Source organism: Isoptericola sp. NPDC058082 (assembly GCF_042885055.1).
Lineage (GTDB): Bacteria > Actinomycetota > Actinomycetes > Actinomycetales > Cellulomonadaceae > Isoptericola.
The window spans coordinates 20,766-71,048 of sequence record NZ_JBHVSQ010000018.1; the positions used below are offsets into that span (position 1 = coordinate 20,766).

At 75.5% G+C, this 50,283-nt stretch carries 53 protein-coding genes and 1 pseudogene; 23 read left to right on the forward strand and 31 right to left on the reverse strand.

Features of this window, described 5'->3' with window-relative positions; all coding sequences use genetic code 11:
- Nucleotides 1-50 precede the first annotated feature (50 nt).
- The 4 genes from ACFVS0_RS18625 to ACFVS0_RS18640 form a co-directional block, all read right to left on the reverse strand.
- Nucleotides 51-1,958: a rhamnogalacturonan lyase gene (locus tag ACFVS0_RS18625; protein WP_430588792.1), complete on the reverse strand. Its 1,908-nt coding sequence runs from the start codon at nucleotides 1,956-1,958 to the stop codon at nucleotides 51-53.
- 114 nt (nucleotides 1,959-2,072) lie between these two features.
- A complete protein-coding gene (locus ACFVS0_RS18630; RefSeq protein ID WP_430588793.1) occupies nucleotides 2,073-2,402 on the reverse strand; it encodes a cupin in 330 nt (109 codons plus the stop codon).
- 77 nt (nucleotides 2,403-2,479) lie between these two features.
- Nucleotides 2,480-3,019, reverse strand: a complete 540-nt coding sequence (locus ACFVS0_RS18635; protein WP_430588794.1) for a hypothetical protein — start codon at nucleotides 3,017-3,019, stop codon at nucleotides 2,480-2,482.
- 54 nt (nucleotides 3,020-3,073) lie between these two features.
- Complete coding sequence (locus tag ACFVS0_RS18640) at nucleotides 3,074-3,868, reverse strand: HAD hydrolase family protein (protein ID WP_430585561.1); 795 nt, start codon at nucleotides 3,866-3,868, stop codon at nucleotides 3,074-3,076.
- Between the two features lie 115 nt (nucleotides 3,869-3,983).
- Between ACFVS0_RS18640 and ACFVS0_RS18645 the strand changes: the two genes are divergently transcribed.
- Nucleotides 3,984-4,622 (forward strand): maleylpyruvate isomerase family mycothiol-dependent enzyme, encoded by a 639-nt coding sequence (locus ACFVS0_RS18645; RefSeq protein WP_430588795.1) that lies wholly within the window; start codon nucleotides 3,984-3,986, stop codon nucleotides 4,620-4,622.
- On the opposite strand, the gene ACFVS0_RS18650 is transcribed toward ACFVS0_RS18645, so the two are convergent.
- Nucleotides 4,619-5,047: a VOC family protein gene (locus ACFVS0_RS18650; protein ID WP_430550155.1), complete on the reverse strand. Its 429-nt coding sequence runs from the start codon at nucleotides 5,045-5,047 to the stop codon at nucleotides 4,619-4,621. The genes ACFVS0_RS18645 and ACFVS0_RS18650 overlap by 4 nt on opposite strands.
- A gap of 71 nt (nucleotides 5,048-5,118) precedes the next feature.
- Between ACFVS0_RS18650 and ACFVS0_RS18655 the strand changes: the two genes are divergently transcribed.
- The gene (locus ACFVS0_RS18655; RefSeq protein ID WP_430588796.1) at nucleotides 5,119-5,706 is read left to right on the forward strand and encodes a TetR/AcrR family transcriptional regulator; all 588 of its coding nucleotides are present in this window, start codon (nucleotides 5,119-5,121) and stop codon (nucleotides 5,704-5,706) included.
- 24 nt (nucleotides 5,707-5,730) lie between these two features.
- Here the strand turns inward: ACFVS0_RS18655 and ACFVS0_RS18660 are convergent, their stop codons facing one another.
- From ACFVS0_RS18660 to ACFVS0_RS18670, 3 genes are all read right to left on the reverse strand, one after another.
- Nucleotides 5,731-7,347, reverse strand: a complete 1,617-nt coding sequence (locus ACFVS0_RS18660) for a UxaA family hydrolase (RefSeq protein WP_430588797.1) — start codon at nucleotides 7,345-7,347, stop codon at nucleotides 5,731-5,733.
- The gene (locus tag ACFVS0_RS18665) at nucleotides 7,344-8,405 is read right to left on the reverse strand and encodes a LacI family DNA-binding transcriptional regulator (protein WP_430588798.1); all 1,062 of its coding nucleotides are present in this window, start codon (nucleotides 8,403-8,405) and stop codon (nucleotides 7,344-7,346) included. The genes ACFVS0_RS18660 and ACFVS0_RS18665 overlap by 4 nt, the downstream gene beginning before the upstream one ends.
- A 129-nt stretch (nucleotides 8,406-8,534) precedes the next feature.
- Complete coding sequence (locus tag ACFVS0_RS18670; RefSeq protein ID WP_430588799.1) at nucleotides 8,535-9,245, reverse strand: rhamnogalacturonan acetylesterase; 711 nt, start codon at nucleotides 9,243-9,245, stop codon at nucleotides 8,535-8,537.
- A gap of 170 nt (nucleotides 9,246-9,415) precedes the next feature.
- Here ACFVS0_RS18670 and ACFVS0_RS18675 point away from each other — a divergent pair, with 170 nt between their 5' ends.
- The 3 genes from ACFVS0_RS18675 to pntB are packed head-to-tail and all read left to right on the forward strand — an operon-like array spanning nucleotide 9,416 to nucleotide 12,817.
- A complete protein-coding gene (locus ACFVS0_RS18675) occupies nucleotides 9,416-9,838 on the forward strand; it encodes a pyridoxamine 5'-phosphate oxidase family protein (protein ID WP_430588800.1) in 423 nt (140 codons plus the stop codon).
- A gap of 10 nt (nucleotides 9,839-9,848) precedes the next feature.
- Nucleotides 9,849-11,399, forward strand: a complete 1,551-nt coding sequence (locus ACFVS0_RS18680; protein WP_430588801.1) for a Re/Si-specific NAD(P)(+) transhydrogenase subunit alpha — start codon at nucleotides 9,849-9,851, stop codon at nucleotides 11,397-11,399.
- Nucleotides 11,396-12,817, forward strand: a complete 1,422-nt coding sequence (gene pntB, locus ACFVS0_RS18685; protein ID WP_430588802.1) for a Re/Si-specific NAD(P)(+) transhydrogenase subunit beta — start codon at nucleotides 11,396-11,398, stop codon at nucleotides 12,815-12,817. The genes ACFVS0_RS18680 and pntB overlap by 4 nt, the downstream gene beginning before the upstream one ends.
- A gap of 30 nt (nucleotides 12,818-12,847) precedes the next feature.
- On the opposite strand, the pseudogene mqo reads toward pntB, so the two are convergent.
- From mqo to eis, 6 genes and pseudogenes are all read right to left on the reverse strand, one after another.
- Nucleotides 12,848-14,407 (reverse strand): annotated as a pseudogene (gene mqo, locus ACFVS0_RS18690) (malate dehydrogenase (quinone)); the annotation flags it as partial.
- 108 nt (nucleotides 14,408-14,515) lie between these two features.
- Nucleotides 14,516-15,241, reverse strand: a complete 726-nt coding sequence (locus ACFVS0_RS18695) for a maleylpyruvate isomerase family mycothiol-dependent enzyme (RefSeq protein ID WP_430588803.1) — start codon at nucleotides 15,239-15,241, stop codon at nucleotides 14,516-14,518.
- Nucleotides 15,238-15,921 carry a pyridoxal 5'-phosphate synthase gene (locus tag ACFVS0_RS18700; protein ID WP_430588804.1) on the reverse strand — a complete coding sequence of 228 codons (684 nt, stop codon included), beginning with the start codon at nucleotides 15,919-15,921 and terminating at the stop codon, nucleotides 15,238-15,240. Before ACFVS0_RS18700 ends, ACFVS0_RS18695 begins: the two co-directional genes overlap by 4 nt.
- The gene (locus tag ACFVS0_RS18705; protein ID WP_430588805.1) at nucleotides 15,918-16,511 is read right to left on the reverse strand and encodes a TetR/AcrR family transcriptional regulator; all 594 of its coding nucleotides are present in this window, start codon (nucleotides 16,509-16,511) and stop codon (nucleotides 15,918-15,920) included. The genes ACFVS0_RS18700 and ACFVS0_RS18705 overlap by 4 nt, the downstream gene beginning before the upstream one ends.
- A gap of 32 nt (nucleotides 16,512-16,543) precedes the next feature.
- A complete protein-coding gene (locus ACFVS0_RS18710) occupies nucleotides 16,544-16,990 on the reverse strand; it encodes a DUF2809 domain-containing protein (protein WP_430588806.1) in 447 nt (148 codons plus the stop codon).
- A gap of 13 nt (nucleotides 16,991-17,003) precedes the next feature.
- Nucleotides 17,004-18,233 (reverse strand): enhanced intracellular survival protein Eis, encoded by a 1,230-nt coding sequence (gene eis, locus ACFVS0_RS18715; RefSeq protein WP_430588807.1) that lies wholly within the window; start codon nucleotides 18,231-18,233, stop codon nucleotides 17,004-17,006.
- Between the two features lie 61 nt (nucleotides 18,234-18,294).
- On the opposite strand from eis, the gene ACFVS0_RS18720 reads away from it, so the two are divergent.
- Entirely contained in the window at nucleotides 18,295-19,701 is a 1,407-nt protein-coding gene (locus ACFVS0_RS18720; protein WP_430550142.1) for an MFS transporter, read from the forward strand.
- On the opposite strand, the gene ACFVS0_RS18725 is transcribed toward ACFVS0_RS18720, so the two are convergent.
- The gene (locus ACFVS0_RS18725) at nucleotides 19,685-20,149 is read right to left on the reverse strand and encodes a GNAT family N-acetyltransferase (RefSeq protein WP_430588808.1); all 465 of its coding nucleotides are present in this window, start codon (nucleotides 20,147-20,149) and stop codon (nucleotides 19,685-19,687) included. The genes ACFVS0_RS18720 and ACFVS0_RS18725 overlap by 17 nt on opposite strands.
- Before the next feature lie 35 nt (nucleotides 20,150-20,184).
- Between ACFVS0_RS18725 and ACFVS0_RS18730 the strand changes: the two genes are divergently transcribed.
- Nucleotides 20,185-21,201, forward strand: a complete 1,017-nt coding sequence (locus ACFVS0_RS18730) for a DUF2804 domain-containing protein (protein ID WP_430550140.1) — start codon at nucleotides 20,185-20,187, stop codon at nucleotides 21,199-21,201.
- A 30-nt stretch (nucleotides 21,202-21,231) separates the two neighbouring features.
- On the opposite strand, the gene ACFVS0_RS18735 is transcribed toward ACFVS0_RS18730, so the two are convergent.
- On the reverse strand, nucleotides 21,232-21,819 hold the full coding sequence (locus tag ACFVS0_RS18735) for an HD domain-containing protein (protein ID WP_430550139.1): 588 nt from the start codon (nucleotides 21,817-21,819) through the stop codon (nucleotides 21,232-21,234).
- Nucleotides 21,820-21,903: 84 nt separating this feature from the next.
- Between ACFVS0_RS18735 and ACFVS0_RS18740 the strand changes: the two genes are divergently transcribed.
- Both ACFVS0_RS18740 and ACFVS0_RS18745 read left to right on the forward strand, forming a co-directional pair.
- Entirely contained in the window at nucleotides 21,904-22,911 is a 1,008-nt protein-coding gene (locus tag ACFVS0_RS18740) for an NAD-dependent epimerase/dehydratase family protein (RefSeq protein ID WP_430588809.1), read from the forward strand.
- Between the two features lie 180 nt (nucleotides 22,912-23,091).
- Nucleotides 23,092-23,859 carry an SDR family NAD(P)-dependent oxidoreductase gene (locus ACFVS0_RS18745; RefSeq protein ID WP_430564028.1) on the forward strand — a complete coding sequence of 256 codons (768 nt, stop codon included), beginning with the start codon at nucleotides 23,092-23,094 and terminating at the stop codon, nucleotides 23,857-23,859.
- Nucleotides 23,860-23,944: 85 nt separating this feature from the next.
- Here the strand turns inward: ACFVS0_RS18745 and ACFVS0_RS18750 are convergent, their stop codons facing one another.
- The 3 genes from ACFVS0_RS18750 to ACFVS0_RS18760 are packed head-to-tail and all read right to left on the reverse strand — an operon-like array spanning nucleotide 23,945 to nucleotide 25,663.
- A complete protein-coding gene (locus tag ACFVS0_RS18750) occupies nucleotides 23,945-24,442 on the reverse strand; it encodes an SRPBCC family protein (protein ID WP_430588810.1) in 498 nt (165 codons plus the stop codon).
- Nucleotides 24,439-24,816: an ArsR/SmtB family transcription factor gene (locus ACFVS0_RS18755; protein ID WP_430550135.1), complete on the reverse strand. Its 378-nt coding sequence runs from the start codon at nucleotides 24,814-24,816 to the stop codon at nucleotides 24,439-24,441. Before ACFVS0_RS18755 ends, ACFVS0_RS18750 begins: the two co-directional genes overlap by 4 nt.
- A 40-nt stretch (nucleotides 24,817-24,856) precedes the next feature.
- A complete protein-coding gene (locus ACFVS0_RS18760) occupies nucleotides 24,857-25,663 on the reverse strand; it encodes a DUF2599 domain-containing protein (protein ID WP_430588811.1) in 807 nt (268 codons plus the stop codon).
- Between the two features lie 83 nt (nucleotides 25,664-25,746).
- Here ACFVS0_RS18760 and ACFVS0_RS18765 point away from each other — a divergent pair, with 83 nt between their 5' ends.
- Nucleotides 25,747-26,619 (forward strand): siderophore-interacting protein, encoded by an 873-nt coding sequence (locus tag ACFVS0_RS18765; RefSeq protein ID WP_430588812.1) that lies wholly within the window; start codon nucleotides 25,747-25,749, stop codon nucleotides 26,617-26,619.
- A 45-nt stretch (nucleotides 26,620-26,664) separates the two neighbouring features.
- Here ACFVS0_RS18765 and ACFVS0_RS18770 read toward each other — a convergent pair whose 3' ends face one another.
- The 3 genes from ACFVS0_RS18770 to ACFVS0_RS18780 all read right to left on the reverse strand — a co-directional run bounded on the left by ACFVS0_RS18770 (nucleotide 26,665) and on the right by ACFVS0_RS18780 (nucleotide 29,579).
- A complete protein-coding gene (locus tag ACFVS0_RS18770) occupies nucleotides 26,665-27,804 on the reverse strand; it encodes a M24 family metallopeptidase (protein WP_430588813.1) in 1,140 nt (379 codons plus the stop codon).
- A 64-nt stretch (nucleotides 27,805-27,868) separates the two neighbouring features.
- Nucleotides 27,869-28,792, reverse strand: coding sequence for an NADP-dependent oxidoreductase (locus ACFVS0_RS18775; protein WP_430588814.1), 924 nt, complete (start codon nucleotides 28,790-28,792; stop codon nucleotides 27,869-27,871).
- A gap of 76 nt (nucleotides 28,793-28,868) precedes the next feature.
- Nucleotides 28,869-29,579, reverse strand: coding sequence for a DUF981 domain-containing protein (locus tag ACFVS0_RS18780; protein WP_430585578.1), 711 nt, complete (start codon nucleotides 29,577-29,579; stop codon nucleotides 28,869-28,871).
- 124 nt (nucleotides 29,580-29,703) lie between these two features.
- Between ACFVS0_RS18780 and ACFVS0_RS18785 the strand changes: the two genes are divergently transcribed.
- The gene (locus ACFVS0_RS18785; RefSeq protein WP_430550129.1) at nucleotides 29,704-30,321 is read left to right on the forward strand and encodes a TetR/AcrR family transcriptional regulator; all 618 of its coding nucleotides are present in this window, start codon (nucleotides 29,704-29,706) and stop codon (nucleotides 30,319-30,321) included.
- A gap of 28 nt (nucleotides 30,322-30,349) precedes the next feature.
- Here the strand turns inward: ACFVS0_RS18785 and ACFVS0_RS18790 are convergent, their stop codons facing one another.
- Entirely contained in the window at nucleotides 30,350-31,360 is a 1,011-nt protein-coding gene (locus ACFVS0_RS18790; protein ID WP_430588815.1) for a GlxA family transcriptional regulator, read from the reverse strand.
- A gap of 90 nt (nucleotides 31,361-31,450) precedes the next feature.
- Between ACFVS0_RS18790 and ACFVS0_RS18795 the strand changes: the two genes are divergently transcribed.
- On the forward strand, nucleotides 31,451-32,059 hold the full coding sequence (locus ACFVS0_RS18795; RefSeq protein WP_430564034.1) for an isochorismatase family protein: 609 nt from the start codon (nucleotides 31,451-31,453) through the stop codon (nucleotides 32,057-32,059).
- Nucleotides 32,060-32,069: 10 nt separating this feature from the next.
- On the opposite strand, the gene ACFVS0_RS18800 is transcribed toward ACFVS0_RS18795, so the two are convergent.
- Together ACFVS0_RS18800 and ACFVS0_RS18805 are read right to left on the reverse strand one after the other, a co-directional pair.
- Nucleotides 32,070-33,284, reverse strand: coding sequence for an amidohydrolase (locus ACFVS0_RS18800; protein WP_430588816.1), 1,215 nt, complete (start codon nucleotides 33,282-33,284; stop codon nucleotides 32,070-32,072).
- Entirely contained in the window at nucleotides 33,281-34,513 is a 1,233-nt protein-coding gene (locus tag ACFVS0_RS18805) for a YncE family protein (protein WP_430588817.1), read from the reverse strand. The genes ACFVS0_RS18800 and ACFVS0_RS18805 overlap by 4 nt, the downstream gene beginning before the upstream one ends.
- Nucleotides 34,514-34,563: 50 nt before the next feature.
- Here ACFVS0_RS18805 and ACFVS0_RS18810 point away from each other — a divergent pair, with 50 nt between their 5' ends.
- The 3 genes from ACFVS0_RS18810 (at nucleotide 34,564) to ACFVS0_RS18820 (ending at nucleotide 37,190) form a co-directional block, all read left to right on the forward strand.
- Entirely contained in the window at nucleotides 34,564-35,208 is a 645-nt protein-coding gene (locus ACFVS0_RS18810) for a GntR family transcriptional regulator (RefSeq protein WP_430550124.1), read from the forward strand.
- Between the two features lie 186 nt (nucleotides 35,209-35,394).
- A complete protein-coding gene (locus tag ACFVS0_RS18815; RefSeq protein ID WP_430588818.1) occupies nucleotides 35,395-36,564 on the forward strand; it encodes a sensor histidine kinase in 1,170 nt (389 codons plus the stop codon).
- Nucleotides 36,561-37,190, forward strand: a complete 630-nt coding sequence (locus ACFVS0_RS18820; RefSeq protein WP_430550122.1) for a response regulator — start codon at nucleotides 36,561-36,563, stop codon at nucleotides 37,188-37,190. The genes ACFVS0_RS18815 and ACFVS0_RS18820 overlap by 4 nt, the downstream gene beginning before the upstream one ends.
- 4 nt (nucleotides 37,191-37,194) lie before the next feature.
- Here the strand turns inward: ACFVS0_RS18820 and ACFVS0_RS18825 are convergent, their stop codons facing one another.
- On the reverse strand, nucleotides 37,195-39,792 hold the full coding sequence (locus tag ACFVS0_RS18825) for an ATP-dependent DNA ligase (protein ID WP_430588819.1): 2,598 nt from the start codon (nucleotides 39,790-39,792) through the stop codon (nucleotides 37,195-37,197).
- An 83-nt stretch (nucleotides 39,793-39,875) separates the two neighbouring features.
- Nucleotides 39,876-40,742: an alpha/beta fold hydrolase gene (locus ACFVS0_RS18830; RefSeq protein WP_430550120.1), complete on the reverse strand. Its 867-nt coding sequence runs from the start codon at nucleotides 40,740-40,742 to the stop codon at nucleotides 39,876-39,878.
- 110 nt (nucleotides 40,743-40,852) lie between these two features.
- Between ACFVS0_RS18830 and ACFVS0_RS18835 the strand changes: the two genes are divergently transcribed.
- From ACFVS0_RS18835 to ACFVS0_RS18845, 3 genes are all read left to right on the forward strand, one after another.
- Complete coding sequence (locus ACFVS0_RS18835; RefSeq protein ID WP_430588820.1) at nucleotides 40,853-41,242, forward strand: hypothetical protein; 390 nt, start codon at nucleotides 40,853-40,855, stop codon at nucleotides 41,240-41,242.
- A 145-nt stretch (nucleotides 41,243-41,387) separates the two neighbouring features.
- Complete coding sequence (locus tag ACFVS0_RS18840) at nucleotides 41,388-42,164, forward strand: SDR family NAD(P)-dependent oxidoreductase (RefSeq protein WP_430550118.1); 777 nt, start codon at nucleotides 41,388-41,390, stop codon at nucleotides 42,162-42,164.
- Nucleotides 42,165-42,188: 24 nt separating this feature from the next.
- Nucleotides 42,189-42,467 carry a glutaredoxin family protein gene (locus tag ACFVS0_RS18845; protein WP_430550117.1) on the forward strand — a complete coding sequence of 93 codons (279 nt, stop codon included), beginning with the start codon at nucleotides 42,189-42,191 and terminating at the stop codon, nucleotides 42,465-42,467.
- A 40-nt stretch (nucleotides 42,468-42,507) separates the two neighbouring features.
- Here ACFVS0_RS18845 and ACFVS0_RS18850 read toward each other — a convergent pair whose 3' ends face one another.
- Together ACFVS0_RS18850 and ACFVS0_RS18855 are read right to left on the reverse strand one after the other, a co-directional pair.
- A complete protein-coding gene (locus tag ACFVS0_RS18850; protein ID WP_430588821.1) occupies nucleotides 42,508-43,335 on the reverse strand; it encodes an ABC transporter permease in 828 nt (275 codons plus the stop codon).
- On the reverse strand, nucleotides 43,332-44,303 hold the full coding sequence (locus tag ACFVS0_RS18855; RefSeq protein WP_430588822.1) for an ABC transporter ATP-binding protein: 972 nt from the start codon (nucleotides 44,301-44,303) through the stop codon (nucleotides 43,332-43,334). Before ACFVS0_RS18855 ends, ACFVS0_RS18850 begins: the two co-directional genes overlap by 4 nt.
- Before the next feature lie 113 nt (nucleotides 44,304-44,416).
- Between ACFVS0_RS18855 and ACFVS0_RS18860 the strand changes: the two genes are divergently transcribed.
- The 3 genes from ACFVS0_RS18860 to ACFVS0_RS18870 are packed head-to-tail and all read left to right on the forward strand — an operon-like array spanning nucleotide 44,417 to nucleotide 46,481.
- Nucleotides 44,417-45,547: a sensor histidine kinase gene (locus tag ACFVS0_RS18860; RefSeq protein WP_430588823.1), complete on the forward strand. Its 1,131-nt coding sequence runs from the start codon at nucleotides 44,417-44,419 to the stop codon at nucleotides 45,545-45,547.
- Nucleotides 45,544-46,218 (forward strand): response regulator, encoded by a 675-nt coding sequence (locus ACFVS0_RS18865; RefSeq protein ID WP_430564047.1) that lies wholly within the window; start codon nucleotides 45,544-45,546, stop codon nucleotides 46,216-46,218. Before ACFVS0_RS18860 ends, ACFVS0_RS18865 begins: the two co-directional genes overlap by 4 nt.
- A 41-nt stretch (nucleotides 46,219-46,259) precedes the next feature.
- Nucleotides 46,260-46,481 carry an SCO4848 family membrane protein gene (locus ACFVS0_RS18870; RefSeq protein WP_430550112.1) on the forward strand — a complete coding sequence of 74 codons (222 nt, stop codon included), beginning with the start codon at nucleotides 46,260-46,262 and terminating at the stop codon, nucleotides 46,479-46,481.
- Nucleotides 46,482-46,506: 25 nt separating this feature from the next.
- Here ACFVS0_RS18870 and ACFVS0_RS18875 read toward each other — a convergent pair whose 3' ends face one another.
- Complete coding sequence (locus ACFVS0_RS18875) at nucleotides 46,507-46,896, reverse strand: nuclear transport factor 2 family protein (RefSeq protein WP_430550111.1); 390 nt, start codon at nucleotides 46,894-46,896, stop codon at nucleotides 46,507-46,509.
- Nucleotides 46,897-46,985: 89 nt separating this feature from the next.
- Between ACFVS0_RS18875 and ACFVS0_RS18880 the strand changes: the two genes are divergently transcribed.
- On the forward strand, nucleotides 46,986-47,954 hold the full coding sequence (locus ACFVS0_RS18880; protein WP_430588824.1) for a Ku protein: 969 nt from the start codon (nucleotides 46,986-46,988) through the stop codon (nucleotides 47,952-47,954).
- 10 nt (nucleotides 47,955-47,964) lie between these two features.
- Here the strand turns inward: ACFVS0_RS18880 and ACFVS0_RS18885 are convergent, their stop codons facing one another.
- Complete coding sequence (locus tag ACFVS0_RS18885) at nucleotides 47,965-48,522, reverse strand: TetR/AcrR family transcriptional regulator (protein WP_430550109.1); 558 nt, start codon at nucleotides 48,520-48,522, stop codon at nucleotides 47,965-47,967.
- Nucleotides 48,523-48,630: 108 nt separating this feature from the next.
- On the opposite strand from ACFVS0_RS18885, the gene ACFVS0_RS18890 reads away from it, so the two are divergent.
- The gene (locus tag ACFVS0_RS18890) at nucleotides 48,631-50,187 is read left to right on the forward strand and encodes an MFS transporter (RefSeq protein ID WP_430550108.1); all 1,557 of its coding nucleotides are present in this window, start codon (nucleotides 48,631-48,633) and stop codon (nucleotides 50,185-50,187) included.
- Nucleotides 50,188-50,283: the final 96 nt, after the last annotated feature.

Genomic DNA, 50,283 nt, shown 5'->3' on the forward strand with positions numbered 1-50,283 from the left:
CTCGACCAGCGCAAGCGCGCCGCCCCCCTCCCCCCCGACCGGTCACCGCGTCAGTCCACCGTGGCGAAGCTGGGGTGCGGCGGCTGGTTGTACGCCGTGTTCTGCCACGCGACGGCCAGCCGGTACTGCCGGTCCTCCATGAGGGACGGGTGGGCGATGTCGGTCGGGATGTCCGTGGAGTAGATCCGCAGCGCGCTGGAGTCGGTCGTGCGGAAGACGACCTCCTCGCGCCAGTCGCCGAGGATGTCGGCCTGGAGCGCCGGCGTCGCCTTGGTGCCGTTGTTCGACGCGACCCCCTCGCCCGTGAGGAGGCGGGTGTCGCCGCTCGCGCCGTACTTGTCGATGTGGGTGTCGTCCAGCAGCTCGCGCTGCCCGTCGCCGTCCCACCAGATCACGAAGTTGGTGGAGCCGGGCTTACGACCCACCTCGGAGCCGTCCGTCGCGCTGCGCAGGCCGGAGACCTTGGACGACCACACCTCCGCCCCGGGGTTGTCGGCGGTGATGTCCGCGGCCACGCCGCGGCCGTTGTCGGAGCCGGCGGCCGGCGCGCTGGAGAGGATCCTGCCGGTGGCGGCGTCGGCCACCCAGTGCGCCGGGTCGCTGCCCGACTCCGAGGGCTTGAACACCTCGAGCCCGGGGTTCGACGGCACCAGGTCGCTCACGTGGTACGCGTCGCCGTGGTGGGTGCCGTTCTGCCACAGCCCGTACCCGTTGTCGTCGATCGCCATCGAGCCGTAGAGGATCTCGTCGCGACCGTCGTCGTCCACGTCGGCGATCGACAGCTGGTGGTTGCCGCGGCCCGTCCAGTCGGGCCCGTTGGTCGACGAGCTCGAGTCGAACGTCCAGCGGCGGGTGAGCGCGCCGTCGCGGAAGTCCCACGCGGACACGGCGGTCTTGGCGTAGTAGCCGCGCCCCATGACGATGCTCGGCCGGGACCCGTCGAGGTAGGCGGTGCCCGCGAGGAAGCGGTCCACCCGGTTGCCGTACGTGTCGCCCCAGTCGCCGACGTTGCCGCGGGCGGGGCGGAAGTCGACGGTGTCGAGCTCGGCGCCGTCGGTGCCCCGGAAGACCGACAGGAACTCGGGGCCGCTGAGCACGTAGCCGCTCGAGTTGCGGTGGTCGGCGGAGGCGTCGCCGATCACCTGGCCCGTGCCGGAGACGGTGCCGTCGCCGGTCTTCACCGCGACCTCCGCGGCACCGTCGCCGTCGTAGTCGTACACCTGGAACTGCGTGTAGTGCGCCCCGGCGCGGATGTTGCGGCCGAGGTCGACGCGCCACAGCCGTTCGCCGTCGAGCTCGTACGCGTCGAGGTAGACGTTGCCCGTGACGCCGGACTGCGAGTTGTCCTTGGCGTTGCTCGGGTCCCACTTGAGGACGATCTCGTACTCGCCGTCGCCGTCGAGGTCGCCCACCGAGGCGTCGTTCGCGGAGTAGGTGTAGCCGCTGCCGGCGGGTGGGACGTCGAGCGGGACGTCGAGCGAGCTCGCCTGCGCGCCCGCCACGGGCGCGAGGGTCAGGGACTCGCCGGCGACCTGTCCGGCGGCTCCCTCGGCGGACGGGTCGTCGGACCGTGCGGCCGCGGCGCGCGCCGCTCCGTCGCCGACGGCGACCACGGCGTAGCGGGCGTCGGCGGGGGCGCCGCGGTCGAGGAACGACGTCGCGCCGGTGACGGCCGGCCCGGGCACCCGGACGCCGTCGCGGTAGACGTGGAACGCGGCGTCGTCACGGTCGGCCGCCAGGAGGCGCCAGCTCACGCGGTTGCCGTCGGCGGTGGGCGTGCTGATCACCGCCCGGCCGCCGGGGGACGCGTCGGCGGACGCGGTCGGCGTCGTGGGCGCCGCGGCGGACGGCGCGTCCCCGGCGGCGAGGGCGGGGGCGGCGAGGGCGAGCGCGCACAGCGCTCCTACCGCGGCCGTGAGGGTGGTGGTGACTGCGGTCGTGCGGAGTGTCGGCAGCATCATTGCTCCGTTCCGGTTGAGACGATTCACACCGTTCGCGACCGAGGCTGCCAGAAACCGGTTGCCCACGTCACCCCCGGGTCTCACCAGATGGGATGCGGTGACGACGGGGCCTCAGGGCTTGGGGATGCTGGTGACCGTCGTGAGCAGGAAGACCGAGTCGTCGAGCGCGCTGACGGCGTGCCGCTCGTGCGTCAGCACGCGCAGCTGCCCGGCGCGGACCTCGTCGTCCCCGTCGAGCGCGGTCACGCGCACGCGCCCGTGCAGCACCAGGACGGACGCGGCCGGCGGGGAGTTGTGCTCGCCCAGCTCGATCCCCTCGACCAGCGCCAGGATCGTCTGTCGCAGCGGGCCGTCGTGCACGACGACCTCGGCGCTGCGTCCGTTCTCGGCCGCGCGGGCCTTGTCGAGGTGGGTCGTGGTGAGGTCGTCCAGGTCGGCCATCAGGGGCTCCGTCCGTCGGTCGGCACGCGGACCGCGTCGTCGTGGCCCGCCGACCTCACCGTACCCGGGGAGCGCGGTCAGCCGCCGCCCGTCCAGAGCACCTCGGCGATCATGTCGCCGGCCCCGTCGCCGCCGGCGAACAGGCTGATCAGGTGCTCTCCGGCCGGGCCCGACAGCCGCACCCGCCACCAGCCGTCCCCGAGCTCTGCGGCCGAGGCCTCGACCGCGCCCTCGACGGTGCGGACCGCGTCCCCCTCGACCTCCGTCACCGTGAGCTCGACGTCACCGTCGAGGGGGACGTGCACGAACAGCTCGGTGGCGTCGCCCACCGCCGGCGGGTGCTCGTCGAACCCGTCGGCGCAGCCCTGGTCGGCGCAGAAGGTGAACGGGTGGAGCAGCAGCGCCCGGTCGCCGTACCGCACCTCGAACGGCCGCGGCTGCACGATCCCCTCGGCGTCCGGGGGCCACCGTCCGTGCGTCGCCGTCGCGGTGGGGGACGGGACTCCCGACGGCGGCGCGCGGGGCGCCCCGCCCGGCGCGCACGCCACGAGCGCGCCCGTCAGCACGGCGGTGGCCAGTGCGACGAGCGCCAGGGTCCTCGGTGCAGTGCTCCTCATGTCCTCCCCGTGTCGCGACGGCACGCGACCTTGCGGCGCGGGGCGGTGACGACCTCAGACGTGGGCGGTCGTGAGCCCCAGCCGGGCGAACGCCTCCGCGACGCCGCCGCGTGCCGGGCCCGGCACGACGAGGTCCGCCTCGGCGAGCACCGCCTGCGGCGCGCCCTCGACGGCGACGGCCGTGCCCGCGTACTGGAGCATCTCGACGTCGTTGTACCCGTCGCCGACGCCGACGGCCTGCGCGGCGGTGAGCCCCAGGTGCTCCATCACGGCGGCCATCCCGACGGCCTTGTGCACCCCGGCCAGGTGGATCTCCCCGGCGTTGTCGCCCGTGTCCGCGTAGGACGAGGGGAGGATGCCGACCTCGGGGCCGAGCTCGGCGCGCAGCGCCGCGATCGGCACGCGGGAGTCGAAGTAGCTGATCTTCGCGTACCGGACGCCCGCGAGGTCGCCGGGCATCCGCAGCACGTCGAGGATCTCGTGGGGTGCCGCGTCCCCGCGGACCGCGAGCCGGGCGTCGAGCCCGACGGGGCCGTACACGGCCTCCGGCGCCTCCAGCAGGTACGCGACGTCGTGGGCGTCGAGCACGTGCCGCACGCGCGTCGCGAGGTCGTCGGGGAAGCGGAGGTCGGCCACGACCTCGCCGTCGAGCCGGACGAACGCCCCCGCCGTCGCCACGACGCCGTCGAACCCTGCCGCGAGGAGCGACGGCGGCAGCATCGACTCCGGGCGGCCCGTGCACAGCAGCACCCGGTGGCCGGCGCGCCGTGCGGCGCGCACGGCCTCCTCGTGCGCGGGCGGCACCGTGCCGTGGTCCGCGTAGGTGCCGTCCACGTCCAGGAACGCCACGCGCGCCCCGTCACTCTTCGAACCCGACACGGGTGCAGTCCTCCAGGCATTCGGCGTCGTCGTGGGCACCGTCGAGCCTAACCGCGGCGTGGGTGCCCCGTGGTTGGCTGGCGACGTGACGACGAGCACCGAGCGCGCCCGGACCTGGTCGATGATCCACGCGGAACGTGCGACGCTCGCCGACGAGCTCGGAGGGCTCGACGACGCGGCGTGGGCCGCGCCGTCGCTGTGCGGGGAGTGGTCCGTGCAGGACGTCGTCGCCCACCTCACGGCGGGCGCGAGCACCGGCCGGTGGGCGTGGCTGCGCAGCATCGCCGGGGCGCGCTTCGACGCCGGCGTGCACAACGACCGCCGGCTGGCGGAGCACCGGGGCGCCACGCCGGCCGAGACGCTCGCACGGTTCCGCGCCGTCACGACCAGCACCGTCGCGCCGAGCGGGCACACGGCCGCGTGGCTGGGCGAGGTCGTGGTGCACGGCCAGGACGTGCGCACGCCGCTCGGCCTGCCGCGCGCTCCGTCCCTCGCCGCGACCACCGCGGTGGCCCGCTTCTTCGTGGGCAGGGACTTCACGGTCCCGGGCCGGTCCGTGGCGCGCGGGCTGCGGCTCGAGGCGACCGACGGGCCGTTCGCGCACGGCGACGGACCGGTGGTCCGCGGCACCACCCTGGCGCTCGTGATGGCGCTGGCGGGCCGGCCGGCGTTCTGCGACCAGCTGACGGGCGAGGGGTTGCCGCGGGTGCGCGAGCGGGTCTAGGCGCCCGGGTCCTCGGCGCCCGCCCCGGCGTAGAGGGCGGCGAACTCCCCCGAGGGCGGGATCGGGGTGACGACGTCGACGAGCGCGCCGTCGGGCCCGGCCACGATGAAGTGCCGCTGGCCGAACTCCTCGTCGCGCAGCGGCAGCAGCACGTCGTGCCCGCCCGTCGCGAGGACGCGGGCGTGCACGGCGTCGACGTCGTCCACCTCGACGGTGACGAGCACGCCCGCCGCTCGCGTGCCGCGGGCCCGCTCGGGGACGGTCCCGTGGTCCGCGTCGACGACGGCGAGCTCCGCAGCGCCGGAGCGCAGGCTGACGTACCAGTCCGAGGAGAACGTCGGGGTCATCCCCAGCAGGTCGGCGTAGAAGCGCGCGGCGCTCGGGACGTCCGAGACGGCGAGGACGGGGTACAGGCTGGTGATCATGACGACTCCCGGGGCAGATACATACGACGTGTACGTATCTATACATTCACGGTGTCGGTAACCTGTCAACCATGCCGAGGAGATCGAGGGCAGAGAGCGAGGCGACGGCGGCCGCGATCCTCGCCGCCGCGCGCGGGCTGTACGCGGCGCGGGGGTACGCCGCCGTGGCCGTCGAGGAGGTCGCCGCCGCGTGCGGCGTCACCCGCGGCGCCGTCTACCACCACTACGGCAGCCGCGCCGGGCTGTTCGCCGCCGTGCACGCGGACGTGACCCGCGGCGTCGGCGCCGAGATCGAGCGCGCGACCGACGGTCTGAGCGACCCGTGGGAGAGCCTCGAGGCGGGCTGCCGCGCGTTCCTCGCGGCGGTCGTCGCCGACGACGCGCGGCAGGTCGTGCTGGTCGACGGGCCCGCCGTGCTCGGGTGGGCGCGCTGGCGCGAGGACGACGCCGCCAGCTCGGGACGGCTGCTGGACGAGGTGCTCGGCGAGCTCGCGGACGCCGGCCGCGTGCGCGCCCCCGAGGTCCCCGCCACGTCGGCCCTGCTGTCCGGGGCCATGAACGAGGCGGCCCTGTGGGTGGCCGCCTCGCCCGACCGCCACCGCGCCCTCGACCAGGCGTGGGCGGCGCTGCGCCGCCTGCTGCGGGGGATCGAGGACTGAGGGATCGGGACGGTCAGCGCCGCGTCACGTGACCGCGCCGAGCTGCCAGGGCACGAACTCGTCGGCCCCCAGGTCGAGCTCCTCCGAGACGGTCTGCTCGCCGGACGCGACGGCGAGGATCTTCTCGAACAGCTCCTCGCCCACCTCCTCGACGGTCAGCCCGGTCTCGACGATCCGGCCGGCGTCGAGGTCCATGTCCTCGCTCATGCGGCGGTAGGTGTCGGAGTTGGTCGCGACCTTGATCGACGGGGACGGCTTGCAGCCCAGCACCGACCCCCGGCCGGTCGTGAAGACGACGACGTTCGCGCCGCCCGCGACGATGCCGGTCACGGACACCGGGTCGTACCCGGGGGTGTCCATGAAGGTCATGCCGCGCTCGGTGACGGGTTCGGCGTACTCGTGCACGGCGACGAGGTCGGCGGTGCCGGCCTTGGCGACCGCGCCGAGCGACTTCTCGAGGATGGTCGTCAGCCCGCCCGCCTTGTTGCCGGGCGACGGGTTGTTGTCGAGGGTGCCGCCCCCGGCCGCCGCGTAGCCCTGCCACCAGTCGAGGCGGTCGAGCAGCCGCTGGCCCACCTCGCGCGAGACGGCGCGGCGCAGCAGCAGGTGCTCCGCGCCGAACACCTCGGGCGTCTCGGCGAGGATCGACGTGCCGCCCTGCGCGACGAGCAGGTCGGAGGCGTGGCCGAGCGCCGGGTTGGCCGTGATCCCGGAGAAGCCGTCGGAGCCGCCGCAGTTGAGCCCCAGCACCAGCTCCGAGGCCGGTGCCTCCTCGCGCCGCAGCGCGTCGATCGCGGGCAGCATCTCGGTGACGGCGGCGACTCCGGCGCGCACGGTGGCACGGATGCCGCCGGTGTCCTGGATCGTCAGCGTGCGCACGGGCAGGTCCGCGCGCAGCTCCAGACCGTCGAGCACGGAGGCGGCGGGCAGCATCTCGCACCCGAGCCCGACGACCAGCAGCCCGGCCATGTTCGCGTGCGACGCGTACCCGCGCAGCGTGCGCAGAGTGACCTGCGCGCCCTCCGACGTCGGGACCAGGCCGCAGCCGGTGTCGTGCGTGAGTGCGACGACGCCGTCGACGTGGGGATAGGCGTCGAGCACCGGACCGCGGAACTGGTCGGCGATCATCCGGGCGGTCGAGGCCGAGCAGTTCACCGACGTGAGGATGCCGACGTAGTTGCGGGTGCCCCAGCGGCCGTCCGAGCGGCGGTAGCCCTGGAACGTGCGGCGCGTCGTGGGCTCGGGGAGCGTGGTGCGCGCGGTGCCGAACTCGTACTCGCGGGCGCCGTCGTCCATGCCCAGGTTGTGCGTGTGCACGTGGTCGCCCGGCGCGACGTCCTTCTTCGCCCGGCCGATGGACTGCCCGTACTTGCGCACCTCCGTGCCCGCCGCGACGGGGCGGACGCCGAGCTTGTGGCCCCGCGGCAGGGTCGATCGGGTGGTCGCCTCGGCGCCGTCGGGCAGGCGCACGGTGGTGCCGGCGGGCACCTGGCGCGTCGTGACGGCGACGTCGTCGGCCGGGCGCAGCAGCAGCGCGACGTCGGCGAGGTCGACGACACCGGGCAGGGGCGGCTCGGCCACCGCGCCGGGCGCGGGGGTGGCCGCGAGCGGCAGCAGCGGGTGGTGCGGGGCGGTGCTCATCGGATCGCGACCTCGGGATCTGTGGTGGAGGGGAGGGGGGCTGCGGTGCCAGGGGGGGCGGGGGTGGCGGGTGCCGCGGGTGCGGTGGACGCGCGCACCACGAGCTCGACGGGCAGGCGGCGGTGCTCGGGCGCGATCCGCTCCGTCGGCCCCAAGCCGCCGGCCAGCAGGTCGACCGCGACGCGTCCGGCGCTGGCCAGGGGCACGGCGACGGTGGTCAGGGAGGGTGTCACGAGCGACGCGGCGGCGACGTCGTCGAAGCCGACGACCGACACGTCGGTGGGCGTGGCCACCCCGCGCGCGTGCAGCCGGGCCAGGACGCCGAGCGCGACGAGGTCGTTGAAGCACAGGACCGCCGTGGCGCCGGCGGCGAGCGCGAGGTCCGCGGCCTGGACGCCGCCCCCGTGCGTGGGCCGGAAGCTGCCGAGGTCGAGCACCGCGTCGCCGGTCGTGCCCGTCGAGAGCGTGGCCAGCGCCGCCCGGCGCTCGGCGTCCGACCACGAGGTGCGCGGGCCGCCGGCGTAGGCGACGACGTCGTGCCCGAGGGCACGCAGGTGGTCCAGCGCCTGGCGCACCCCGTCGGCGATGTCGAAGGAGACCGAGGGGGTGTCGGGCGCCTCGCGGTTGACGAGCGCGACCGGCCCGCCCGCCGACGCCAGGAGCGGGCCGAGGCGGTCGTGCGGCAGACGGGGGGAGCAGAGCACGAGGCCGTCCACCCGGTCGCCGAGCCGGGTGATGACGTCGGGCTCGACGGTGACGTCCTCGTCGGTGTCGGCGACGAGGACCTCGCGGCCCGTCTCCCGCGCCCGCGCCTGCACGCCCTTGGCGACCGCGGCGAAGAACGGGTTGGCGAGGTCCGGCACGACCAGGCCGACCGTGCCGGTGCTCCCGGTGGTCAGCGCGCGGGCCGCGGGGTGGGGCCGGTAGCCGAGCGACTCCGCGGCCCGGGCCACCTGTGCACGGTTGGCCGCCGACACGTGCGGTGCGTCGCTCATCGCGCGCGACGCGGTGGCGATCGAGACGCCCGCCGCGCGGGCGACGTCGCGGAGCGTGACCACGCGGTCCTCCCGGAGGTTCGACGGTACTGGAACCGGTTCCAGCGTGTTCCACACCCTACCCGGTGGGCGGGGCGCTGCGGAACGGGGGCGGGCCCCGGCGGGCTCGGCCGCCGGTCGCCGGAACGGGGGTCAGGCCGGGTCGGCGTCGAGCCAGCGGAACCACGGGTCGGGGACGTCCTCGTCCAGGCGGCGCACCTCGTCGTCCGCGAGCACGCCGGCGGTGAGGAGCCCCGTGGCGACGAGCCGGGCGACCGCACCCGCGCCCGGCGGGTTGAAGTGCGTGTCGTCGCGGCGCCCGTCGTCGGCGTGGAAGAAGAAGTGCAGGGTCCGCTCCGGGCCGAGCTCGTCCCACAGGGCGAGGGAGTCGCGCTGGACGTCCACCAGCGGCACGTCCTCGCGCGCGGCGAGGGCGCGCATCGCGTCGGGATACTCGCCGTGGGCGGGCACGGCCCGGCCCGCGTCGTCGAACCGGCGCCGCTCGACCGACGTCGCGAGCACGGGCCGCGCGCCCGCGGCGCGCGCGACGTCGACGAACCGGGCGAGGTGATCGGTGTACGACGTCCACGGCTCGGTGTGCCGCTCGGGGTCCTCGACCTTCGCGTCGTTGTGGCCGAACTGGATCACCAGGACGTCGCCCGCCCGCAGGTCGCGGGCCACGGCGTCGAGCCGGCCCTGGGCGACGAAACTGCGGGTGCTGCGGCCGTTGCGCGCGTGGTTGGCGACGGCGACGGCGTCGTCGAGGTAGTACGGCAGGGCCATCCCCCATCCGGTCTCGGGGGCGGCGGCACGGCTCTTCGGGCCGGCGGTGGAGTCGCCGGCGAGGTGGACGGTGCGGGTCATGCGGGTCCTCCGGGGTGGGCTGGGGCGGAGCGGGCAAGCGCTTGCCGGTCACCCTAGCGGGGGTGCGACGCGACGAGATCGCGTGCGTCCGCGCACGTCCAGGGCGTAGCGTCGGCGCCGAGCGACCGAACAGCGCCACCGACAGGCGCACCCACCCGGAGGAGTCAGCGATGCCCCGTCCGCCGTTCCCGGCCCCCGTGCTCGACATGCTGCGCCGCCCTCAGCCCGCCGTCATGGCGGTCTCCCGCGCCGACGGCAGCCCGGTCACCGCGGCCACCTGGTACGTCCTCGACGAGGACGGCGACGGCGCCGGGCGCCTGCTGCTGAACTTCGAGGACGGGCGCAAGCGCCTGGAGCACCTGCGGGCGAACCCGCAGGTGAGCCTCACCGTGCTGGGCGACAGCTGGTACACGCACGTCACGCTGCTCGGGAGCGTCGCCGAGTGGCGCGACGACGTCGACCTGACCGACATCGACCGTCTCTCGCGGCACTACGGCGGAGACCCGTACCCGGTGCGCGACCGCGCCCGGGTCACGGCGCTGGTCGAGGTCGACCGCTGGACGGCGTGGGGCGCCCTGGGCGACGCGCGCTGAGGGAGGCGTCATGCGACTCGGGTTCCCTCGGACGGCTGGCGCGGACCCGCGCCTCGTCGCCGTCACGCCTGACGCCGCCCGTCGCCTCGTCGACCTCGGCCACGACGTGGTCGTCGAGCCCGGGGTCGGGGACGGCGCACGGTTGCCCGCGCACGACTACGTGGCGGCGGGCGCCCGCGTCGCCGACCGCGCGGACGTGTGGGCGGCCGACGTCGTGGTCACCCTGCACCCGCCGGGCCTCGCGGAGCTCGACCTGATGCGGCCGGGCGCGACGCTGGTCGCCCAGCTCGCCCCGGCGACCGGTCCGGACCTGCTGGCGGCGCTCGCCGCCCGCGGCGTGACGGCGCTGGCCCTCGACGCGGTGCCCCGGATCTCGCGCGCCCAGGCGCTCGACGTGCTGTCCGCGCTGTCCAACGTGGCGGGCTACCGCGCGGTGGTCGAGGCGGCCGAGGAGTTCGGCGGCATGTTCACCGGCCAGGTGACGGCCGCGGGCAGCACGCCGCCCGCGCGGGTGTTCGTCATCGGCGCCGGTGTGGCGGGGCTGGCGGCGATCGGCACCGCCGTGAGCCTGGGCGCCGAGGTGCACGCCTTCGACGTGCGGCCCGAGGCGGCCGAGCAGATCGAGTCGCTCGGCGCCCGCGTCGTGCGCGCGGACGACGCCGTGCAGCAGGTCAGCGCGGACGGGTACGCGAGCGCGCAGAGCGCCGACCAGGAGGCGGCCGCCCTGCGCGCGTACGCGGAGCAGTCCGCGCAGGCGGACGTCGTCGTCACGACCGCCCTCGTGCGCGGCACGGCGCCGACGACGATCACGCGCGCGATGCTCGACGCGATGCGCCCCGGGTCGGTGGTCGTGGACCTGGCCGCGCCCGGCGGCGGCAACTGCGAGGACACGGTGCCGGGGCAGCGGGTGGTCACCGGCCGCGGCGTCGTCGTGCTCGGGTACACCGACCTGGCCGCACGCCTGCCGCAGCACAGCTCGCGGCTGCTCGGCACGGTGGTGGTCAACCTGCTCACGCTCCTGACGCCGGGCAAGGACGGGCGCCTCGTCCTCGACCTCGACGACCCCGTGCTCCGCGGGATGACCGTGACGCACGAGGGCCAGGTGACCTGGCCGCCCCCGCCCGTCGCGGTGTCCGCGGCACCCCCGCCCGTCGCCGAGACCACGGCGCCGCAGCCGGCCGCCGTCGACCCCGAGGCGGAGCGCCGTCGCCGCGCGGCACGCCGCACGGTGCTGGGCGCCCTCGGCGCCGTCGCCGCGGGCCTGCTGATCGCCGTCTCGCCGCCGGACGCCGTCGGGCACTACACGGTGTTCGCGCTCGCGGTGGTGGTCGGCTTCTACGTGATCTCGAACGTCACGCACGCCCTGCACACGCCGCTCATGGCCCAGACCAACGCGATCAGCGGCATCATCATGGTCGGCGCGCTGCTGCAGATCGGCGACTCCTCGCCCCTGGTCACGACGCTCGCCGTCGTGGCCGCGGCGCTCGCGAGCGTCAACGTGTTCGGCGGGTTCCTCGTGACGAACCGGATGCTGGGCATGTTCCGGCGGGAGGCGCCATGACGGTGACGTCGGTCGCGCAGGCCGCGTACGTGATCGCGGCGCTGCTGTTCGTGCTGTCGCTGGCGGGGCTGTCGGCACAGGAGTCCGCGCGGCGCGGCACGGTGCTCGGGATGCTCGGCATGGGGCTCGCGATCGTCGCCACCGTCGCGCTGGCGCTCGACCGGTCGCAGCGCCCGTGGCCCGTGACGGCCGGCCTGATCCTGCTGGTGCTGGTCGTGGGCGCTGCGGTGGGGTCGTGGCGGGCCCGGCGCGTCGAGATGACGCAGATGCCGGAGCTCATCGCGCTGCTGCACTCGTTCGTCGGGCTGTCGGCCGTGCTGGTCGGGTACGGCTCCTTCCTCGCCGAGCCCGCGGGTGCGGCGGCCGCGGGCGGCGACACCGTGCACCGCGTCGAGGTGTTCCTCGGCGTGCTCATCGGCGCGGTGACGTTCACGGGGTCGGTCGTGGCGTTCGGCAAGCTGTCGGGACGGCTGCCCTCGGCGCCGCTGACGCTGCCCGGCCGGCACGCGCTCAACCTGCTGGCGCTGGTCGCGTCCGCCGGCCTGCTGGCCTGGTTCGTCACCGCCGACGACGTGGGGTCCGCGCTCCTGCCCCTGCTGCTCATGACGCTCGTCGCGCTCGCGCTCGGGTGGCACCTCGTCGCCGCGATCGGCGGCGGGGACATGCCGGTCGTGGTGTCGATGCTCAACTCGTACTCCGGCTGGGCCGCCGCGGCGGCCGGGTTCACCCTCGGCAACGACCTGCTCATCATCACCGGCGCCCTGGTCGGGGCCTCCGGCGCGATCCTCAGCTACCTCATGTGCCAGGCGATGAACCGGTCGTTCTGGTCCGTCGTGCTCGGCGGCTTCGGCGCGGGCACGACGGGCGGCCCCGGCGGCAGCACGCAAGAGGCGGGGGAGGTGCGTGAGACGTCGCCCGACGAGGTGGCCGCGCTGCTCACCGCGGCGCGGTCGGTCGTCGTCGTGCCCGGGTACGGGATGGCGGTGGCCAAGGCGCAGCACCCGGTGGCGGACCTCGCCGAGCGGCTGCGGGCGCGCGGCGTGACCGTCCGGTTCGGCGTGCACCCCGTGGCGGGGCGGCTGCCCGGCCACATGAACGTGCTGCTGGCGGAGGCGCGCGTGCCCTACGACGTCGTCCTCGAGATGGACGAGGTCAACCCGGACCTGCCCGGCACCGACGTCGTGCTCGTCATCGGCGCCAACGACACCGTGAACCCGGCGGCGCAGGACGACCCGTCGTCACCCATCGCGGGCATGCCCGTCATCGAGGCGTGGAAGGCGCGCGACGTCGTGGTCTTCAAGCGGTCGCTCGCGACCGGCTACGCGGGCGTGCAGAACCCGCTGTTCTTCCGGGAGAACACCCGGATGCTCTTCGGCGACGCCAGGGAGCAGGTGGACAAGATCGTCCAGGCTCTCTGACGCCGCCGAGGAGGGGGAGCGCTCAGGTGCTCAGAGGCGGGAGTCCGCCTGCGACTCGTAGACCGCCGCGTCCAGGACGCCGTCGGCGTGCAGGTACGACGGCGAGTCGGGGACCGGCGTCGCGTCGATCGTGCTGGCGTCGGCGGGCACGCCGTCCAGGCTGGGCATGACCGAGGCGAGCTCGGGGCGCCACTTGGTGAACCGGAACGGGAAGCACTGCTCGAGCAGGTCGACCATCGCGGAGGCGGCGGTCGAGGCGCCCGGCGAGGCGCCCAGCAGGCCGGCGATGGAGCCCTCGGCGCCCGTGACGATCTCGGTGCCGAACTGGAGCACGCCCTTGCCGTCGGCGTCGCGCTTGATGACCTGCACGCGCTGCCCCGCCGTCAGCTTCTCCCAGTCCTTGGGGTGGGCGGTCGGCATGAACTGCTGGAGCGCCTGGAACTTCGTCTCGGGCGCGGCCATGAGCTGTCCGACGAGGTACTGCGTGAGGTCGAGGTTCTTGAGGCCGGCGCCGAGCATCGACGTCACGTTGTTGGCGCGCAGCGACGTGATCAGGCCCAGGTACTTGCCCTTCTTGAGGTACTTGGGGCTGAAGCCGGCGTAGGGGCCGAACATGAGGTAGGTCCGGCCGTCGACCACGCGGGTGTCGAGGTGGGGCACGGACATCGGCGGGGCGCCGACGTCGGCCTTGCCGTACACCTTGGCCTGGTGCTGCGCGACGAGCTCCGGGTCGTCCGTGCGCAGGAACTCGCCGGAGATGGGGAAGCCGCCGAAGCCCTTGATCTCGGGGATGCCGGCCGACTGGAGCAGGGGGAGCGCGCCGCCGCCGGCGCCGACGAAGACGAACTTCGCGGTGACGGTGCTGGTGCGGTTCCGCGCGTTCCAGGAGCGGTCCTTGACGCGCAGGCGCCAGCGGCCGTCCTTGGTGCGCTTGAGGCTCTTCACCTCGTGCTGGAGCTTGAGCTCGGCGCCGTTCGCGACGAGCCCGTCGACGAGCTGGCGGGTGAGGTTGCCGAAGTCGACGTCGGTGCCCGAGGTCGCGCGGGTCGCGGCGATCGGCTCGTCGGCGTCGCGGTCGGTGGTCAGCAGCGGCGCCCAGCGGCCGATGGTGGCGCGGTCGGTGCTGTACTCGAGGTCGCGGAACAGGGGGTGCACGTGCAGCGTCTCGTAGCGGCGGCGCAGGTAGTCCACGTTCTTCTCGCCGCGCACGAACGTCATGTGCGGGGTCTTGCTGAGGAACGAGTCGTCCTTGATGCGGCCCGTGGCGAGCAGGTGCTGCCACAGCTCGCGCGAGATCTCGAACTGCTCGTTGATCGCCACCGCCTTGGTGATGTCGATCGAGCCGTCCTTGCGCTCGGGCGTGTAGTTGAGCTCGCAGAGCGCGGCGTGCCCGGTGCCCGCGTTGTTCCACGGGTTGGAGGACTCCTGCGCCACGTCGTCCAGGCGCTCGTAGATCCGGATGGACCACGACGGCTCGAGCTGCTGGAGCAGCGTGCCGAGCGTGGCGCTCATGATTCCGCCGCCGATGAGGACGACGTCGACGTCGGCCCCTGTGGGGGCCCCAGCAGTCGTAGCACTCGAAGTCACCGGGTCACCATACGCCGCGCGTGAAAACTGTCACAAAGAATGAGAGCAACCTCACACGAGCCTCTGACCTGCAGTGACGTGGGTCACACCCGTGGCGGGCGCCGCCGCAGGTCAGGGCTTCGGGGTCGCCGACGACGGCCACGGGCCGAGGTCGGGCAGCGGCACGGCGGCGCCGTCCCGGAGCGCTGAGACGGGGCCCGAGGGGGTGCGCCCGGCGAGCCACGCGGCGACGTCGCGCGGGTCGCCGGCGAGCTCCAGCCCCGCGCCGTCGGCGCCCTCGGGCTCCGGCAGGCGCACGGCGAGGAAGTCGCGCAGGTGCGCGCAGAACGCGTCGTCCCAGGAGCCGTACCCCACCGCCGCGCCGAGGCCGGCGGTCGCATCGACCGCGTGGATGCGGGCCTCGCGCCACCAGGCGAGCAGGGCGTCCGCGAGGACGCCGTCCCGGTACGCCACCGGCGCGGCCCACAGCGCGTCGTCCGGCGCGGGCCAGGCCGCCACGAGCCGGGCCCGCGCCACCTCCAGCGCGGCCGCGTGCTCGGTAGTGGTGCGCCCGGCGCCCGCCTCGATGTCGGCGTTCCGCCCGGCGGGACCGCCGTCGTACGGGGCGACCGTCTCGCCGCGCGCGGCGTACTCCGCCTGGCGGGCGAGGGCGGCGGCCACGTTCGTCACGTGCGACAGCACGTGCCCGCGGGTCCACCCGTCGAGGGGGGACGGGTCGGCGCCCGCGCCCTCGGGCAGGGCGCGCACGACGTCGATCAGGGCGGCGAGGGCGTCGTCGGCGTCGGCGAGGGCGTGCGCGAGGTCGGGGGTCCGCGCGTCGGTGTCGGTGGGGCTCACGGCCACAACAGCTCCTTGGTCCAGGCGGTCTCGGTGCGGGCGGGCGGTGCGTCGGTGCGGTAGCGGAGGCGGGACTGGCCCTTGTCGTCGCTCGCCGCCCAGAACTCGACGGCGACGGGGGTCAGCACCCAGGCGGTCCACGCGGGGGCGACGGCGTCGGGGTGCTCGCGCGCCTCGTCCAGGCGGCCGGCGAAGGCGTCCCAGTACTCCTGGCGGGAGCCGAGCGGCTCGCTCTGGTGGCCGACGAGCCCGGCGGCGCGCGAGCCGTCCGGGCGGGCGCGGAAGTCGGCCGCACCGGCCTCGGCGCCTGCGGAGGTCGCCCGGCCGGTGACGCGGACCTGCCGGCCGAGGTCCCGCCAGAACACGGTGAGCGCGGCGTGCGGATTCTCGGCGACGTCGCGGCCCTTGGGGCTGGTCGCGTGCCCCGCGAACCACCAGCCTTCGGCGGTGACGTCCTTGATCACCAGGGTGCGCGCGTGCACGCGGCCCGCGGCGTCCGCCGTCGAGAGGGTCGCCGCGTGCGGGGCGCCGACGCCGGCGGCGAGCGCGTCGTCGAACCACTGCGCGAAGAGCTCCTGCGGCGTGGCCGGGGCGGTGGCGAGGTCGTCCAGGTCGACGCCGAACGGCGGCAGGCCGGGCGGGAAGGTCGGCAGGGCGCGCAGGCGCTCGCGGAAGGTCACGCGGTCTCCTCGGTGGGGTCGGTGTCCCGCCCGTCGGGCAGGTCGGTCAGGAGCGTCACGAAGCCGCGCACGGCGGCCCGCATCGCGTCGGGGTCGCCGGTGGCGCGGGCGAGCACGTAGCCGCCCTGCACGATCGCGACGGCGGCGTGCGCGCGGTCACGGGCGACGTCGTCCGGCAGCCCGGCCCCGCGCAGGGTCGTGGCGACGGCGTCGAGCAGGCGGACGAAGTAGGCGGTGACGACGTCGCGCAGGCCGTCGTCGTCCATGACGGCCTGGTCGCTGGTGAGGCGGCCGACCTTGCAGCCCGCGAGCGCGTCGCGAGGGCGCTCGAGGTACGCGACGACGCGGTCCAGGGCCGGCGTCGTGCCCTCCAGGTCGCGGCGCGCCGCGGTGAGCGCGCCCTCGACGGTGGCGCCGACGGCGGCCGCGGCGAGGTCGTGCTTCGTGGGGAAGTGGTGGTAGAGGCTGCCCTGCCCCACCCCGCTGGCGGCCAGGACCTGGCGAGGGCTGGTGGCGCCCACGCCCTGGGCGGCGAACATCTCCTGCGCGGCGGCGACGAGCCGGTCGCGCGCATCGGTCGGCGTGCTCATGCCGCCACCATACCTACCTCTAGGTATGGTGGCTACCCCTGGCGCTCCGTCCCCGCGCGCCGGCCCCGGGAGACGGCGCGCGCGACGGCGACGCCCGCGACCGCGCCGAGGACCGCGCCCGCCGCGCACCAGAGCAGGCCCGCCGGGGAGAAGGCGGCGTCGAGCACCGGGGCCAGGGGCGGCCACCGCTCGGCGAGGGCCTGCGGCAGCGACGTCAGCCGCAGCAGCTCGACCGCCGCGCAGAGCGCGAACCCGACCAGCCCGGCCGTGAGCGCCCGCGTCCGCGGGCGCACGACCAGGACGAGGACCGCGACGAGGGCCGCCGCCAGCACGTCCCCGAGCGGGCCGCCGACCGGCTCGGGCAGCCGGTGCTCGGCCAGGCGCCCGAGGCGCGCGACGACGACCGCGAGCAGGAGCAGCGCGAGCCGGGGCGCCAGCGCGCGGGACAGGGCGGCGGGGAAGCGGGCGGGTCCGGGCATCCGGGGCCGGGCCTCAGAAGTAGTCGCGCACGTGCACCTGGCGGCCGCCCCACAGGGCGTCCCAGACGGCGTCGTGCGCGGCGGGCCCCGAGGCGCCGCCCGCGAGCCGGGCGTTCGCCGTCGACTGCGCGCCCGCCCACGTCGCGGCCAGCCCGGCGGACGTGAACGTCAGGCGGTCGGACGGGGTGGCGTCGTCGTCGGGCGTGACGCGCACCGCGCCGTCGGCGGCCTCGAGGGTCCACGCGCCCTCGAGGTCAGGCGTCCGCGGGTCGACGACGGCGAACGGCACGCGGGCCGGCACCGGCGCCACCCGGGTGGCGCGGAGCGCGCCGGGCACGTCGAGCAGGCGCAGCATGTACGGGCGAGGTGCCGAGGTCGCCGCGTGGTCGGGCAGCGCCAGGCGCGAGACGTCGACCCCCGACCAGCCGCCCGACGTGCAGACCTGCACCCAGCCCGCGACGGACGCGAACGAGGCGAGCACCCGCCACAGGACGCGGGCCGCGTCGGGGGTGAGCGCGACCAGGTCGTCGACCTCGATGGTGTTGGTGCGGTCGTAGCCCGGGCCGCGCGACCAGCTCGCGAAGCCGAGCACCTCCTCGGCTGCCCCCGTGCCGCGCACGGCGAGGCTGACGCCCGTGTAGTCGGCGTCGGGGCCCACCAGGTCGTCGGCCTCCATCGTGAACGGGGTCTCGGCCCGGGAGACCGGGCCGTTCTGCGCGGAGGCCCACGCCTCGTACACCCGCCGGACGGCGGGGACGTCGGCAGCGGTGGCGCGCCGGGCGCGCACGTCCCCGGCGGGCCGGGGCACGGCCGCGAGGGCCGCCATCGGGATCCGCACGTCCTCGAACGCGCCCACCACCTCGTAGCCCAGCCCGCGGTAGATGCCCGCCGAGGACGGGTACAGCGTCGAGACGACGTCGCCCAGGTCACGGGCCTCCGCGAGCGCGGCCTCCATCAGCGGGCGGAGCAGGCCGGAGCCCCGGCGCTCGGCGGCGACGGTGACACCGGCGAAGCCCGCGGTCGGCAGCCGGGCGCCGTGGAACCAGGACGTGAACGACCGGACGCCCAGCCCCGCGACCACCTCGCCGTCGTCGGTCGCGACCCAGGGCCGGATGTTCGGCAGCGGCCAGGCCGCCGGGTCGGGATCGGGTGCGGGCGTGGACGGGACGCCGAACGCCTCGGCGCCGAGGCGCCGCGATGCGGGGACGTCGGTGATGGCGGTGCGCCGGAACTCGAGGGTCACGCCGGCGACGCTAGCGCCCCACGACCGGCGCGTCACCGCCATTGCGCCGTACCGTGATCCGGTGAGCACACCGTCCGTGCCCGACGCGGCGCAGGCCCGGCTGCGCAGCCGCGTCCTGGTGGTCGCGATCCTGGCGTCGTTCGTGTCGTTCCTCGACGGCACGGTCGTGAACGTGGCGCTGCCCGCCATCGGCGACGAGCTCGGCGGCTCGGGCGAGGCGCGGCTCAGCCTGCAGCAGTGGGTGGTGGACGGTTACCTGGTCACCCTCGGCTCGCTCATCCTGCTCGCCGGGTCGCTGTCGGACCTGTACGGGCGGCGCCGGGTGCTCGTCGCGGGACTCGTGGGGTTCGCCGCGGCGTCGGTGCTGTGCGCGCTCGCGCCGACCGGCCCGGTGCTCGTGGGCGCCCGCCTGCTGCAGGGGGTGGCCGGGGCGCTGCTGGTGCCGAGCTCGCTGGCGCTCATCATCTCGACGTTCGACGGCGAGGCGCAGGGCCGCGCCATCGGGCGGTGGACGGCGTGGACCGGCACGGCGATGATCGTCGGCCCGTTCGTCGGCGGCGGCCTGGTGGACCTGCTGTCGTGGCGGTGGGTGTTCTGGATCAACCTGCCGGTCGTCGTCGTCACGCTCGTGCTGCTGCGGCCGGTGCCGGAGGTGCGGCAGACCACCGGCCGCCGGCTCGACGTGCCGGGCGCCGTGCTTGCCGCGACCGGCCTCGCGGCGGGCGTGTACGGGCTCATCGAGCGGACGTGGGCCGCCGTCGCGGTCGGGGTGGTGCTCCTGGTCGCGTTCGTGGTCTACGAGCGGCGCGCGCGGGACCCGATGATGCCGCCGCGCCTGTTCGCCGCGCGCAACTTCGCGTGGGGCAACGTCGCGACCTTCGCCGTCTACGGCGCGCTCTCGCTCGGCGGGTTCGTGCTCGGCCTGTTCCTGCAGCAGGTGGCGGGCTGGTCGGCCACCGCCGCCGGCGTCGCGCAGCTGCCGTCGACCCTCGCGATGCTCGCGCTGTCGACGCGGTTCGGCACCCTGGCGGCCCGGTACGGGGCGCGGTGGTTCATGACGATCGGGCCGGTGGTCGCGGGCGCCGGCTACCTGCTGCTGCTCACGATGGACGCGGACGCGACCTACGTGACGCAGGTGCTGCCGGGGCTGCTGGTGTTCGGTCTGGGGCTGTCCATCACCGTCGCGCCGCTGACCGCCGCGATCCTGGGCGCCGCCCCGGCCGCCGACGCCGGCATCGCCTCGGCGGTGAACAACGCCGTCTCGCGCGTGGCCGGGCTGCTGACGGTCGCGTTCGCCGGCGTCATCCTCGGCGGGGTGCTCGACGTCGCGTCGTTCCACCGCGCGCTGCTGGTCACCGCGGGGCTGCTCGTGCTCGGCGGGCTGGTGAGCATGGTCGGCATCCGCGACGTGCGCCGTCCGGAGGCCGCGGAGGGCGAGCCGGGCCCCGGCGTCACAGCGGGAGCTTGAAGCCCTCGTGCGACTGCGCGTAGCCGAGCGACCGGTAGAACCGGTGCGCGTCGGGCCGCTGCTTGTCCGACGTGAGCTGGGCCAGCACGCAGCCGCGCTCGCGGCCGCGCTCGTGCGCGTGCTCCATGAGCGCGCGGCCCAGCCCCTGGCCGCGCAGCGCGGCGTCGACGCGCACCGCCTCGACGAGCAGGCGCGTGGCGCCGTTGCGGGAGATGCCGGGCACGAACGTCAGCTGCATGACGCCGACCACGGCGCCGTCCAGCTCGGCGACGACGAGCTCGTCGTTCGGGCTGGCCTCGACCGCCTCGAAGCCCGCCACGTGCGCGGGCCCGAACACGCCGGTGCGGGAGGCGGCGACGGCGTCGTCGGCGATGAGCTCGACGACACGCGGCAGGTCGTCGCGGGTCGCGAGGCGGAAGGTGACGGCGGAGGCGGGGGAGTCGGGCACGCCCGGACGCTAGCAGGCGGCGCTAGCCTCGCCCCGTGACCGAGCGCGAGATCGTCGCCGACCTGCCCCTCTGCCTCCCCGACGGGCGCCTGGACCCCGACGCCGTCGGCTGGTCGCGCGTGCCCCTGCACGACACGTCCGGCATCGGACGCGGCCTGCGCGGGCTGGGCCGGAACAAGCGGTGGGAGTACTGGGCGGTCGTCACCGCGGACCACGTCGTCGCGCTCACCACGTCCGCGCTGGACTACGCCGCGCTGCACCAGGTGTGGGTGCTGGACCGGGCGACCGGCGAGGAGGTCGACGCCGTCGCGATCGCGCCGCTGAACCGGTCGGCGACGCTGCCCGGCCGCCTCGGCGCCGGCCCCGTCCGGTCGCGCACGCGTGCGGTGGCGATCGCCGTCGACGAGGGGGTCGGCGGCACGCGCCTGCGTGCCCGGACGCCGCGCGTGGACCTCGACGTGACGGTGTCCCGGCCGGCGGGCCGGGAGCTGCTCGGGGTCGTGGTGCCCTGGTCGGACCGGCGGTTCCAGTACACCGTGAAGGACGTGGGTCGGCCCGCCACCGGCCGGCTCCGGCTCGACGGCGTCGAGCACCCGGTCGCAACGGGGGCGTGGGCCGTGCTCGACCACGGGCGGGGCCGCTGGCCCTACCGCGCCGCCTGGCAGTGGGGCGTGGGGTTCGGCCGGGGCGTCGACGCCGACGGCGCGGGGCACGAGGTGGCGCTGCAGCTCGGCGGGACGTGGACGCGCGCCGGCGCGACCACGGAGAACGGGGTGCTCGTCGACGGCCGCCTGCACAAGCTCCACGACGAGCTCGACTGGACGTTCGACCGCCGCGCGTACACCGCGCCGTGGCGGGTGCGCGGCGAACGGCTGGACCTCGCCTTCGTGCCCGCCCACGACCGCGTGAGCCGCACCCAGCTCGGGGTCGTGGCGTCGTCCACCCACCAGTGCTTCGGCACCTGGTCGGGCTGGGTCACGACCGACGCCGGCGTGCGCCTCGACGTCGACGGCCTCGACGGCTGGGCGGAGGACGTCGCGCAGCGCTGGTGAGCGTCGCAGCGTCGTCGGCGACCGCGACGGTCAGCGCACCCGGTCGGCTCCGCCCGCGGCGACGTAGGCGGCCACGACGGACGCGGGCTTGCGCGCGGCCTGGTCCCGGAGGCAGGCGCTGAACGTGTCGCGGAAGTCGAGCCGGGGCCACCGGGCCTCGAGGTCCGCGCGGAAGGCCGTGGGCCAGTGCTCGAGCCCGCGGCCGCTGACGTCGGCGCCGGTGGACCGGGCGAGGAGATGCCCCTCCGGGCGCTCGCCCGGCGGGACGTCGGCGTCGTCGAGCATGTGGTCGACGACCGCCCGCGCCGCGCGGTCACGGCGCTGCGTGCTCCAGCCGGCGCCCGCGGTGACCGCCCAGGCCACGTTGCCGCCCGCGACCTCGAACGGCTCGGCGTGCGCGTCGAACCCGGCCGTGAGGCCGGCGTCGTGCAGGAGGCCCGCGACGGCGAGCACCTCGTCGTCGACGGGGAGGGCCAGCTGCCGGCCGAGGTCGACCGCCAGCAGCGTGGACCGTACGGCATGGTGCACGAGCGCCGCGGGGGAGAAGCGGACGAGCACCTCGAACGCGGCGGTCACGGGCGCGGTGCGGGGAAGGTCGTCCGGAAGGGCTGGGGTCATGTCGTCGGACACTAGCCCGGCGGCGCCTTCTGCCGGCGGCAGAAGGCAGGGCGCGGGGCGTGCGGGTGCGTCAGGGTGGTGCTCATGAGGCTCCTGGTGCTGGGTGGGTCGGTGTTCCTGTCGAGGGCGGTCGCGGCGGACGCCGTGGCGCGAGGGCACGAGGTGGTGGCCGCGAACCGTGGCTCGTCGGGACCGGTGCCGGGTGGCGTGCGGCACGTGGCGCTGGACCGGGCCGACCCGTTCCCGGACGCCCTGGCCGTGGAGGGATTCGACGCCGTCGTGGACGTGTCGCGCACCCCGTCGCACGTGCGACGCGCGGTGGCCGCGCTGCCGGACGCGCACTGGGTGTTCGTCTCGACGGTCAACGTGTACGCCGACGACGCCGACCCGGGCGGGCCCGGCGTCGGGCGGCTGCGCGAGCCGCTGGTCGACGACGTCGACGGGGCGCAGGACCCGGAGGCGTACGGGGCGATGAAGGTGGCGTGCGAGGAGCTCGTCCGCGAGGGCGCGGCGAGCGCCGCGGTGGTGCGTCCGGGCCTGATCGTCGGTCCGGGGGACCCGAGCGGTCGGTTCGCGTACTGGCCGGCGCGCCTGGCCCGGGTGCTCGACGACGGCGCCGACGTCCTGGCGCCGGGCGACCCGGCCGACCCGGTGCAGGTGATCGACGTGCGCGACCTCGCGGCCTGGCTCGTCGACCTGGCAGAGCGCCGCACCCGCGGGACCTTCGACGCCGTCGGGCCGGTGACCCCGGTCGGCGACCTGCTGGCCGCGGTGGCGCGCGGGGTCGGCGCCGCGCCGCGCTGGGCATGGGCGGACGACGCCGCCCTGGCGGCGGCCGACGTCCGGCCGTGGTCGGGGGAGCGGTCGCTGCCGCTGTGGCTGCCGCGGCCCGAGTACGACGGCATGCCGGCGCACGACGCCGCGCCGGCGCGGGCCGCGGGCCTGTCGCCGCGGCCGGTGGAGGAGACCGCGCGCGACACGCTCGCGTGGCTGCGGGCGACCCCGGACGCCGCGGTCACCGGCCTGACCGCGGGGGAGGAGGGCGCCGTGCTGGCCGGGCTCCGCCGGGGCACCGGGGCCCAGGGCTCCTGACGTGGCGTGTGACGCGTCAGACCCGGCGGGGGCGCGGTCCGCCCGGCGCGCGGGGTTACGGTCGAAGGATCAGCGCCCCGACCCTCACGAGGGCCTCCGGGGCGGACGTTCGTCCCCCGGGCCGTCACCGCGCGTGACCCGTGCGCCCGCCCGCGGGGGCGTGGTGCGAAGGAGACGGACATGACGGCAGTCGGCAGCTTCGAGGGCAGGGTCGCGCTCGTGACGGGCGGCGGGTCGGGCCTCGGCGAGGCGATCAGCAAGGAGCTCGCGGGCCTCGGCGCGAAGGTCGTGGTGACGGACATCCGCCTCGACGCGGCGCAGCGCGTGGTCGACGAGATCACCGCCGCCGGCGGGGAGGCGGCCGCGTTCGAGCAGAACACGGCGGTCAAGGAGGACTCGGCCAAGGCCGTCGAGTTCGCGAAGGCCACCTTCGGGGGCCTGAACTACGCCGTCAACAACGCCGGCATCGGCGGCAAGCAGGCGCCGGCGGGCGAGACCGACCTGGACGACTGGGACCGCGTCATCGACATCAACCTCAACGGCGTGCTCTACGGCATGCGGGCGCAGATCCCCGCGATGCTCGAGCAGGGCGCCGGCCAGAGCGCGATCGTCAACATGGCGTCGATCCACGGCACGGTCGCCGCCATCGGCAACGGCGCCTACACGGCCGCGAAGCACGGCGTCGTGGGCATCACGAAGAACGCCGCCGCCGAGTACGGCGCGCAGGGGCTGCGCATCAACGCCGTGGGCCCGGGCTACATCAAGACGCCGCTGGTCGAGTCGAGCCTGCCGGCCGAGGCGCGCGAGGCCCTCGAGGGCAAGCACGTGCTGGGCCGCCTCGGCGACCCCACGGAGGTCGCGACCGTCGTGCGCTTCCTGCTGTCCGACGACGCGTCGTTCGTCACCGGCGCGTACTGGCTGGTCGACGGCGGCTACACCGCCGTCTGACGCTCGAGGCCGAGGTCGAGGCCAGGGGCACGAGGTCGAGGTCCGTGACCTCGACCTCGTGCCCTCACCTCGATCTCGGCGCCGATCAGGCCGCGAGGCCGGCGGCGAGCTCGTCGACGAGGTCGAAGCCCTCCTGCAGCCCGCCCTCCATGCCCGACTCGACGATCGCGTCGCGGACCTCGCGGCTGGGCGCGCGGGTGACGAGCGTGAGGGTGGTGACGCCGTCCTCCTCGGTGAACGTGTAGGTGTTCAGGGTCGCCGCGGCGTCGCCGTCGGGCATGCCCTCGAAGACCTCCGTGTGCACCAGGCGCTCCGGGGGCACCACCTCGGTGAACTCGCCGTGGAACGCGACCTCGAAACCGCCGTCGGCATGCATGACGTAGCGGTAGGTGCCGCCGGGGCGCGGGTCGATCTCGACGCTCGTGACGGTGCCGCGCTTGCCGGCCCACCAGCGGGCGATCAGCTCGGGCTCGGTGAACACGCGCCAGACGGTGGCCGCGGGGGCGGCGAACCGGCGCACGACCTGGATGTCGGTGTCGTTCGGCAGCGTCAGGACGGCGGTGCCGGTGGTGGTGCTGGTCATGATCGTTCTCCTCGGTGCTCCGGGGGCTGGTCCGGGTGGACGCCCGGCGGGGTCTCCAGGGTGTCGAGCAGCTCGTCGATGAGCTCGAACCGCTCCTCCCACAGCCGCTCGTACCGGCCGACCCACGCGTGGATCTCCTGCAGGGGCCGGGCGTCCGTGCGGTAGAGGCGACGACGGCCGTCGTCGCGGACCTCGACCAGCCCGACCTCGCGCAGCACCCTGAGGTGCTTGGAGACCACGGGCTGGGCGACGTGGAGCAGCTCGGCGAGCTCGCCGACGCCGCGCTCCTGCTGCGCCAGGGCGTCGAGGATCTCGCGGCGCCGAGGCTCGGCCACCGCGTTGAACGCATCCGTCGTCGTCGCCGCGCGTGCCATACGACCAACCTATGCCTATATCGGAATATGTCAAGAGGGTTCAGGAGGTCGGGTTGCAGCGCGCGGCCATCGTCGCGACCAGGCCGACGTCGGGCCGCCACGGCTCCAGGTTCCACGAGTCCTTGTCGGGCGCGCCGATCGCGTGGCACTCGAGCTGGTCGTGCATCGTCGCGGTGTCGACGTCGGGGTCCGCCGTCACCAGCTCGGCCCACACGAGGTCGGTGCCCGCCTGCCCCGCCTCCCGCGCCCAGTCCGTCGGGACGACGGCGAGGGACGGACCGCCCTCGCGGTCGCCCCAGTCGGTCCCCTCGACGGCGGTGGTGCCGAGGGTGGTCGTGACGTCGTCGTCCTCGGGTCCCGACGCGCCGTCCGCGAGGGGCCGGACCTCCAGGTGCGTGTCGTCCGCGGCGACGAGGCGCGCGCCCCGGGGGGCGGACAGCCCGCCGACCGTCGTGCCGCCGGCGCGCACCGCGACGCTGCCGTCGGCGCGGGTCTCGAACGCGCCGCCCGAGGCCAGCGCGAGCGTCACCGGATCGTCGGTGTCGTCGGCGTCGTCGACCACGGACCGCTCGAGGGCCACGGTCGACGTGCCCGCCCTCGGGTCGGGGGTGACGTGCACGGGAGGGTCGTCGAGCGCCGCGCCGGGCACCGACACCTCCAGCGTGACGTCGCCGGCCGTCACCTCGACCCGCAGGGGCTGCTCGGGGGTCGCGGTCGGTCCCGGCGTCGTCACCGTGCTCGGCGTCTCCGTCGGCGCGGGCGTCGACGGCGAGCAGGCACCGAGGGCGAGGAGCGTGACGAGGGCAGTGAGGCCGGGGAGCGCTCGCGACCGGAGGAGGGAGTGCACGCCCTCAGTCTCGGGCACGGGGCCCGTCGCGGCACCCGACCGGACCCTGGTCATCCGGGTGAGGTTCGCCTAACCTTACCGACGTGAGCACGCGAACGCTGTCGAAGCCGGTCGATCCGCACGTCCTCGTCGCCGAGGTCGTGACGACGAAGCGCCTGGGCCCGCACCTGCAACGGGTCACGCTCGGCATCGACGACATCGACCGCCTCACCCTCGTGGGCGACGACCAGTGGTTCCGGCTGTTCCTGCCGCGCCCGGGCCAGGACACGCTGAAGCTCCCGACGCGCACGTCGAACCTCGGCTGGTACGCGCAGTACCTGGCGACGCCGCGTGCCCGCCGCCCGCTGGTGCGCAACTACACGATCCGCGCGGCGCGGCCCGAGCTGCGGGAGATCGACGTGGACTTCGTGCTGCACGGCCACGACGGCGCGGCGCCCGCGGGGCCGGAGGGCGGGCACGAGCCGCTCGGCCCGGGCGCGGGTTTCGCGCTGTCCGCGCGACCCGGGGACCGGGTCGGAATCCTCGACCAGGGCACCTACCACCACCGGCAGGCCGCGTGCGACTGGCGGCTGCTCGTCGCCGACGAGAGCGGCCTGCCCGCCGTCGCCGGCATCTGCGAGGCGCTGCCCGACGACGCGCGCGGCGTCGCCGTCGTCGAGGTCCCCACCGCCGACGACCGCCAGGACTTCCGGGTGCCGGTCGGCGTCGACCTGCGGTGGGTCGAGCGCGACCGCGCCGCGGCCGACGACCCGGTCCTCGGGGAGGTGCCCGGCCGGGCCGCGCTCGAGGTCGTGCGCGGCGCCGAGCTCCCCGCGGGCAGCGGGTACGCGCTCGTCGCCGGCGAGCAGGCGCTCGCGGCCGGCGTGCGGCGGCACCTGGTGAACGAGCGGCAGTGGCCGAAGGCGGCGGTCGACTTCGTCGGCTACTGGCGGCACGGCAAGGCGTCGCCCAGCTGACCTGCCTTCCACCGGGTGGTCTCTCGCTGGAAGGTCGTTCGTGCGCTACTCGACGACGACGACCTCGTGCGGCGAGGTGTTGAGCCGCAGGGCGGCGTCCGGGGCGTCGGCGACGCCGGGGACGCCGGCCGGGAACGCGACGACGATGTCCTCGATGCGCACGCCGAACTCGCCCGGCAGGTAGATCCCCGGCTCGACGGAGAAGCACATCCCGGCCTCGACCGGGGTCTCCTCGCCCTCCACCATGTACGGCGGCTCGTGCGTCGTCAGGCCGATGCCGTGGCCGGTGCGGTGGACGAAGAACTCGCCGAACCCGGCGTCGGCGATGACGGCACGAGACGCGCGGTCGACGTCCTGGCACGTCGCTCCGGGGCGGACGGCGTCGACACCCGCCTGCTGCGCGGCGCGCACCACGTCGTGCACCTCCTGCTCGCGGTCGGTGAGCGCGCCGACGTGCACGGTGCGGGTGGTGTCGGAGCCGTAGCCGTCGGCGAGCCCGCCGAAGTCCATGACCACCATGTCGCCCTCGCGGATCACGCGGTCGCCGGCCTCGTGGTGCGGGTCGGCGCCGTTCTCGCCCGCGCACACCAGGGTGAAGTCGACCTGCTCGTGCCCGTGGGAGCGCAGCAGCGCGTCCAGGTCGTCGGACACCTCGCGCTCGGCGCGCCCCGCGAACCGGCGGGTGACGATCTCGGCGAACACGGCGTCCGCCCCGCCGCCCGCCGCGGCGAGACGGGCCACCTCCTCCGGCGACTTCGCGGCCCGCAGCATGGGCAGCACGGTCGTGACCGCTGCGTACGACGACGCGGGCAGGGTGCGCTGCAGGCCCAGCACGTGCAGCGCCCACGCCGTGTCGCTGATCGCGTACCGCCCGTCCGGGCGCAGCAGCCGGGCGGCGACCGCGTGCTCGTCCTCGCCGTCCACCCAGGCCACGGCCTCGATGCCGCCGACCGCGCCGACCTCGAGGTCGTGGGCCTCGAGCTTCGGCACCACCGCGACCGGGTCCCCGTCCACGGGCAGCACGAGCAGCGTGAGCCGCTCGAGCTCGGCGGCGGGCGTGTACCCGAGGAAGTAGCGCAGGTCGGGGCCGGGCGTCACCAGCACTCCGGCGAGGCCGGCGGCGGCGGCCTGGGCGGCGGCCCGGCGGCGGCGGTCGGCGTGCACGGCGGGGGAGAAGGGCGTCATCTGCCCAGCGTGCCGCGTGCGGCCCCGGCCTGCACCACGGTCGGGCGCGCGCTCGGGCGCACGGTCAGACGCGCACCACGATCTTGCCGCGACCGTGCCCGGTCTCGGAGGCGCGGTGGGCGTCGGCGGCGTCGGCGAGGTCGAAGACCTGACCGACCTCGACCGCGACCTTGCCGGCGTCGATCAGCGCCCCGAGCGCCTCGAGGTCGGCGCTGGACGGGCGCACCCACACGTAGTGCCCGCCGTGCTCCGTGCGCGCCGTCGCGTCCGTGATGGACGTGATCGTGCCGCCCGGGACGAGCACCGCGGCGCTGGTCGCGACGGCGTCGCCGCCCACGTAGTCGAGGGCGACGTCGACGCCGTCCGGGGCGAGGGCGCGGACGCGCTCGGCGAGCCCGTCGCCGTACGTGACGGGCTCGGCGCCCAGGTCGCGCAGGAAGTCGTGGTTGGCCTCGCTCGCGGTGCCGATGACGCGTGCGCCGAGGCTGCGCGCGATCTGCACGGCGAAGGCGCCGACGCCGCCGGCCGCCGCGTGCACCAGCACCGTCTGGCCCTCCCGCACGCCGGACCGCAGGACCGACTGGTAGGCCGAGAGCCCCGCGAGCGGCACGGCCGCCGCCTCCTCGAACGTCAGCGACGCGGGCTTGCGCGCCAGCGTGCGCACGGGCGCGGCGACGAGCTCGGCGAACGTGCCGCCGTGCACCCAGTCCTTGCGGACGTACCCGTACACCTCGTCGCCCACCTGGTGCTCGGGGGTGTCGAGGCCCACCTGTTCGACGACGCCCGCCACGTCCCAGCCCGGGACGACGGGGAACTGGGTGTCGAACAGGCCGTCCAGGTAGCCCTGGCGGACCTTCCAGTCGACGGGGTTGACGGAGGCGGCGCGCACCCGCACGACGACGACGTCCGCCCCGGGGCGTGGGTCGGGCTGGTCGGTGAGCTCGAGGACGTCGGCACCGCCGAAGCGGGAGTAGGTGATGGCTCGCATGCCCGGCACAACAGAGGCCGGGCCGCGAGACTTCCCGCGACCCGGCCCGTGCCGGCCCTGCCGTGCTGCGACGGCGTCAGCCCATGGTGTTGACGATCAGCCCGATGTGGGTGAAGAAGTTCATCGCGCCGAACAGCAGGAACGCGAGCCCGGCGAGGCCCCAGGCCCAGCCGATGACGACGCGCAGGCCGCGACCGGCGCCGTCGCGCAGGGCGAGCGGGAAGAGGATCGCGCCGAGTCCGACGAGCGCGATGAGGCCGGACATGAAGATCGCCTCGACGAGCGGGTACGCGGCGAAGGCGCCCGAGATCGGCTCCTGGGGCGGGGCGGCGAAGAGCTGGTAGGTGACGCCGGCGATCGCGATGGCGACCAGGCCGAGGCCCATGCCGAGTACGAACACGGAGACCGGGCGGGCGACGGCGCGCAGGTGGTCGGTGGCGTCCTCGCGGGCCAGCGCCTCCTTGCCGCGCGTCCACAGGTAGAAGGCCGCGGCGAGCAGCAGCACGCCGAACGCGAGGCTGGTCTCGCCGAAGATGATGTTGTCGAAGGGGAAGCCGCCGGCCGCCAGCGGCCAGGTGAGCGTCATGTGCAGCCCGGTGGCCGTGAGGATCAGGCCCAGCACGCCGAACGCGAGCGACCAGCCCTCGGCCACGACCTTCCCGGGCGCGCGCAGCAGGTCACGGCCGAGCCACACGAGCAGGATCAGGCCGGCGCCCACGGCGACGGACATCACGGTGTTGTAGGTGGGCATCTGCGCCCAGTCGATCACGAGGCCATCCGCGGCCATCAGGTTCACTGCTCGTTCATCTCCTCGGTCCGGGCCGCCCGGCGGCGGTCTGTCGATCGGCTAAACCATACGCGCGTATAGGTTATTCCGGCGCCGTCACCGTGCCGCGCCTACGATGGGCGGCGTGACGGAGGACGACCGGCCGCGGCGGCGCCGCATGGTCCAGGGGCGTGGCGCCGACAAGCAGCGCCGGATGGTCGAGGCCGCGGCGACGCTGCTCATCGACGAGGGGTTCGACGCCGTCACGCACCGCCGCGTCGCCGAGGCCGCCCGCCTGCCGCAGGGCTCGGCGTCGTACTACTTCCCGACCAGCGCGGCGCTCGTCGCGGCCGCGGTGGAGGCCGCCGAGGACGTCCGCGGCGCCGCGGCCCAGGCCGCGGCCGAGGCGCTGCCGCACCGGCGGCGGTCCGCGGCGACGGCGGCGCGGCTCCTGATCGAGGTCCTGTACGCGCCCCACGTCGACGACACCGTCGTGGCCCGCCGGCTCGACCCGATGATGACCGCGATGCGCGACCCGGCGCTGCAACCGATCATGCGGCGCTCGCGACCCCGCTTGCTCGGCGCCGCCCGTACGGTGCTGCAGGCCTCGGGGTTCGAGGGGGCGTGCGAGGACCCGCGCGACGTCGACCTCGTGGCGCACCTGGTCGACGCCGCCCTCCTCACCGCGGCCTCGTCGGGCACGGACCGAGTGCTGGACCGCGCGGGGGAGACGGTCGCCCGGCTGCTCGAGCGATGGCGCTGACGCGGCTGTCGGCGGCCGCCGGGGGGCGTCAGCCCGCGAGGCGGAACCGGGCCCGGTACTGCGCGGGCGTGGTGTCGAGCCGGCGCCGGAACGCGCGGGTCAGCGTGTCGGTCGTGCCGAAGCCGCAGGCGGTCGCCACGCGCTCCAGGGTGTCGTCGGTGGTCTCGAGCCGCTGCCGCGCCGCCTCGACGCGGACCGACTCGACGTAGGCCGCCGGCGTGGTGCCCAGCTCGGTCTTGAACAGCCGGGTGAGCTGCCGCTCGCTGACGTGCGCCCGCTCGGCGAGCTCCGCGACGGTCAGCGGGGCGGCGACGTCCCGCAGGACGTGATGACGCAGGTCGTCCACGCGCCGGGTGGTCGCGCGGGGGTCCGTGGCGACCGAGAACTGGCTCTGCCCGCCCGGCCGCTTGAGGAACATCACGAGCTGCCGGGCCACGCGCAGCGCGAGCTCCTGGCCGTGGTCGTCGGCGACCAGCGCCAGCGTCAGGTCGAGGCACGCCGTGAGCCCGGCGCCGGTCCACACGTCGCCGTCGCGCACGAAGATCGGGTCGGCGTCGACCCGGACGCCCGGGTGCTCGGCGGCGAGCTGCCGCGCCGTGGACCAGTGCGTCGTGACCCGGCGGCCCTCCAGCAGGCCCGCCTCGGCGAGGACGTGCGCCCCCACGCAGACCGACGCCACCCGGCGGGCGCCGTCGGCCAGCGCCTGCACGCGCGGCACGAGCGCGGGGTCCACGACGGCGCGGACGTGCCGCTCGGCGTCGACCCGGACCGCGCCCGGCACGACCAGGGTGTCGACCCGCCGGCCGGCCAGGTCGTCGAACGTGGCGTCGGGCAGCACGCGGACGCCCGCCGACGTGGTCACGGGGTCGGTGGTCTCCGCGGCGAGCACCACCTCGTAGCCGGTCGGGCCGTCGAGCTCGCGCGCCAGCAGCGCGAAGACCTCGGCCGGTCCGGTGACGTCGAGCAGGTCGACACCGTCGAAGAGGGTGACCACGACGAGCCGTTCGATCATGGGGATGTCCGAATCTGCGGGTTGCATGACATTGCGGACACCGTACGCCGGTTCGTAGCGTGGGGAGCGTGCCGCCACCTCGGCGCCCGATCCCTCGACCTCCTGCGGAAGGACACCATGACCAGCACCACCCTGCGCGAGCTCAGCGGCGCCGACCCGACCCCTGCGGACCTCGCCGAGGCGACCGTGATCCTGGTCGACTACCAGAACACCTACACGCGCGGCGTCATGGAGCTGGACGGCTGGGCGCCGGCCCTCGACGCCGCCGCGGACCTGCTGGCCCGCGCCCGCGCGGCGGGTGCCACGGTGATCCACGTGCAGCACGACGGCGGCGCCGGCTCGCCGTACGACCTCGCCACCGACCTGGGCCAGATCCACCCGCGGGTCGCGCCCGCGCCCGGCGAGGCCGTGGTGACGAAGACCGCCCCGGACTCGTTCCGCGGCACCGGGCTCGGCGACCTGGTGGACGCGGCCGGCCATGTCGACGTCGTGGTGGTGGGCTTCATGACGCACATGTGCGTCGCGTTCACGTCCCAGGGAGCGGCCCTGCGGGGCAACCGGCCCACCGTGGTCGCGGAGGCGTGCGCCACCCGGTCGCTCGCCAGCGCCGTCGCGCCGGTGCCCGCGGAACAGCTCCACCGGGCCGCGCTCGCGACGGTCGCCGACGCGTACGGCGTCGTCGTGGCGACCGCCGACGACCTCACCGGCCAGGCCGCGGCCGCCTGACGCGAGCCGGTCAGACGAGCACCTCGCCGTCGCGGGCGACCACCCGACCGCCCGCGACGACGAGCGCCCGGGCCGGCGCGCGCACCACGGCGTCGGGCACGTTCTCGGCGTCGACGAGCACCACGTCGGCCGGCGCGCCCGCCACGAGGTCGTGGACCTCGCGGCCCACGAACCGGGCGGCGTCCGCGGACGCGACGCGGGCGGCGGTGACGAGCTCCTCGTCGTACCGCAGGCCCGACAGCCGGGCGAGCTGCGTGGTCAGCGCGAGCAGGTCGCCTGTGCCGTACGGGGACCACAGGTCGCGGATGCCGTCGGTGCCCAGGCCGACGGGGACACCGGCCTCGCGCAGCGCCAGCAGCGGCAGGGGAGCGGCGCCGATCGGCGCCACCGTGGTCATGGTGATCCCGGCCTCGGCCATGGCCGCGACCAGGTCGGCCTGGCGCGACCCGGCGAGCTGTCCGACGGCGAAGCCGTGCGCCACGTTGACCCTGCCCTGCAGCCCGGCCCGCAGGGTGCGGTCGATCATCAGCTCGATCTGGAACGCGCCGAGCTCGCCCCCGTCGTGCAGATGCACGTCGACGCCGACGCCGCGCTCCTCGGCGATCGCGAACAGCCCGTCGAGCTGCCCCACCGGGTCGCGGTCGATCGACGCGGGGTCGAGGCCGCCGACGTGCTCGGCGCCCGCGGCCGCCGCCCGGTCCAGCAGCTCCAGGACCCCGGGGCGCCGCAGCACGCCGTCCTGCGGGAACGCGACGATCTCCGCGTGCACGGCGCCGCCGAGCGCCGCGACCGCCTCGCGCACCACCTCGATGCCGCGCAGGCCGACGCCGAGGTCGACGTCCACGTGCGTGCGCACCGCCGTCGTGCCCGTGCGGACCGACTCGCGCAGCACCGCCAGCGTGACGTCCACGCCGGGGATGCCGAGCTCGTCGCGGTGCGCGCGCTCGTGCGCGATGCGCGCCCGGACGCCCGGCTCGCCGCCGTAGCTCACCCACGGCTTGCCCCACCACGACTTGTCGACGTGCGCGTGCGCGTTGACCAGCCCGGGCAGGGCCAGCAGGCCGCGACCGTCGACCTCCCCGTCCATCGCGCCCTCGGCGGGCGCCGCGGTCGCGTCGTGCGGCACGACGGCGGTGATCGCGCCGTCCGCCACGTGCAGGTCGGCGGCGTCGCCGCCCCAGGGGCGCACGTTGCGGATCACGGTGACGTCGGGGCTGCTGGTCATGGGCGGTCCTCCTCGAAGGGGACGACCGCCTGCGGTCGTCCGGGGATGGTGATCTCGTAGCTCTCGTCGGCGCCGTCGAGCGCCGCCGCGAGCGGGACGACGGTCGCGCCGTCCCAGGCCTCCTGCTGGGTGTAGCCGCCGGCGAGCACGCCGTACGCCTCCCCGTCGGGTCCGCGCCACACGGTGACCGTCTCGTGCCGGCGGTCGGTCGGGAGCACGACGTCGGCGCCGTCCGGCCCGACCACCTCGATGCTCGGGCCCGACCCGGCGTTGCCGAACGGGCCGTTGCCGGCGATCACGAGGGTGCCGTCGTCGGCGCGGGCCACGCCGTGCTGGTGGGAGTCGGCGGTCAGGTCGGTGGTCGTGACGTCGCCGGTGCCGGGGTCGACGCGCGCCAGGGCCCGGCCCTGGTAGGGCAGCAGCAGGTCGCCGTCGTCGTCGAGGACGGCGTAGTGCGGCTTCTCGAACGACGCGAGGCCGCCCTCGCGGCCGAACGGCGCCACCTCGATCGCGCGGGCGCGCTCGCGCTCCGGGTCGACGACCGTGACGGTGAACCCGTCGTGGTCGACCGTGTACACCTCGTCGCCGTCGTCGCGCACGAGGACGTCGAACGGGCGCAGGCCCACCGGCACGGAGGAGACGACCTCGCCCGTGTCGGCGTCGAGCGTCTCGAGGAACGCCGCGTCCCCCGTGCTCACCGCGACGTGCACGCGCTCGCCGTCGGGGGACACCGCCAGCCCGAGGCCGCCGCGACGGTATTCGCCGTAGGCGAGGCGCGTGGTCGCGTGCTCGTACGCGAACAGGTCCGTGCGCTCGCGGGTGTCGAGGTCCACGACCGCGACCCCCTCGGCGGTGGAGACGAAGGCGCGGCGGGAGCCCTCGTCCACGGCGACGCCCCACGGCGCGGTGCCGACGGTGATCTCGTCGACGACGGCGCTGCTCCGGCGGACGGCCGGGTCGACCACCGCGAGCGTGTCGCGCTCGGCCTGCGTGGCCAGCAGCAGCTGGGTTGGGGCGGCCTCGGCCGACGGCGTTGGCGCGGCCGACGTGCCCGGGCTCTGTGTCGGGCTCTGTGTCGGGCCCTGTGGCGGGGTCTGTGGCGGGCCCGGCGTCGTCGTGCCCGCGGGCGGCTGCGGAGCCGCGCAGGCGCCGAGGGCGAGCAGGGTGGTGGCGACCGCGAGGGCCCCTGCGGCACGGGCCGGGCGGCGCGTGCGGCGGGCGGGGGTCACGATCAGATGGTATGCCATATTCTCCTCCGGCTGGCTGGCAGGATGTGCGCATGTCCTCCGAGCTCTCGGCCCCCTTCGAGCCCGAGTCCGTGCGGGTGGCGCGCGTCGTCCGCGAGCAGATCGTGGAGGGGTCCCGGGAGCCCGGCAGCCGGCTGGTCGAGCGCGACCTGGCCGCCGAGCTGGGCGTGAGCCGCATCCCCGTGCGGGACGCGCTGCGCACGCTCGTCGCGGAGGGGCTGGTCACGCCGCGGCCGCGCACGTGGGCGGTGGTCCGCGAGTTCAGCGACGCCGACGTGGACCACCTGCACGAGGTGCGGGAGGCCACGGACCCGCTGCACTTCCGGCTCGCGGCGACGCGCCGGTCGGTGGAGCAGCTCGCCGGCCTGACCGAGGCGTGGCAGCGGGAGGACGCCGCCGCCCGCGCGGGCGACGGCCCCACGGCCCGGCGCGCCGGGGCCGACTTCCACGAGCGCGTCGTCGTGGCCGCCGGGAACCCGGTGCTCGTCGAGCTGCACCTCGTGATCGCCAGCCGGGTGCGCTGGCTGCTCGGGCAGCACCTCGACCTGCAGGCGATCGCCGACGAGCACCGCGAGCTCCTCGACGCCGTCCGGGACGGCGACGGCGAGACCGCGGCCCGGCTGGCGCGCGAGCACCTCGCCACCAGCCGCGCCGCGACCCAGGAGCGCCGGGCCTGACGCCGTCGGTGTCGTGGTCGGCCTCGTCGTCGGTGTCGTCGTCGGCGCCGTGGGCGAGGTCGGGGGTGAGGTCATCGGCCCAGGCTCGTCGGCCGCGTCGCGCCGCCGCATCGGGCGTCCGGGGCGCGGGGGATCGTCCGAACGGATGAGGTGCGGACGCGTCGTGCGCGGCTAGCGTGGTCGTCCGTGCCCGGATCCCTCACCCGCGGGGTGCACCTCGCCTTCGCCGCGCTCGTCGTGACGTCGGCGGCGCGCTACCTCACCAACCACGGCCTCGACGGCCAGTGGTGGCTCGTGGTCGCGCTGCTGCTGGCGGTCGCCGTCGCGTACGCGGGCCTCGTGCTGCTCGCCCGCCGGTCCGGCGGGGCCGGGCCGGGCGCCGTCGTCCACGGCGTGCTGGCCGTGCTGCTCGTGGCGTGGTCCGCGCTGGTGCTGGTCGCTCCGAGCTTCGCGTGGTCGGCGATCCCCTTGTTCTTCGTGTGCCGCAGCCTCGTGCCGGTGCCCGCGGCGCACGTCCTCGTCGGCGCGGTCGCGGTCGTCACGGGCGTGGCGCTCTTCGACCTGTCCGGCCGCAGCGACTGGGCGGCCGCCGTGGCTCCGCTCGTCGTGGCGGTGCTGCTCAGCCTCGCCTACGACGCGATCGTGCGGCAGGCGGGCGAGCGCGTGCGGCTCCAGCACGAGGTCGCCGTCCTGGCCGAGCGCGAGCGCGTGGCGCGGGAGATCCACGACACCGTGGCCCAGTCGCTGTCGTCGGCGGTGCTGCGCCTCGAGGCCGCCGACCAGCGCTGGGACGCCGACCCCGACGCCGCGCGCGACGACGCCCGGCAGGCCGCCGTCGCCGTGCGCGCCAGCCTCGGCCAGACGCGCGACCTCGTGCACGACCTCGTCGACCCGTCCCCGGCGACCGGCGGGGTCGCGCCCGCCGACGTGGAGGCGGCGGTCCGGACCGCGGCCCGGCGGCACGTCCCCGACGCCGAGCTCACGGTGGTCGGTGACCGCGTGCCGGTGGGGCCGGAGGTCGCGCACGCGCTCGCGCGGATCGCCCAGAGCGCGGTCGCGAACGTGCACCGGCACGCCGGCCCCGCGCGGCTCGGGCTCACCCTCACCTACCTGCCCGACGCCGTCGCGCTCGACGTGTTCGACGACGGTCGCGGCTTCGACGTCGCCGCGGTGAGCTCCCGCGCCGCCGGGCCGGACGGCGGGTTCGGGCTGCGCGCCATGCGCCAGCGGGTGGAGCAGCTCGGTGGCACGATCACGGTGGAGAGCGCGCCGGGCGAGGGGACCGTCGTCGGGGTGCAGCTGCCCGTCGCGGGAGGGCTGCCGGCGACCGGACCGGACGACCAGGAGGACGCATGAGCGACCCGATCACCGTGCTGCTCGTGGACGACCACCACGTGGTGCGCGCCGGGCTGCGCGCCCTGCTCGACTCGCAGCCGGACCTCACCGTCGTGGGCGAGGCGGGCACGGCCGACGAGGCCCTCGACGCCGTGGCACGGCTCGCGCCCGCGCTCGTCGTCATGGACCTCGAGCTCGGCGCGGCGGAGGACGGCGTGGCAGCCACCCGCCGCATCAGGGCCGCCCACCCCGACGTCCCGGTGCTCGTGTTCAGCGCCTACGACACCGACGCCGACGTGGTGCGCGTCGTCGACGCCGGCGCCATCGGCTACGTGCTCAAGGACGCCCCGCCCGCCGAGATCTTCGCCGCCGTGCGCGGCGCCGTCGTCGGGCGCAGCGTGCTCTCCCCGCCCGTCGCGTCCCGGCTGATGCAGCAGGCGCAGAACCCCGGCAGCGCGCTCACCCCGCGGGAGGCGGAGCTGCTCACGCTGCTCGCCCAGGGGCTGAGCAACCGCGAGCTCGGCCGCCGGCTGTTCATCTCCGAGGCGACCGTCAAGACCCACCTCGCGCACGTGTACGCCAAGCTCGGCGTCGAGTCGCGGGCAGCCGCCGTCGCGCACGCGCTGCGGGGACAGACGGTGCGCTGACGAGTCAGCTCTCGACGCCGACCTGGTCCGGGCGCTTGTCGTCGCGCCACCCGCGCCACACCGAGTGCCGCAGCCGCGGACCCTCGTCGTCCGCGCCGTCGGTCGCGCCGAGGTCGGCGGGGTCGCTCGTCCAGTCGCCGTACGTCACCTCGGCCACCCGCTCGGGCGCGGCCCACCGCGCGTGCACCGCCTCGGTGCGGGGCACGCCGTCGAGCGGCGCGTCGTCCACGGGCCGCAGGCGCCGGACCACCTCGCGCCGCTCCGCCTCCTTGAACCCCGTGCCGACCTTGCCCACGTAGCGCAGCACGCCGCCGTCGTCCGGCACCGCCAGCAGCAGCGACCCGGCCACCCGCGCGTCCTCCCGACCCGTCCCGGCATGCAGCGGGCGCCAGCCCACGACCACCACCTCCTGGGTGCGGGCGTGCTTGATCTTGAGCCAGTCGCGCGAGCGGCGGCCCGGCGTGTACGACGACCGGCGCCGCTTGGCCACCACCCCCTCGAGCCGCATGAGACGGCTGGTCTCCAGCGCCTCGTCGAGCGTGCCGTCCAGGGCGTCGGGCACGTGCACCGGGCGGCGCGGCGTCACGACCCGCGCCAGCTCCGCGCGGCGCTCGGTGTACGGCCGGTCGGTCACCGCGCGCCCGCCCACGACCAGCACGTCGAACAGCACCAGGTCGACCCCGACCGCGCGGCGCGCCTTCTCGACGTCGCGCGGCCGGGAGAGGCCCGCCCGCTGCTGGAGGCGGCGGAACGAAGGGCGCCCGTCCGCGTCGAGGGCGACGATCTCGCCGTCCAGCGCCAGCGGCAGGTCGTCGTGCGCGACCATCTCCGCGACCGCCCGCAGCTCCGGGAACGTCACCGTGAGGTCCTGCCCCGAGCGGGACGTGAGCCGCACGGCGCGCTCGTCGTCGCCGTCCGTGCCGCCATGCAGCACCTCGACCACCGCGCGGAAGCCGTCCCACTTGACCTCGAACGCCCAGTCGTCCGGGTCCAGCCGCGCGAGCTCGCCCGGTGGCGCCGTCGTCGCGAGCATCGGGCGCGGCGTCTCGGGCGGCGCGTGGTCGTCAGGCGCGCGGCCGGGGGCCGGCGACCGTCCCGCGGGGGCGTCGTCCGCGTCACCGCCGTCGCCTCCACCGTCGTCCGCGCCGTCGTCCGCGCCGTCGTCCTCGTCCCCGGGCTGTGCCTTCGTGCGGTGGATCAGCCACGAGTTCTGGTCGTCGCCGCCGCGCCCGCCGGTGCGGATGAGGGCGAGACGTCGTGAGCCGCGCCGCTCGCTGTGCAGGACGGCGATCACCTCGTCCTCGCGCCACTTCTCCAGGTCGTAGGTGCCGGCGTCCCAGATCGTCACCTCGCCGCCGCCGTACTCGCCCGCGGGGATGCTGCCCTCGAACGCGCCGTACTCGAGCGGGTGGTCCTCGGTCTGCACGGCCAGGTGGTTCTGCTTCGGGTCGGTGGGCTCACCCTTCGGCAGGGCCCAGCTCACCAGGACGCCCTCGTGCTCCAGCCGGAAGTCCCAGTGCAGGCGGCGCGCGTGGTGCTCCTGGACGACGAAGGTCGGCGCGCCGTCGCGGGGGTCCGGGCTCTCGGGGCCGAACGGCTCCGGGGTCTTCTCGGGGTCGCGCTTGGCGCGGTACGTCTCGAGCTTCTCGGCCGGCGTGCGCTCGAACGTCGCCATGCGCTCCGGCGTGGGCTCGAGCTGGGCCAGGTGCCCGGCCGCCAGGGGCTCCAGGAGGTCGCCGTCGCGCTCCAGGCGCTCGACCACCTCCGTGAAGGTGAGGTGGCGCAGGTCGGGGTCGTCGAGCTCGTCCCAGGTGCGCGGCGCGGCGACGGTCGGCTCGTCGCGGCCCCGCAGCGAGTACGGCGCGATGGTGGTCTTGGCGCCGTTGTTCTGCGACCAGTCGACGAGCACCTTGCCCGCGCGCAGCGACTTCTTCATGTCGCTGACGACGAGGTCCGGGTGCTCCGACTCCAGGTGGCGCGCGAGCTCGTGCGCCACCGCCGAGACGGCGTCCGCGGTGAGGGAGTCGTCGTGACCGACCAGCGCCGCGTACAGATGGATGCCCTTGGAGCCGCTGGTCACGGGCAGCGGGTCGAGGTCCATGCCGCGCAGGATGTCGCGCGCCAGCCGCGCGACCTCGGCGCACTCGGCCAGGCCCGCGCCCGGCCCCGGGTCGAGGTCGAGGACCAGGCGGTCCGGGGGCATCGGCGTGCCCGTGCGGCCGAACCGCCACTGCGGCACGTGGATCTCGAGGGTGGCCGTCTGACCCAGCCACGTCAGCGTGGCGAGGTCGTTGACCAGCACGTAGTCGTTGGTCGACGTGCGGTGCTTGATCGAGCGCCGCGGCACCCACGACGGCGTCGACGCGTCCAGGTTCTTCTGGAAGAACATCTGCCCGGCGACGCCGTCCGGCCACCGCTTGCGCGTCGCGGGGCGGTACGCCGCGTGCCGCAGCAGCGCCGGTGCCACCTGGGCGAGGTACTGCAGCACCTCGCCCTTCGTCGTCCCCGTGGCCGGGTAGTACACCTTGTCCAGGTTCGTCAGCTGCAGGCGGCGGTCGTCGACCGTGACGGTCTGCGGCTTGCTCGACGACGCGCGTGCCATGCGGACATCGTCGCGCGAGGGGTCGATGCGCGCGCCTCGGGCGGGGACGCCGACCATCAGGAGGCGCCAGGGCGACCGCCGGGTCACGCGGGGGCGAGGAACTCCCGCAGGGCGGCGGCCACCTCGCCGGGAGCCTCCTCGGCCTGGTGGTGGCCGGACCGGATGAGGCGGTGCCGCAGCGGCCGGTCGAGCCACGGCTCCCAGATGGCGGCGGGGTCGCCGTGGATGTCCAGGTCGTCCTCGGTCGACTCGAGCAGGAGCGTCGGGCATCCCACCCGTCGCCCCGCCGCGCGGTCGTCCTCGTCGTGGCGTCGGTCGATGCCGAGCCCCGCGCGATAGTCCTCGCACATCCCGTGCACGACGGCGGGGTCCCGCAGCGCGTCCCACACGTCGGCATGGTTCCCGGGCCCGATGACCTCCGGCGGTGGCGTGCGGTACCAGGCGTCGGGGTCGGCGTCGATGACGCGCTCGGCGGGCTTCTCGTCCTGGGCGAGGAACCACCAGTGCCACCAGGCGCGGGCGAACCGCGCGTCCGTCCGCTCCAGGTGCTCGACGACGGGCAGCCCGTCCATGACGACGAGGTGCGTGACCCGCTGCGGGTGGTCCATGGCGGTGCGGAAGGCGACCAGCGACCCGCGGTCGTGGCCCACCACGGCGAAGCTGTCGTGGCCCAGGGCGGACATCAGGTCGACGACGTCCCGGGCCATCGCCCGCTTGCTGGACTGCGCGTGGTCGGGCGCGTCGGGCGGCAGGGTCGACCTCCCGTAGCCGCGGAGGTCGGGGCAGACCACGGTGTGCTGCTGCGTGAGCAGAGGCGCGACGGCGTGCCACGTCGTGTGGGTCCGGGGGTGCCCGTGCAGCAGCACCACCGGCGTTCCCGTGCCGCCGTGCCGCACCCGCACCGTCACCTCGGGAAGGTCCACCCTGTCCAGCCGGAAGCCGTCGAACATGGGGCGACACTAGCGACGTGCCCCGGTGGTCGCCTCACGCCGGGGGACGGGCGGCACGCACCCTCCTGCCCGGCGGACGCGGGCCGTCCCGGTCTGCCACGATGTCCGGCATGGACGCCCCGCCCGTCGGGGCACCCCGCGCACCGGGAACGGCGCTGACGTCCCACGAGCGCGCGCTCCTGGAGCGGGTCTGCGCGGGGTCGTGGCGCGGTGCCGCGGAGGCCAGGGCGCAGCTCGCGCACGCGCGGTGGGGCGGCAAGGACCACGAGGGCGACGCGTGCTTCCTCCTCGACGTCCCGGCCGTGCCAGGTCTGCCGAGGATCCCTCCGCACGACGGCGGCCCGATCGCCTCTCTCGAGGTGCTCGACGGGGACGACGGTCTCGGTGTCCTCGGGCTCTGGGTGGAGGACGGCAGGCTCTACTCGCTCGACTACAGCACGTTCGGCGACGACACCGTCGAGGTGCTCCCCGACGTCCGTCTGGTCCGCGGCGACGCATGACGATCCAGGGGCGTGAGGTCGGGGGCCGCGCGCCCAGCGATGCCGTCACCGCTCGTCCGGCCCGTCCTTGGGTCGTCGGTCCTCGCCTCCGCCGCGGATCGACCGCAGGGCGGAGAGATCCACGAACCGTGGCAGGGTTCTCCGCGTGACCGACGCGTACCTGTCCTCCCTGTTCTCCCTCGACGGCCGGACCGCTCTGGTGACCGGCGGCAGCTCCGGCATCGGGCGTGCGATCGCGGGCGCGCTCGCCCGGGCCGGAGCGCGCGTCGTCGTCCTGGCCCGGCGGGAGGCGGAGCTGGACGACACGGTCGCGGAGCTGCGGGCGCACGGCTGCACCGTCGACCGCGTCAGCGCGGACCTGAGCACCCGGGCCGGCGTGCGGGCGGCGGCCGAGGAGGCGGCCGCCGTCTTCGGCGAGCCGGACGTCGTGGTCAGCTCCGCGGGCATCAACCTGCGGCCGCCGCTGGGGGAGACGGACGACGCCACCTGGGACGCGACCATGGCCGTCAACCTCGAGGCGCCCTACCTGCTGGGGCAGCGCTTCGGGCCCGGCATGGCGGAGCGCGGGTTCGGCCGGCTGATCCACGTGTCCTCCCAGCAGGCGCACCGTGCCTTCGTGCAGTCCGGCGTCTACGGGGTGTCCAAGGGCGGCCTGGAGTCGCTGGCCCGCTCGCAGGCCGAGGCCTGGTCGTCCCGGGGCGTCACCGCCAACACGCTGGTGCCCGGCTTCGTCCTCACGCCGCTGAACGCCCGGCTGCAGTCCGATCCGGCGCGGGTCGAGGCGCTCGCGGCCCGCACGATGGTGGGCCGCAACGGGCTGCCCGACGACTTCGCCGGCGCCGCCGTCTTCCTCGCCGGCCCGGCGTCCGGCTATGTGACCGGACAGTCACTGTTCGTGGACGGCGGATTCTCCGCTCACTAACCCCATGGGGGTATGGTGCTGCGCATGACCGACGACACCACGACCGACCTCCGCCGCCCCGCGACCCTCACGATGTACGGGGCCACGTGGTGCGGCGACTGCCGCCGCGCCAAGCGCGTGCTCGACACCCGCGGCGTCGAGTACGTGAACGTGGACCTCGTCGCCGACCCCACGCGGGCCGACGACGCCGAGGCGATCAGCGGCCGCAAGAACATCCCCGTGGTCGTCTTCCCCGACGGCGAGTTCTTCGTCGAGCCCACGGACGCCGAGCTCTCCGCGAAGCTGGACGCGGTCGGCCTCTGAGGCCACCGGCCCCGGGCCGCGCGTGCGCCGCCCGGGGCCGTCACTCCCAGCGGAACCACGCGGCCGCCGCGCCGCCCGCGACGACGGTGGTCGCCCCCAACCCGACGAGGGCGGACCCCGGCAACGCGACGCCGGCCCACGCCGCGCCGAGCGCGTCGACGGAGGCGCCGAAGGGGAGCCAGCCGCCCAGCGTGGCGAGCGCGTCGGGCAGGTTCTCCCGCGACCCGAACATCCCGCCGAGCGCCGCGAGGCCGAAGAACGCGACGAGGCCGATCGCCACTGCGGAACCCGGCGTCGGCGCGACGGCGGCCACGAACATCCCGACCGCGTACATCGCGGCGATCGCCAGCGCCAGCACGCCCGCCGCCACCCACGGGTCGGCCGGCGGCGAGGCGCCCAGCCACACGAACGCGACGCCGAGGGCGATGGCGATGCCCAGCAGGATCTGCACCACCCCGACGAAGGCCTGCGCGCCGAGCACCATCGTCGGGGACGCCGGGGTGACGCCGAGGCGCTTGAGGATCCCGGAGCGGCGGTAGTAGGCGAGGAAGCTCGGCATGTTGATCACGCCGACCGTCGCGACCACCATCGTCAGCGTCAGCGGGATCACGTAGACGTCCAGCGGCGTGCGCCCGCCCGTCCCGGGGACGACCTGGTCCAGGCCCGGCGCCAGCCCGTTCATCACGAGGATGAGCAACGGCATCCCGAGCGGGATCACGAGCCCGGCCGTGTCGCGGGCCACCATCCGAGCCTCGGCGACCGTGAGCCCGAGCCACGCCTCCGCACCGGGCCGCACCGGGCGCGGGGGAGCGCCCGGCTCGGGCAGCTCCAGCACGCGGGGGGTGGTGGGATGGCGGGCGGTGGTCATGATGCCTCCAGGGGGCTTCCGGTGAGGGCGAGGAACGCGTCGTCGAGGGTGGGGCGGCGCAGCTGCGTCTCGGTCGCGACGACGCCCGCGGCGGCGAGCGCTGCGCCCACCGCGTGCAGCAGGTCGCCGCGGGACGGGTCGTCCGCCGCCGTCGTCCCCGCCGCCGCGGCGCCCGCGACGACGAGCCGCGGGCCGGTCGCGTCGACGTGCTCGACGACGGGCAGCCGGGTCAGGAGGTCGGCGGCGCCGGGGTCGTCGGTGCGCAGGATGACGGTGGGCCGCAGGCCGGCCAGGTCGATCAGCTCGGCGGCGGTGCCGCGCGCGACGACACGGCCGGCGTCGAGGATCGTCACGTGGTCGCACAGCCGCTCCACCTCCTCCATGAGGTGGCTGACGAGCAGGACGGTGACGCCGTCGGCCCGCAGGTCCTCGACCAGCGACCACATGCTGCGCCGCGCCTCGGGGTCCAGGCCGGTGGTGAGCTCGTCGAGGATGACGGCCCGCGGCGCGCCCACGAGGGCCAGCGCGACCGAGACCCGCTGCTGCTGCCCGCCCGACAGCTTCTCGAAGCGGACGTCGCGCGAGGCGCCCAGGCCGACGCGCTCGACGAGAAGGTCGGGGTCCAGGCCGCGCGGGTAGAAGGACCGGTACAGGCGCACGAGCTCGAGGACCGTCAGCGCGCCGTGGAGGTACGCGCCCTGCAGCTGGACGCCGAGCACGCCGCGCACCCGGCCGCGGTCCGCGCGCGGGTCGAGCCCGAGCACCCGCACCCGCCCGGAGTCCGGGGACCGGGCGCCGGCCAGGAGCTCCACGGTGGTGGACTTGCCGGCGCCGTTGCGGCCGAGCACGCCGGCCACCTCGCCCGGTCCCACGGAGAGGCTCACGTCGTCGAGGGCGACCACCGGTGGGCGGCCGCGGCCCCGGGTGCGGTAGGTCTTGCGCAGGTGCTGCGCCACGAGTGCGGTCATGGCGGCGACGCTACGGACGCGGCCGGCGCCGTCGCGCGTGCCGCCGGTCACGACCTGCGCCCATGACTTCCGGCACTCCTCGTCGTCCGGGCTCGCCGGATAGCGTGGGGACCGTGCGCCGGCTGGGACCCGAGGAGACGTCCGGGCTGACGATCCTCGTCGTCTGCCTGGCGGTCGTCGTGCCCGTGCCCTTCGTGGCGGAGCCGGACCGGATGCTCGTGCCGCTCGCCGTCTGGGTGCTGCTGGCGCTCGCGTGGCTCGCCGCGACGGTCGTCGTCGTCCTGCGGCCGCCCCGCACCCGCGCCGCCTACGCCGGTCTCGCGGCCCAGGCGCTGCTGACCGCGGCCCTCGTGATCACGGTGCCCGGGATCGGCTGGCTGCCGATCCTGCTGGTCTTCGGCGCCGCGCTGAGCACGTACGTCGGTCCGACGCGCGTGGTCGTCGCCGTGATCGTGGCGAACACGCTGGCCCTGCTCGTCGCCTTCCTGCTCGCCCCGGGGGACGCGCGGCCCTTCGAGGTCGTGCTCTCGCTCGGCCTCTACCTCCTGCTCCAGGTGGCCAGCGCGGCGGTGAGCGTGGCGCTGCAGCGCGAGCAACGGATGCGCACCGAGCTGACCGTCGCCCACGCGGAGCTCGCCGCGGCGATGGTGCTGGGCGAGGAGGCGACCCGCGCGTCCGAGCGCCTGCGCATCTCCCGCGAGCTGCACGACCTCATCGGGCACCAGCTCACGGTGCTGACGCTGGAGCTCGAGTCCGCGGCGCACCTGCCGCCCGAGCGCGCGGCGGAGCACGTGGAGCGGGCCCGCACCGTGGCGCGCGAGCTCCTCGGCGACGTCCGCGCCACGGTGGGCGAGCTGCGCCGCCGCGCGCCGGACCTGCGCGAGGCTCTCGCCGCCGTCGCCTCCGCCGTGCCGTCCCCGCGGGTCGAGGTCGACGTCGCCGAGGACGTCGTCGCGGACGAGGAGCAGACGGCGGCCCTGGTCCGCGTCACCCAGGAGGTCGTGACCAACGCCGTGCGGCACGCGGAGATGGCGACGGTGCTGCGGATCGAGGTCGCGGCGGACGACGACGGCGCCCTCACCCTCGTCGCCCGCGACGACGGCCTCGGCTCGGAGCCGGTCCGGATCGGGCACGGGCTCGCGGGCATCGTCGAACGGGCCGAGGCCCTGGGCGGGGGCGCGACGTTCGACGCGTCGGCGGGGTTCACGGTGCGGGCACGCCTCGCCGCGCGGGCGGCGTCGTGACGGCGGGCCCCGCGCCCGGGGGGCCGCGCGACCGCGTGCGCCTCGTGCTCGCCGACGACCAGACGCTCGTGCGGCACGGCATCCGCAGCCTGCTGGAGATCGCGGGCGGCATCGACGTGGTCGCGGAGGCCGAGGACGGCGCGACGGCGGTCGACGCGGTCCGGGAGCACGAGCCCGACGTGCTGCTGCTCGACCTGCGGATGCCCGGCCGCGACGGGATCTGGGCGCTGGAGACGCTGCGCGCCGCCGGGCCGGAGGTCGCGGTCCTCGTCCTGACGACGTTCGACGACGACGCCCTCGTGCTGCGTGCGCTGCAGGCGGGGGCGCGGGGCTACCTGCTCAAGGACGTGACGCTGGAGCAGCTCGCGGACGCGGTGCGGACCCTGGCCGCGGGCGACACCCTGGTGCAGCCCGCGGTGACGGCGCGCCTGCTGCGGGCGGTCCGCTCCGGGCCCGCGCCGGCCGACGTCGCGCCGGCGGAGCTCACCGGGCGGGAGCGGGAGGTGCTGCGCCTCATGGCCCAGGGGTGGTCGAACCGCGAGATCGCGGACGCCCTCTACCTCGCGGAAGGCACCGTGAAGAACCACGTGTCCAACGTGCTGCTCAAGCTCGGCGCCAAGGACCGCACCCGGGCGGTGCTCCTGGCGCTGCAGGGCGGCCTGCTCGCCTGAGGGTTTCCTCGCCGGACGGGTCGTGGCCGATACTCGACACCGTGGAGATCCCCGTCGTCTGGTCCGTCGTCCTGCTCGTCGCCGCCCTGTGGAACCTGGCGGTGTGGCCCTCGTTCTGGCGCCGCGTGACCAAGGACCCCCGCGCCCGCGACGACGCCGGTCGCCCTACCCGGTTCTTCACCGTGCACGCCGTGCTGGTGGGCGTCTCGATGCTGCTCGCCCTGCTGGTGGGCGTCGTGGGCGTGCTCGGCCTCGTCGGCTGACGCCCCGGCCGGTCGGACCGGCCCGTCAGCCGGCGTCGTACCGCTCGACCAGGTGCTCGCGCCCGGCCGGCGGCTCGGACGGCTCGGGCCAGATGTCGGTGACGCGCCGGACCAGGCCGTCGTCGGAGACGTCGAGCCAGACGTTCGCGATCATCCGCTCGTCGCCCACGCGCGCGTCGAGCCACAGGGCGGCCCGGGCGCCGTCCGCGACCACGTGCCGCACGGTCAGGTGCCAGTCGCCGGGGTACTCCTGGTTGAAACGGAGGTACGCGTCGCGGCCGCGGATCCGCTCGCGGCTCTGCGGCATCTCGTAGACGACGTCGGGGTCGAGGAGTGCGCCGAAGGCGGCCCAGTCGCGGCGCTCCAGCGTCGCGGCGTAGGCGTGCGCGACCTCGCGCGTCGTGGCGGTGTCCATGGCGAGACCGTAGGCGCGGCGTCCGACATCCGCCCGGCCGGCGCCGGCGCACGCTGGCGGGGTCCGGCGGCTCGCGTGACGATGGTCGCATGAGGGCGATCTGGAAGGGCGCTGTGACCTTCGGCCTGGTCAACGTGCCGGTCAAGCTGTACAGCGCGACCGAGGACCACGACGTGCCGCTGCACCAGGTGCACGACGAGGACGGAGGGCGCATCCGCTACCGGCGGGTGTGCGAGCTGGACGGCGAGGAGGTGCCGTACCAGCACATCGACCGCGCCTACGACGACGGCGAGCGGACCGTGGTGCTCACGAAGGACGACTTCGCGGCGCTGCCGGCGGAGGCGAACCGGGAGATCGAGGTCGTCGAGTTCGTGCCGAGCGACCAGATCGACCCGATCATGCTCGACCGCACCTACTACCTCGAGCCGGACTCCAAGAGCCCGAAGGCGTACGTGCTGCTGCGCCGGACGCTCGAGGAGACGGACCGCACGGCGATCGTGAAGTTCGCGCTGCGCCAGCGCACCCGGCTGGCGGCGATGCGCGTGCGCGACGAGGTGCTGGTGATGCAGACCCTGCTGTGGGCGGACGAGGTGCGCGAGGCCGCGTTCCCCTCGCTCGACGGGTCCGTGACGGTGTCCGACAAGGAGCTGGCGATGTCCGGCCAGCTCGTCGCGAGCTACGAGGCCGACTTCGCGCCCGAGGAGTACGAGGACGAGTACCAGGTGCAGCTGCGCCAGCTCATCGACGCCAAGATCGAGCAGGGCGACGCGCTCGACACCTCCGAGACGTTCGGCGAGCAGCCCGAGAAGGAGGACGCGGACGTCATCGACCTCATGGAGGCGCTGCGCCGGAGCGTCTCGGGCTCGAAGGGCGGGTCGAAGGGCGGGTCGAAGGGCGAGGCGGAGGAGAAGGCCCCCGCGAAGAAGAAGGCCCCGGCGACGAAGCCTGCGGCGAAGAAGGCGCCCGCGAAGAAGGCGCCCGCGAAGAAGGCCCCGGCCAAGAAGGCGCCCGCGAAGAAGACGCCCACGACGAAGACGGCGGAGCGCAAGACGGGCTGAGCCCGCCCCGTCACGCCGGGGCGCCCCCGGCGGGGGCGCGGGCGGCGGCGATCTCGCGCACGAGCGTCAGCAGCTCGTCGATCTCGTGGTCGTCCGGGCCGGTCGCGCCGACGGAGGCGAGGGTGTAGAGGCCCTCGCCCATGAGGGAGACGGCCCGCGCGAGCACGGGGTCGCCCAGCTCGTCCTGGACGGCGGCCGTCCAGGCGGTCTGCGCGTCGTCGAGGACGGCGCGGGCGCGCGGGGAGGCGCCCTGCGCGACCCGGGACGCGGCGAGGTACACGACCTCGAACTCGCCGCCGATGACGGTCGAGGTGCGCAGCAGGTAGTCGGTCGCGCCCTCGGGGGCGGTGCGCATGGCGTCGACGTCGGCGGCGGTGAGGACGGCCAGGTGGTCGAGCAGCCCTTCGACGAGGGCGTCCTTGGAGGGGAAGTGGTAGAGCAGTCCGCCCTTGGACACGCCGGCCCGCTCGGCCACCGCGTCGAGCGTCGCGGCTCGCTCCCCGGACTCGACGAGGAGCTCGGCGAACGCGCGCAGGACCTTGGCTCGGGCGGCGGGGGCGGGAGGCATGTCGACAGCCTAGTGGCGAGGTGTTACTGTACCGGCTGGACGGTGCGGAAGTTCGGCATCACCATGTCGCCCCGGCCGTCCGCAGCGTGTGAAAGGCACCTCAGGTTCATGGCTCAGACCCAGGTGACGACGCACCCCACTCCCTCGGCCACGAGCCGCCTCGCCCCCGCGCGCCCCGCCGGCGCCGGGCGTCGCTGGGCGGCCCTCGCCGTGCTGATGCTGCCGGTGCTGCTCGTCTCGATCGACAACACGGTCCTCAGCTTCGCCCTGCCGCAGATCTCGGAGGCCCTCGCCCCGGGCGGCACGCAGCTGCTGTGGATCGTCGACGTCTACCCGCTCGTGCTCGCCGGCCTCCTCGTGCCGATGGGCTCCGTCGCCGACCGCGTCGGCCGCCGCCGCCTGCTCCTGATCGGGGCCGTCGGCTTCGCCGTCGTGTCCGCCGTCGCGGCCTTCGCGCCGACCGCGGGCGCGCTGATCGCCGGCCGCGCGGGCCTCGGCTTCTTCGGTGCGATGCTCATGCCGTCCACGCTGTCGCTGCTGCGCAACGTGTTCACCGACCGCGACGAGCGTCGCCTCGCCATCGCGATCTGGGCCGCGGGCTTCGCGGCGGGCTCGGCCGTGGGACCGATCGTCGGCGGCCTGCTGCTCGAGCACTTCTGGTGGGGCTCCGTGTTCCTCCTCGCCGTGCCGGTGCTGGCCCTGCTGCTCGTGCTCGCGCCGGTCTTCGTGCCCGAGTCGCGCGACCCGGCGCCGGGCCCGGTCGACCCGGTCTCGATCGTCCTGGTCATGGCGGCGATGACCCCGGTCGTGTTCGGCATCAAGACGCTCGCCAAGGGCGCGCTGCCCTCCCTGGGCCTCGCGTCGATCGCGGTCGGGCTGCTCATGGGCGTGCTCTTCGTGCGCCGGCAGCTGCGCCGCCGGAACCCGATGCTCGACGTGCGCCTCTTCGCGGTGCCCGCCTTCACCGGCAGCGTGCTGGTAAACCTGCTGTCGGTGTTCTCGCTGGTCGGCTTCCTGTTCTTCGTGTCGCAGGACCTGCAGCTCGTCATCGGGCTCTCGCCCGTGCAGGCGGGGCTCGTGCTGCTGCCGGGCACCGTGGCGATGGTCGTCGCGGGCCTCGCCGTGGTGAAGGTCGTGCGCCGCGTGCGACCGTCGCACGTCGTCGCGGCCGGGCTGGCGCTGTCCGCCGTCGGCTACCTCGTCACGGCGCTCGTCGCCGGGCGCGGCGAGGCCGGCTGGCTCGGGCTCGCGTTCGTCGTCCTGGCGATCGGCGTGGGGTCGGCCGAGACCGTCTCCAACGACCTCATCGTCTCGACGGTGCCCGCAGCCAGGGCGGGCGCCGCCTCGGCGATCTCCGAGACCGCGTACGAGGTCGGCGCGGTGCTGGGCACCGCCGTCCTCGGCGGGATCCTCACCGGGTCGTACCACGCGAACGTCGTGGTGCCGTCGGGCGTGCCCGCCGCGGACGCGGCGTCGGCCGCCGAGACCCTCGGCGGCGCGACGAGCGTGGCGGCCGACCTGCCGGCCGGCCAGGCGCAGGCGCTGCTGGACTCCGCGCACGCGGCGTTCGGCAGCGGCGTCGTCGTGACGTCCGCGATCGGCTTCGTCGCGGTGCTCGTCGCCGCGGGGATCGCGCTGACGACGCTGCGCGCCGTGCGCTCCTGACGCCCGACGCCGTCCGTGAGGGCGGTGTCACACCCGCGACGGCGGCGCCCCCGGCGAGGAAGGTGGTCCCATCGCCCCCGTTCTTCGAGGGCGGAG

Excerpts from the sequence above, each read along its gene's own strand:
- ACFVS0_RS18755 (WP_430550135.1), bottom strand. The coding sequence starts at position 24,816 with ATGGCACGCGCGGCGACGACGACGGATGCGTTCAACGCGGTGGCCGAG.
- ACFVS0_RS18750 (WP_430588810.1), bottom strand. The coding sequence starts at position 24,442 with ATGACCAGCACCACCACCGGCACCGCCGTCCTGACGCTGCCGAACGAC.
- ACFVS0_RS18655 (WP_430588796.1), top strand. The coding sequence starts at position 5,119 with ATGCCGAGGAGATCGAGGGCAGAGAGCGAGGCGACGGCGGCCGCGATC.
- ACFVS0_RS18775 (WP_430588814.1), bottom strand. The coding sequence starts at position 28,792 with ATGCGAGCCATCACCTACTCCCGCTTCGGCGGTGCCGACGTCCTCGAG.
- ACFVS0_RS18855 (WP_430588822.1), bottom strand. The coding sequence starts at position 44,303 with ATGACCGCACTCGTGGCGCAGCACCTGCGCAAGACCTACCGCACCCGG.
- ACFVS0_RS18795 (WP_430564034.1), top strand. The coding sequence starts at position 31,451 with ATGACCAGCACCACCCTGCGCGAGCTCAGCGGCGCCGACCCGACCCCT.
- ACFVS0_RS18675 (WP_430588800.1), top strand. The coding sequence starts at position 9,416 with ATGCCCCGTCCGCCGTTCCCGGCCCCCGTGCTCGACATGCTGCGCCGC.
- ACFVS0_RS18810 (WP_430550124.1), top strand. The coding sequence starts at position 34,564 with ATGTCCTCCGAGCTCTCGGCCCCCTTCGAGCCCGAGTCCGTGCGGGTG.
- ACFVS0_RS18740 (WP_430588809.1), top strand. The coding sequence starts at position 21,904 with ATGAGGCTCCTGGTGCTGGGTGGGTCGGTGTTCCTGTCGAGGGCGGTC.
- ACFVS0_RS18705 (WP_430588805.1), bottom strand. The coding sequence starts at position 16,511 with ATGAGCACGCCGACCGATGCGCGCGACCGGCTCGTCGCCGCCGCGCAG.
- ACFVS0_RS18850 (WP_430588821.1), bottom strand. The coding sequence starts at position 43,335 with ATGACCACCGCCCGCCATCCCACCACCCCCCGCGTGCTGGAGCTGCCC.
- ACFVS0_RS18790 (WP_430588815.1), bottom strand. The coding sequence starts at position 31,360 with ATGCAACCCGCAGATTCGGACATCCCCATGATCGAACGGCTCGTCGTG.
- ACFVS0_RS18680 (WP_430588801.1), top strand. The coding sequence starts at position 9,849 with ATGCGACTCGGGTTCCCTCGGACGGCTGGCGCGGACCCGCGCCTCGTC.
- ACFVS0_RS18800 (WP_430588816.1), bottom strand. The coding sequence starts at position 33,284 with ATGACCAGCAGCCCCGACGTCACCGTGATCCGCAACGTGCGCCCCTGG.
- ACFVS0_RS18735 (WP_430550139.1), bottom strand. The coding sequence starts at position 21,819 with ATGACCCCAGCCCTTCCGGACGACCTTCCCCGCACCGCGCCCGTGACC.
- ACFVS0_RS18875 (WP_430550111.1), bottom strand. The coding sequence starts at position 46,896 with ATGGACACCGCCACGACGCGCGAGGTCGCGCACGCCTACGCCGCGACG.
- ACFVS0_RS18710 (WP_430588806.1), bottom strand. The coding sequence starts at position 16,990 with ATGCCCGGACCCGCCCGCTTCCCCGCCGCCCTGTCCCGCGCGCTGGCG.
- ACFVS0_RS18650 (WP_430550155.1), bottom strand. The coding sequence starts at position 5,047 with ATGATCACCAGCCTGTACCCCGTCCTCGCCGTCTCGGACGTCCCGAGC.
- ACFVS0_RS18635 (WP_430588794.1), bottom strand. The coding sequence starts at position 3,019 with ATGAGGAGCACTGCACCGAGGACCCTGGCGCTCGTCGCACTGGCCACC.
- ACFVS0_RS18825 (WP_430588819.1), bottom strand. The coding sequence starts at position 39,792 with ATGGCACGCGCGTCGTCGAGCAAGCCGCAGACCGTCACGGTCGACGAC.
- ACFVS0_RS18660 (WP_430588797.1), bottom strand. The coding sequence starts at position 7,347 with ATGAGCACCGCCCCGCACCACCCGCTGCTGCCGCTCGCGGCCACCCCC.
- ACFVS0_RS18670 (WP_430588799.1), bottom strand. The coding sequence starts at position 9,245 with ATGACCCGCACCGTCCACCTCGCCGGCGACTCCACCGCCGGCCCGAAG.
- ACFVS0_RS18885 (WP_430550109.1), bottom strand. The coding sequence starts at position 48,522 with ATGCCTCCCGCCCCCGCCGCCCGAGCCAAGGTCCTGCGCGCGTTCGCC.
- ACFVS0_RS18770 (WP_430588813.1), bottom strand. The coding sequence starts at position 27,804 with ATGACGCCCTTCTCCCCCGCCGTGCACGCCGACCGCCGCCGCCGGGCC.
- ACFVS0_RS18780 (WP_430585578.1), bottom strand. The coding sequence starts at position 29,579 with ATGGCCGCGGATGGCCTCGTGATCGACTGGGCGCAGATGCCCACCTAC.
- ACFVS0_RS18835 (WP_430588820.1), top strand. The coding sequence starts at position 40,853 with ATGGACGCCCCGCCCGTCGGGGCACCCCGCGCACCGGGAACGGCGCTG.
- ACFVS0_RS18880 (WP_430588824.1), top strand. The coding sequence starts at position 46,986 with ATGAGGGCGATCTGGAAGGGCGCTGTGACCTTCGGCCTGGTCAACGTG.
- ACFVS0_RS18830 (WP_430550120.1), bottom strand. The coding sequence starts at position 40,742 with ATGTTCGACGGCTTCCGGCTGGACAGGGTGGACCTTCCCGAGGTGACG.
- ACFVS0_RS18625 (WP_430588792.1), bottom strand. The coding sequence starts at position 1,958 with ATGCTGCCGACACTCCGCACGACCGCAGTCACCACCACCCTCACGGCC.
- pntB (WP_430588802.1), top strand. The coding sequence starts at position 11,396 with ATGACGGTGACGTCGGTCGCGCAGGCCGCGTACGTGATCGCGGCGCTG.
- ACFVS0_RS18820 (WP_430550122.1), top strand. The coding sequence starts at position 36,561 with ATGAGCGACCCGATCACCGTGCTGCTCGTGGACGACCACCACGTGGTG.
- ACFVS0_RS18630 (WP_430588793.1), bottom strand. The coding sequence starts at position 2,402 with ATGGCCGACCTGGACGACCTCACCACGACCCACCTCGACAAGGCCCGC.
- ACFVS0_RS18845 (WP_430550117.1), top strand. The coding sequence starts at position 42,189 with ATGACCGACGACACCACGACCGACCTCCGCCGCCCCGCGACCCTCACG.
- ACFVS0_RS18890 (WP_430550108.1), top strand. The coding sequence starts at position 48,631 with ATGGCTCAGACCCAGGTGACGACGCACCCCACTCCCTCGGCCACGAGC.
- ACFVS0_RS18745 (WP_430564028.1), top strand. The coding sequence starts at position 23,092 with ATGACGGCAGTCGGCAGCTTCGAGGGCAGGGTCGCGCTCGTGACGGGC.